We start from the raw sequence: 54,905 nt of genomic DNA, 5'->3' as shown, positions 1-54,905 counted from the left end.
CACCAACTCGGTGTACGGGAGGGCCCGACAACCACTACGACCTCCAGCGGCTCAACTTTTGGTAGCAGTCATGCGTGGGAGGTCGGAGATCGCGCTCACCGCGAGCGACGCCCGCAAGAACCTCCTTTCCCTGGCCGAGCAGGTCAACGATGACGGCGCTCCGGTAGAGATCACCTCGAAGCACGGGCGGGGCGCACCCTCAGCCGGTTGTTCCGCAACGCCTCGGCTAGAGGCGATTTCGAGTCCGTCGCTATTCCACGGCCGCTCTGGCGTGTCAGCCCGTAGACCAACCGTCAGTGATAGGAATGCACCATGATTGAAGCCGACGGAACGGCAAACGGCCCGGCTCAACGACGTGTTGAGTACCTTTGCGTCAACAGCGCTGGGGATGTGTCGATCCTTGTCACCACCGATGGCAACTACAGAAACTTCCGGATGTACGTGGGGAGCCCAGGAACTCCGATGCGCGAGGTGAAGGTGTTCGATGCGGAGCGAATGCGTGACGGCGGAACGACCTGGATCTTCACTGCGGAAGGAACTTTCTTCGCACCCTCACCGCACCGGAAGCCGTCGTGGGGGCCCGGATCGGACGCCTCCTGTGTTTGGCCAACGGCAGACTTAATGGGGGACGAATGGGGGTTACCAACCCCCGACGCGTTCCGCCCGGCTCTGCCGTTAGCCAAACAGGAGTCCTTCAAATTGGTTGAGCCCGCCACGTATGCCGATGTGGGATCCGCCAGCGACGACCGAGTCCTCATTGAACGCGCACAAGCGGCCCTCGCGCGCAGGTAAGACGGACTGCAATTTCACCCCCAAGAGGCTGGCGCAGAAATTCGCAGCTCCAGCGCCGACACCGTCCCCGCGTCCGGCCTCGTTGCGGTTGCAGGTCAGGTAGTGACTCCTACTCAGAGTCTGTTATTGCGTCGATCTCTGTTCTCTGCCGCGGCGCTGTTGGCCTCTGCAACCACCACAGTGCATGCCATGGGCGACTGCCGTCGCCGACGAGCATCACCACCACGGCCAGCAGGACCGGCATGGCTATGAACCTGCCTAAGGCCGTCGACAGGTTGTAGGCGCTGTGCGCAATTGCTGTGCCAATCGAATAGGCCGCTACCAGCGATGTGAAGGGCATGCCGCGGCTCAAGGCCTGTCGGCCGACCGCGACCGCGGCGACGAGGCCGCCGCCCGACCAGATCACCACCCATCCCAGCCACCACCAGACCGAATGGTGATCGGCGTAGTACAGGTGCAACACAAAACGGCAGAGCACGTTTATCGCCACCACGACAGCTACTGTGCGCCAGCGCGAGGACAGGAAGAGCGCCAGGGCGAAACCGGTGAACGCGAGCTCCTCTTGGAAACCAGACACGACATCAACGGCCGTTCCCACACCAGAAGGCAACGCGCTGCCGGTAATCCGCTGGCACCACGGTTCAACACTTGCGACGAGGCGATACGAGGTGCCGGCGAAGTTGCAGCCGAACAGGAGCACGGCGGCGAGGAGCGCCACGGACGACCTTGACGGAACACGGGAAACCTGTTCATTCTCCTGCTTCTCACGCACATGCAGGAGCGCGGCGAGTACCAATCCCGCGATCACCGCGACCAGTACCCGGTCAACCACATCGAATCCGCCTGAGGCAATAGCATTAGGAGCGTCAACACAGTCGGGCCGCCGAACCCAGTTGATCACTCCGGCCACCAAAGCTGGGCCGAACACCGCGAAAAGGCCGCCCGTGTATGCGAGGACCTTCACGCCATCGCCGCCTGCCTCGCGGCGCATTCGGTGTACCGCCCACCAGGTGGCCGCGAACGCGCCGAACTGGGCGGCTACCACCACCCATGCAAGCACCGGTCCGCCGCCGAGCTGCACAAGTAGCGCGGCCTGTACAACAAGGACACCCAGTGCAGTCGCCATCAACACCGTGCTGCAATCCCACCCCGACCGACGAAACGATCCACGAACGCTCGCGACCCACATCCCGCCCTACCCCGTCTCCAAGTCTTTTGCCAGCAAAGCTTAGCCAGGGGCAGCGACAAGCAGGATGCTCTGTGGAAGCACTCTTTTCACACAGGCGTCAAAGTGAGCTAAGGGGCCGCCCGGGCCCGACTCCGATCTGATCGGCCAGGGTCCCCAACGGAACTGCGGGGGCGTCGGCCATCCATACCTGTGTGCGGCCCTTGGCGAGCTGTTCGACGCTGGGGTGCACACGCCATTCTTGCTGCCGGATCATCACGGCGTGGGCGAGGATCTGGGCGTGGAAACGGGTGGGCAGGGCAAGCACCGTGACGATGACAGATCGCCGGCGGATCTCGGCCAGCGCTCGCTGGTTGGCTTTGGTCACGATCACCTGCCGCCACGGTTTGTTGTTGACTTCGGCGATGACCACAGCGTGCTCGTTGAGCCAGCCGCTTTCTCGCCAGGCGGGCAGGATGTAGGTGTCATCGTCGAGATTCGCCAGGACCAGCTGTGCGCGTTCGAATGCTCCTTCGTTGATGCTTTCGACGCTGTCGGGACCGCGCTGTAGTTGCGTGATGCGCGCCGCCGGGGCTGCTGTGTGGCGGCTGTTGGGGGCATCGTCACTGCCGATCCATCGGTGCACGGTAGTAGTTGTGACGCCGGCATATTCGGCGACCGCGTCGACGTCGATACCACCTGCAGCGTTGGTGCCGTAGCAGTCGGAAAGCATCGTGTTGAACCGCTTACGAGTCCACCGCGGCCCTGGCACCGGCTCTATCGGCGGTTGGTTGGTCATCTCCAATCACCGATCCAGAACTCGCTGATCGTCGCGAATTCCCAGGGTTCGCCCAGATACCACCGATTCATGATGTCAGTGAGGTAGGCGAGGAAGCCTCTGTCTCCACCTTCCTCGTAGGCGCGGAGCAGGGCTTCGATCTCAGCGGCAGGGACTGGGTCACTGCTGACGTCGCGGTCGCGTTCCCAGGCGTAGTTTTCCGGGCCCTGATAGCCGCTGATGTGAATTCTGGTTCTGGCGCCGCCGGCAAGTGCTTTGCGGCCGCGATCGCTGTTGCGGAAGATCGCTGTGGCGGCGCGGCGGCCGGCTTTGGTGCTCGCGGCTTGGCGTGCCGCTGTTTTGATCGCCTTGAGGTGATCTGGGGAGGGCTGTTGGCTCCCGTTGGCCCACCGGCGGACTGTGGCAGCCGAAACGTTGAGCGCTTCGGCTGCTGCTTTCGCGTTGACTTTCGATCCTCGGGGGCCGTAGCCGTAGACGGCTTGAAGCATGCCCATGACGTTGGTCAGTTCCCCGACATCGGCGTCGCGGCGCCCGGTGATCCCGCGGTAGATGACGCTGCGCAGGCTGACGACTTCTTGCCTCATCGCTTTGCGGACAGCGGTTTTCGAAACACGCAGCGCTTTGGACGCGGCGTCGATGTTGACGTCTCGGTTGGCTGGGGAGCCGTAGTCGACGAGGTGGCTGCTGTTGATCTTGCGTGGCCGGCGAGGTGCCATTACTGGCCTCCGTTGGTCAGGGTCGGGAGCAGTTCGCGCCACCGGTCAGGCGGGGTCAGGTGCTTTTTGCCGCGGTAGGTGTTGCCGTCGAGGAACTCGAGCTGGTCGGCCAGTAGGGCTGATCCTTCGTGCTTGTACTTGCCGAACGAGCGGCCCCACGTCGCGGGTCCGCCTGGCCACGCTGTCTCGGGGTTGGGGTCATTGGAGACGTACAGCACGGAGTCATGGTCAACGGCCACTGGCCAGCGCTTGGCCTTTTGGCCGATGTCGTTGATGCGGTAGGCGATGACCGCGCCGGCTTTGCCGACACCCATATACCACCGAGCCGGGAAGAAGCCCTGCTTGTCTTTCATGTACGTGGCAGATTGCATCGCCCCGAATCCCCTGTTGCGAACGTTCTTCGACTGGTTGCGGGCGGCCTGGGCGTCGGGATCGTCGATGTCGAGGACAACACTGGCATGGGAGAACCGCTCGACCCACAAACGGAGCACTCGACTGTGGTGCGGCCACACGATGGCTTCCTGGATGTCGGCGTCATACCCGAGTTGGAAAGCCATTTTGAGGCGGTCAGTGGTCACCCACTTGGGCCCGGTGAAGTAGTGCCCGCCGGGGTTGAGCAGATGAGGCATGAACCTGTTCGCGTTCTCCGGGATATTCACCAACCAAAAGCCCGGCAAGCGCGGATCGAATTTGGTCCCGCCTGGGTAGTGCACCGGGTCGCCGATCGGCATCTCCACCGAACCCAGGGCCGCGAAATACGAACCGCTGCGATCGTAGGCGTGCACATACAGGCACTGCTGTTCTTCGGCGGTCGGCACCCGGCACCACACCGTATAGTCACGTTCCACGTCGCCCAGCCCGTAGGGCAATTCGGTGGTCGAGGGCGCTAGAACGATGTTCTTCCAGTCCTGGACGGTCCAGCCCTTGTCGTCCTTCGACGGTCGCGGGCGGGCTTGCTCCAGAATGTCCAGCCCGGTCACGCGGTCGCTGACTTTGTACGGGAAACCCAGCGCGTCAGCGAAAAGTTGCAGGCGCCGAGCTACCTGCGCCGGGGTTGGCCGTCCCCTTAGGATCGGCATGCCTTTTCTCGCGTCGAGGTCCTCTCCGGGATCGTCGTCGTCGATCGGCTCATCATCGACAGTCAGCGCCGTGTCCAAACCGGCGATCAGCACGACGTGCACGGCAGTTTTGTCCGAGTCGTCGCGGAACACCCGCGTCCAAGCCCCCAGTCGGGCAACGGCATTGTCGTCTTTTTTGCCGCCGAGACGCCAGCCGTCAGCCACGGCATCGGTGACGAACGGGATGTTCTCGGTCATTTCGTGCAGCAGATTGACCCGGTTTGTCGGCCGCGCTTCGGCCAGCTCTGTCACATCGATGCCGAAGTGTCTGCAGGCGGCTTCGGTCACCCAGATCTGGCCTGCCTCAGCGTAATCCTGCGACAAGGGGTAGCCGATGTTGTAGGTGTAGGCCAGGTTGGCGACGTGACCGACGTGGGTCAGTTCGCCCAGGTTTGAGGTGGCGATGCAGGTGCCTTCGGGCAGCCACAGCCCGTCGGTGTGCAGGACCGCGGCGGCCGGAGCGCTGCGTTTGGCCGCCGGGGCCGCGCTCTTGCGTCGTGCGGCGGTTCCGCCTGTCTTCGTCGGCGCGGGTGTGGTCGCTTCGGCCGGCGTGGCTGCGGCGGTGGTATCGGTGGCCGTCTCGGCCGGCTCCGCGCTCTCTTTGGTGCCGGTCTGTTCATCGTGGGACGAGTCTTCGTCGCCGCCGTGGGTGGTGGTGTCGGTGCGGGCTGCCGGGGCGGCGAGCTCGTCGTGGGCGGAAGGTACATCCAAGGCGGCCGTGAGGATGTCAGCGACCTGGCTGGGCGTTTCGGCCAGCACGAGCGCGAGGACCGTGTCATCGGCCAGCTCGACGCGGCGCGTGATTTCAACCCGTCCGAGTCGGGTGTGCTTGTCGGACAGGTCAACCGGATTCTTGGTCTCGTCTTCGATGCCCAGTGCATAGATCGATGAGGGGCCGTGCACGTACAGCGGCATCACTCGGTACTCCCGGGAGATTCGCATTGCCACCCGCCGTCCGCGGAATCGGATGTGGGTAGCGATGGCCGCGGCGTGGGCCGGCTGATAGTGGTGGCGCCAGTCGTCGTGGGTCCATCTGTCCGGATCGCCCATCGCCGTGGTGTAGTCCCGGGCAACCTCTTCGACGAGAGCGCACAGCGCGGGGTCGCCGGCGAAGGCTGCGAGCGCATCGTCACGCAGCCGCTCCGTCCAGGTGTCCAGGAGCCGGGCCTGGTAGGGCCACACGACCGCGGCGTCGATATCGAGGCGGTCCACACTCAGGTTGGCGCCGCCGTAGCTGACGTCTTTGGCCAGGTTGTCCAGGTCCTCGGTGTTCACCCACGCCCGCGTCGCCTGTCCTGCCTGAATCTCGGGGTGGGGGGAGGGAAGCCACTGTGGTTGGTCGATCTGTTCGGCGGCCGGCAGCAACACCCGCCACATGCCGAACGGGCGCTTGTCGGCGGCCGCGGCGTCGGCGGCCTGTTGCCCTCGTAGCCGCTGCGGACGGCCGTACCCGAGGCTGATCATGCCGGCTGAGGCCAGGTGTGGATATTTCTGCTCCAGCAGCGCAAGGTCGACAGCTTGATCGAGCTGCTGCTGTTGGACGATCGTCGGTGCGCCGGCCCATGCAGGCTGGATCCGCAACTCGGCGGTGACCCCGGAGAGAAGTTCGCCGCATTCAGTCAATACCGCCGCAGGCTTCTTATCCCCCGACTTGTCACTCTTGGTGGGACGGGCGATGCGCGCGGCCCGGATGTCGTCGAGCAGCACCGCTCCGGAGCCGTGCGGGCTGCTGGCAGGCAGCACTCCCAGCGCAGCGTGCCAGGCGGTCAAGCGACGGCCGAGTTCAACTTGATCGTCGATGATGGTGCCGCCGCCCAGCCAAGGGCTGGCTTCCACCACCACTTCCACGATGACGTGTTGCGGGCGGGCTTCGGGGTGGGCGACGCTGCCGGTGAGAACGAAGCGTCCCTCGGGGGCGCCTTTGAGTTCCCAGCCGCGACTAATCAGCGGGGCCAGGGTCGGGCCAACCTGCGCCGCAACGTCCTCGGCCGATGATCCGTCGCTGGCGCCGACGAGCAGCCGGCCGCCATCGCCGACAAACCATAGCCGCGCCGGTGCCATGTCGCCGGCGGCGTTGGGCGGGAAGGGTCGCAGCAGGCCCTTGCCCGCGACGTAGGTGATCAGTGTTTCCAGCTTGTCCAGGGATGTGACCGGGCCGGTGAGCCGAGTTCCGTTGGGCGTGAACGTTCCTGCCCCATTGAGAATCACGACATGACGATCGAGTGACACGGAGGCCTTCGCGGTCATGACAGCCCGCCCGAACGCGTTCCTTCTGCGCTGCGGTCTCGGTATGCGCGGACTTTCTGTCCCACGCCTTGACCTGAGATTCCAAGTACTGCGCCGATCTCGGCGTACGTGGCTCCAGCTGCGGCCGCAGCGGAGGCCGCAGGACCCTCGTCGAGGCCGACTGCTCGCAACAATGCCGCCCGGGTCAGCTGAATCTCCACAGTTTCAGCCGCTGTGCCGCGCTCAACCGCCTTGAGCAGCCTGGCGCGTTGGGTCGGTGTGTATTTGCGCTGGGCGACTCGTTTCAGCCACACATCGATCGCGGCGTCCAGTGAGGAGTTGGCCATCTTTGTGGCGAACGATTCGGCGCCCAGTTCTGCGGCGGATTGGATCCGGGATGCAGCGGGGTCGATGGCCGTCATGCCGTCACCTCGAATGCCTTTCGCACACCAGGACTCTATCTCCTGGCGCCCACCGAAACAAGTATTACTTTCCGAATTGTGAAAGTAATACTTTCTGTCACTAGCAAGTGTTGCTTTCACCGGCGGGCTCCGCGGTGGCGTTCATCTGCATGATGATGTCCTCGGGTACGAATCGTCCGCCGGCCGCTGCACGGGCCCGGTTTCGGCGCAGGCATTCAGCCAACGGAGTGTTGAGGGTAACGATCTCGTGGCGCACGCCGTGCCGGTCGGCCAGCGTGGCCCATCGGTCGCGATGTGGCGCTTCGAGGTGGGTCGCATCGACCGCCACCGATAGAGCCGCGCCCAGCGCGCGGTCTACACGCAAGAATTCGATGTCGGACACCACGGCTTCTTGCTCGTCCGACAGGCCGCGGTACGCGCCGAACAGTTCGAACCGAATGCCATCACGATTCACCACTACCCGATGCTGCGGGTCTTGGGCGCACCACGCCGCTGCCCACGTCGACTTGCCGGCCCCAGGCAGGCCCTGCAAGGTATTCAGTACCTGGTCGCGCACGACCTGCCCTCTCTCAATCTGTCCGCGGTCCGCCTGTGCCTTGTCGGCGCGCTCGAAGTTAACGACGCCCGCCGACATTCGACCGTCGCCAATCGGCCTAGCCGACTGCATATCGGGGCCAAATCCTGTTGAGTCCACTGAGGGCTCCGGGGATCGCAGCCCCTTGGTCATGTGATGGTCAGGCACTCGTCGCATTCCCAGCCGTGCTCTTGTTTGGTGCAGGTGCGCCGCTGTTCGCACATCCAACAGGTTTGGTTCTGCTTGCGTTCAGGCTCTTGCTTGGCCCGAACACGCGGCGGCGGGATCGCTTCCGGTGCTGTCTCGATGTTGGGTTTATGCATCGCGTAACCGCGCATGGTTTCGCGGTCGCGGGCGGCCTGCTGTTCGGCGGTCAGGCCCGGGCCCTCTCCCGCCAGCAGGTAGTCGCCGAATGCCACCACGCATTCTTGACAGGGCCTACCCTGCTGGTGAACAGGGTTCGAGCAGCCGGGAAGAACGCAAGTCGGCTGAGCGTCGGTGCTGGTCATCGTCTTCTCCATTGGTGTTTAGCTGGCCATCGCCCGGGCTGCGGCGCGTTCACGCATCGCCCAGAGGTCGCGCTGGCGGCAGGTCATGATCGTTCCGTCACAGGGTTCACCGTGTTCGGCGCATTCGCCAGCAACGATGCGGCGGCGCCACCGCAGTGCCCATTTGAGGCAGTTGGAACAGCTTGCGTGGGTGCATCCGGGCAGCCGCGGGTTCTTCCTGGCGTTGTACGACCACCCCATGCTGTCCGCGCTCTCCAGAAGGTCGCCGTAGAGGCGTAGGCCGAGCGTTTTGATGCCGAAGCCGTGAAGTGGCACCTCTGGGTCGCGGTCGCGGACAGCTTCGAGGATGTCGCGGATCTCAGAAGTGTGCTGGCGACGGCATACCGAGCCGACGCCGACCAGCGGGTAGTTACCCAGGTCCACGCCGGCCTCGCCGTACATGTCCCAGCACTGTAGGTAGCTGTCTGGGCTTTGGCCGCCTTGCAGTACCGGCATGAACGGGCTCTCCGGATGCCATTGGTCGTCACTGTCGTGCCAAAGCTGCTCCAGTCGAACGAAGTTCGCAACGGTCTGGCGCTGATGTTCGAGCACCGTGAGGCCGGTTCGGGCCAGCATCGACTCTTCACACATCAGGTCCATCGGCGCGGCCCAGTCGAGCTGGCCGATCTCACGGTCATAGCGCTTCACCGCGGCCACGTACTCCTCGGCAGTGGTGCGCCAGCCGCCGTACAGCGAAAGCTCACTGAACCCGCCGCTGTCGAGAGCCCACGCCATCTGGGCTTTCGGCAGCGTCTTGCGTCGCGCCAGCCTGCGGTGCGAAACGAACAAGGGCACACCCGCATGGCCAAGCCAACTTTCAAGGTGCGTGCCGAGATAAAACACAGGTGCCGTTGGCATCGAGATCATCCCCTTGAGGGATCCGTGAGCCCGCCGGTCTGGCTTGCTCTTCGCCGACGACCTTACCTCCCATGACCGACAAAACGCCAATCCGGCAGCGTGCCACGGCAATAACCGCGCCTGGCGGGGCGCAGCACGTGAAAGGTCCCCCGGGCGTTCCTGCCCGGGGGACCTTTCAACTGGACCGCTGCCGCGGTAGCGCGCTGTGGCTTTACGCCGCCTCGATGTGCGGCATCACAGCGATGCGCGCCAGCACAGCATCGGTGGAGGTCTTGATGGCCTTGACTTCCCGGTGGTGCATACCCGTGCTGCGACCTGATTCGTCGTCGTCATACATCCGCTGCAGGAGGTCGCCGAGTTGCTTGGGTGTCAGTTCGGCGATCTTGGGGGTCTTGATCAGTTCGGCGCGAACAATGGTGGCGATCTCCTTCCACCACAGTTCTCGTTCGGCCGGCGCGCTGGGGCCGATCACCGACACGTCGAGCTGCCTGGGGGCCACTGACAGCGCCTGGCCGCCCAGCTGGTCATCAGTCTCAGTAATCCGCGGCTCAGCAAGCGACAGCCACCCCAACGACGAAACGATCATCGACAAGTCGACACCGACTGGCCAGCGCCACGCGACGTCAGGATGCTGGCCGAAGATGAGCATCAAGTCGCGCAACGAATAGAACGAGATCGTGAACGCGCACGCGGCAACCCCTACGGCGCCGATCATCACCAGTATCAACACGAACAGATCGATCTTCCGGTATTTGCGCCGGCGGGTGGAGATCAGCAGAACTGTCAGGTGGGTCGCTCCGAGCATGATCATCGGCGAGACGATGGCTGCGATGGCCGCGCCGACCTTGACGTTGAGCGGAGCGGTCATCCATGCGTGCAGCACGTTCCCACTGACCGAGGCTGTCAGCGCGAACAGCAGCCAGGCCAGGCAGAACAGGCGGGCGATTGCCCGAGCTTTCTCTTCGGGTGTCCGTTCTGGGCGGTTGGCCGGGCGCTTGAAAAGCTTTGTCCACCAACGAGCATCAGCCGGTGTATGCGCGCTCGATGGCGGCGCGGCCGGCGGATACTGGATGGGAGTCGGCGTTGCGACCGTGGCTGAGGGGTTGGACGCCTGTGGCGGCGCAGTCGTGGCCGTGGGCTGCACCGGGATGTTGCCGTTGCGGGTGGGGGCGTCTTCGAGGAGGAGGGTCATGTCGAGCTGCTTCCCTTCACGTGGAGGTTGGAGCGACATCGGCGCCGAGTGGCCCGAATAAGTTTGGCGCACAGGAGGATGCGTGCGGTTCGGGCGGCGATGGCCCGGAGCGTAGCAGTTGGTGTCGGTCCAGTCGATGGTTCAGTCGCGGCAGTGATACCTACCGGCGTCGACCCGTGGCCGCCCGTTGCGTCCTGCGGCCAGCGCCCGCGCCGACGGTGGAGTCGTAAGTAGGCATACCGCAATCTTCATCAACAACACTAGCGTTTGTCAAGAGTAACTATTGCCTTACGCCAGTTTGGTCTATAGCTTCGGTGATGTTGGCCTTTCAACGAGAAGGAGTTCACCCATGCCCGACAGCCCGGTTGCGGCAACACACTGCCTTCGGCCACTACCATTGCGCTTGTCAATAGTTACCGCCCTCGCACCACCAATGAGGCAACCAGAACGTGGAACGGCACCGATGACCTGGACAACCCATCTGACCTACTCCGCGCCAGGCCTCACGCCGGCAGACACCACGGCCCTGCGCGACGCACTGAGCGCAGCGGATCTCGCCTACGACCAGACCTCCGGCCGCCTACAAGTCACTCTCGAGGTTGACGCCGACACCCTGCAAGGTGCCGCAACCAAGGCCCTCGACACCGCCGCCACTGCGACCGGACTACTCAAGCCGAACCGCCTTTACCTGCTGCCCACCACAGACGCCGCCACCGAGACCTCCCACCCTGCGCCCATGGATCTCGACCTCATCGGTATCACTGAGATCGCCGACGAACTCAACGTGTCGCGACAACGCGCCGGCCAGCTCGCCGACGACCATCCCGACTTCCCTCAGCCTGTCTACAACCCGAGCTCGGGCAGGCGACGGCTCTACACCCGCAGCTCAGTCAGAGCGTTCAAGCAACGCTGGATTGCCACGCGAAACCCCCGCGGCGGGCCCCGCCGCCAGCCCTCCTAAACGAGCGCATCCCAGAAAGAGACCACCATGGCCAGACTGATGAGCGTGGCGCTGACCACCGAAGCCGTGCGCCGCCGGCAGAAAACCGTCACACGTCGCGTCGGCTGGCAGATGTTGCGCCCGGGCGACCAGCTCACCTTGTGCCCGAAGGTCCGCGGCCGCCGGCGCGGGGAGCCGCTCGACCGGATCGTCACCGTCGACGTCGTCTCGGTGCGACGCGAACCACTGAGCGCAATCACCACAAGCGATGTCACCGCAGAAGGCTTCCCGGAGATGACGCCGGCCGATTTCATCGACTTCTTCTGCTCCACCCATCACAGCGTCAGCAGCGACTCCGAAATCACGCGCATCCAGTGGACCTATCCACGGCTATGCCGACAATGCGGCTGCACCGAGTACTCCGCATGCGTCGACCCCCTGTTCGGTCCGTGCGCCTGGCGGCGCACCTACGCCGACAACACCGGCATCTGCACCTCATGCCCCGACACCGCACCGTAAGGCGTGGCCACAACACTCAAGCTGAGTTCTGACTGTCACGGATGGGCGCTTACCGCCAACTACAGCCTGACCAACGCCGACGACGGCTCCGTGATGTTGCGATCCGAAACCGATCCCGCCACACGCTATTTCATACGCCGACGCGGTCCTGAACGCCTTGAGCTCACCCAGGCCGACGAGGAGGAACACGCCGCCGAGCGCCCACTGTTGTTCGTCGCCGACATCGTGGTTCTCGAGCGCTACCTTCTGGGCCTGGTCGCCGACGACATCCGTGAAGACCTCGGGCTGCCATTTCTCGCCCTGCCTTGGGCCGCCGACGCACTCGCCCCGGGCTTCGAACTCGGCGCCATGACGCGCGGGTACCGCACACTCAGCCGCACCGACCACGGCCCGGTCGCCGCAGCGCCCGACCCCACCCTGAGCCTTGTCGCACTGGTCCCGCTGTCGCACCTGCTGCTGTGGCCAGTCCACGATCTCAAGGCCTCATTTCTCAGCGAGAGTGGCGCACCCCTGTTGCACCCCGGCGGCTATGCGCCACCGCCGCTGGGGCGCTGACGTGGTGTGCGCCGCGCGGATGTTCCGCGAACACAGCCGTCCATAAAGAACGTCCGCTCGCATACCGCGCCTCCTTGAAATACCGTGTGCCACAGCGCTTTGCACCGTGTCTGACCTGCGCGCCAACGGTGCGCCACCACCGACTGTCCCGCGCGCCGACTGTGACACTTGCGCGCCGGCCGTGTTCCTGACCGACGGGCTACGGGGTTAATTGCAGAGTGACAGACCCATTTCCAAGACGGGACCGATATCCAGTTTGGTTCCCGGGATCTCAGGGTTGTCTTTCCAGATCGCTTCGATGGCTTCGAATTGTCTTGTGCTCTTGGCGGTTCCATTGATGGCGTACATCGTGCGGTTGGTGACGAATGTGACTGATTGCTGGTTTCCTCCCACCCCGTACGGGGCGCACATGAGCGTGCCGTCGGACACGGTGAACGGCCACGGCCCGTCGGTCCAGGTGTCCTCCGAGATGTAGCCGGCGGGCCGGTTCGGGCCAGGGGCCTCGGCTGGTGGGGCGGCCGGCTGCGGCGCTGTGGTCGCGGGAGCTGGTGCCGTTGTTGTCGGCACGGATGTGGTGGTGGGGTCTGGTGAGGCTGTTTGATGGGGCTCTTCGTCTGTGGAGAGGACTGCGTTGGCGATGTTGCCGATGATGAGGAACGCGGCGAACGCCGCTACGGCGATCAGTATCCACTTCTTGTAGTTGCGGCGCGGTGTTGCGTTGGCCATCGGATCGGTTCCTCCCCACAGTTGGTGAGGAGATTTAACCGTGTTCCTGACGCCTGGCGGCCGAGTTTCCTCAGAGTTCGTGCGGTTCGACGAGGTTCGTTCCGTCGTGAGCTCGCGTGTGCACGCCGCCGTCGAGGGCGTCGATGGCACGGATCGCGAAAGCGGGAGTCATCGCTGCGGCGACTTGTTCCCTAGTCATCCAAAGGACTTCGCGCGATTCCGCTGTGGGGCGTATCCGTCCGCAGTGCGGCTTGCATCTGAACACCAAGGCGACGATGCCGGCCGCCAAGTTCTTGTAGACGCCCGTGAGCTGTTGAACCTCAACGTGCAGTCCAGTCTCTTCGAGCACCTCGCGGCGTACGCCATCTTCGAACGACTCGTCCAGTTCCAGGACCCCGCCTGGAGGTTCCCACCGGCCGTTGTCGTGACGGCGGATCACCAGGACACGGCCCTGATCATCGACGACTATCCCAGCGACGCTGACCGAATGTTTTGGGGGGTTCTCCATGGTCAGCCCTCCGCTCGGTATTGGGGTTGTGCGGGTTTCATTTGCGGTGATGGTCAAGGGGTATCTCCTTGGTGTGCTGCTGCCCGATGTGGCTGCTTTTCCTTTGAAAGTGGCAGGCGATCCGGATCCGTTCGTCGCGGCCGCCGTGAGCGGCCCTGAGCCCCCGGCCTTCGGGAGAGTTCCTCCCCCAGGAGCTTGGTGAGGGTGGCATTGGGCAGCAGATACGCTCGTTCGGTCGTGCTGAATGCGTCGACGATCGCGTATTGCGAATCAGGCTTACCCGCGCGCAGCTCCTCAGGAGGCCCCGCCACGGCGGCTCCTTCGGCCACCAACTTGTCCAGTGCGTCCTCCATGGCCCTCGATGGGCACTGCCACCGCGTTACCCGAACGCGATCCCAAGCCCGATCCGCCGGCGCCCCACGTTTATTCGACCCGGTGACGAGATTTTCTGCGGCCGCATCGATGTCACCCACCGTGTAGCACGACCGCACGCCTGAAACGGACATTCGAGCGGCTGCTGCTAGCTGCTCCAAGGTGTACGTATGTCCTGGCGGAGGGATTTCCCGCGCATAGGCGACGAGCCGGTAGATGAGATTCTGCAACCAATTGATCTGTCGAGAAGCCCGGTCTAACGCAAGGAGGACAGGGTCCCCATCCCAAGCCTCGCCCTGTTCATCGTCATCGTCGAACAAGAGAAGCCATTCCAGATAATCCGCCCGCTCTTGATCCGCCTCGGCGATCAGCGCTTCACCCAATTCCTGCTTGCCGAGCTCGTGGTCATCTACCGGAACAGCCAGATCAGCCACCCGTGCGCAGAGTTCCCGCCTATCCATATTTGCGATCATCGCAAATATGCGGTGAACGCACAAGGGTTGCGCGGCGCTGTTGCCACGATCCGGACGCTCGGCAAGTTCGGTCCCGGCCGCCGTTCCACTTTCGCTTCGTGTGGGCTTCCGGTGTTGTGTGAGCTGAATTAGGCGGTGTCCCGCTCGCGGCATTCAGCGATGTGGCCGTATATACATCACGCTCGGCGGGGGGCGATCTCCCTGCAACCTGCGTTGAGCAACGGTCGGATCGAGGTACTGACCGTACTTCGACGATGCGGTGTCGACGAGTTCATCGAGCGACCGCACCGCCAGTGCTATTGCGGGATCCCCTGGCCGTTCATGGGTGTGTAGCCGCGCAGTGCCGGCTTCTGGAATGTATTGCGCCAGTGCGCCAAATGTCTGGCCGGTGCCCGGAATTGACAGTTGGAGGTGGTTGGTCGGATCGGCGCCCTCGGCCAATGACCACTCCAGAGACGTCTGCCCTTCCGGGGTTTGGACAATCGTGCCGTTGATGTCGTCGGGCATGATGAAGGCTGCGTCGGACGCGAATCGGAAGGGCTTGTCGCTGCTTCCGCTCACTCGAATAAGGTATCCGCCAACGGTATCGACCTCCCCTGAACTGACCAGGTCAATCATGGCGATGACAAATCGTCTCTCGACGTCGAGATCGGCTGGCGCAGAACTGTCTTGGAAGACTTCGCTGAACGCTTTAAAAGCTTGAGGGTCGCCGATCCACCCGGTCCGGATTGCGGTTCGATCTTCCCGCTCTCCCCGACGGATCACGATTATCCGCGGATTGGGCTTGCGCACAACGACCAGGAAGCTCTTCGAAAGACCTGCCGTTCGGTTCATTTCCTCAGAAAGGGCGAGTAACGCGTCTTCGATCTCATCAGCTGATCGGCCACGAAGCTCGGCAACCCGATTGACTGCGGGTGCGGGAGTGTCGCCTGCGAAGCCTACGACGACGTCGTCGTCAACGATCACGACCTTCTGGCCGGGGTTACTCAGCGTCTGCCTGTTAAGGGTGTTGTTATTCCGGTCGGTGAATTTTGTGTCCGATACGAGTGTCAGTTTCCCGGCATCAGGATCGGTCAGTTTCGCGATCACGAACGTCATTGCTGGTCCTTCCACGCCACGTCGGGCCCGTCCTCTGCAGGTGAGACCGCGCCTTCCTTCGTTCAGACGTGAGACCCTAATCTGCTGCTAGTAGTTGCGTGCCAGGTCTCGGAAACTCGACATGTGGAGGGTGGCCGCGACTGTGCACGTTTTGGTTTGTCCGTGCCGATTTTTCGCCAGGTGAAGGTCAGCTTCGCCCGCTCTGGGGTGGTCTCGATCGTAGGCGTCGGGCCGGTTGATCAGGATCGCAAGATCGCAGTCCTGTTCCAAATTGCCGCTCTCGCGGAGATCTGACAGCTGGGGTGTCTTGTCGACGCGTTGCTCGGGGCCGCGGTTGAGCTGGCTCAGCGCGATAACCGGCACGTCAAGTTCTTTGGCAAGCAGCTTGAGGCTGCGAGAAAACTCGCCCACTTCGGCTTGGCGGGATTCGACCCGCTTGCCCGACGTCATCAGCTGCAAATAGTCCACCACCACCATGCGCAGGTCTGTTTTCTGTTTGAGCCGGCGGGCTTTGGCGCGGATCTCCGTCATGGTCAGGTTCGGCGAGTCGTCGATGTACAACGGAGCCGAACTGATTTCGCCCATGCGCCGCGCCATCTTCGTCCAGTCCTGGTCGCTGAGCCGGCCCGAGCGCATATCGGCGAGTTTGACCCGCGCTTCGGCAGAGAGCAGCCTCATTACGATTTCAGACTTGCTCATCTCCAGGGAGAAAATGATGCTGGCCATCCCGTGTTTGATTGAGCAGGATCGCATAATGTCCAGTGCGAGAGTCGATTTCCCGTGCCCTGGCCTTCCGGCGATGATGACCATCTGCCCGCCGTGTAAGCCGGTGGTGACTTCATCGAGTTCAGCGAATCCGGTCGGAACACCATGAGACAGCCCTGCCCCGGATTGGATCGCGTCGAGCTCGTCCATGGTGGGTTGCAGCAGATCGTCAAGGACTGCTGAGTCCTCCGATGCGCGCCGCTCGGTGACGTTGTAGACCTCGGCCTGCGCTCGGTCGACCACTTCAGCGATGTCTGCGCCGTCGGCGCCGGCGTAGCCATATTGCACGATCCGGGTCCCGGCCTCCACCAGGCGCCGCAACACGGCCTTGTCAGCGACGATGCCTGCGTAGAAGCCAGCATTGGCCGCGGTGGGCACGGTGGAAATCAGGGTATGCAGGTAGGGCGCGCCACCAACTCGACTCAGCAGGCCGCGGCGATCAAGTTCGGCGGCCACGGTGACAGCATCAGCCGGCTCTCCCCTGCCGTACAGGTCCAGGATCGCGTCGTAGACGCTGCGGTGGTTGGGACGGTAGAAGTCGTCTGGGCGCAGTTTGGCCACCACGTCGGCGATCGCGTCCTTGCTCAGCAGCATGCCCCCAAGCACGGACTGTTCGGCGCTGAGATCCTGTGGCGGCTGCCGGTAGTCCGGTGGCGGAGCATCTTTGGCAGATGCACGCCTACGGCGGGCTCCGGCCGGCGCTTCGTCGAGGTCGGTCATGCCGGCATCCCCTCGTCGATGTCGCCCGTCTCGGCGGCGCGTCGTCGCTGAGCGCGTGGTTCAGCTCTGGTCAACGTGGCCAGATCGGCATACCTGCGCCCTCGCGGGGCGCCCAGCTCGTTCACGAGGCCTGTCATGCCGCGTCCTGGTCGGCGTTGGCGGTCCAGCAGGAGTCACACACTGGCACCGGGATCGGAAGGTCCGTGCGCAGCGGGCCCGGGGCGCACTGGCAGCTCACGCAGTGCCCGGTGACCGCGCTGATCGCCAGCTCCACGCCGAGATCCGGTGCGATCGGCGACGACGGGTGCTCCGTGGTGACAGTGGGCTGCTGCTCGTCGAGGACGGTGTCGGCCCAGCGTGCCAACGCAGTGCCCAGCGAGCAGTTCGGGAAGCGCCGCACTGCGGCCCGGGCTGCAGAGATCAGCGCCGTCTTGGGATTGGTGATCGTGCCGAATCGGGCTGCCTCCGCCCGCAAGGCGCGGGCGCGTTGATCGGCGGTGGTGGCTTCGGTGACTTCGGCCAACGACTGCTCGACGGCCTGGTCAGTGCGGGCCCGCTCGGCGGCCGCAGCAGCGGTGTCCCAGGCCTGCTGCAGCGGGCGCAGCCGGGGTCCGGAGCCCGGCTGGTTTTTCGCCAGCCGCCACATGGCCAGGTGCAACGGCGATTTCACGCCGCCAGGCAGCGGCGCGGCCAGAATCGCGACGATCTGCTCGGGAAGCCATCCGCGTGCCAGCTGACGACGGATCAGCCCGCCCAGGCGCCAGCGGGTGCGGGTGCTCAGGTCCTGGTACGCCTCGGGCAGTGCTGCGAACACCTCGCGGACTTCGTCGGGATGGATTTCTACCCCGGTCGGTCGAGAGCCGCTCACGGCCTGCTCGACGGCGCTATGGGGGGTAGGGGGGTAATTGGCCTTTGGCCTATAAGAGGAATGGCGATCTGAAAAGGTGACGGATTCGGGCACGATGACCCTCCCGGTCGCATCGCGCTGGAGTACTTCAACGTCGTGGACGAATCGGCTGTGAATGGCCACCAGAGCCCGATTGCCGCGTCCCTGGGCCGGGGTGTAGGCGATGAGCTCATCGTCGGCCAGCGAGGCCAATGCGCGGCCGATCGTCTTGTCGCAGTATCGGCGCCCGCCGGCCTCCACGATCAGATCCGCCAGCTGGTACAGCCGGACGGCGTCGTCGGTGATCCTGCTGTGTCGGCCCGGCAGCAGGATCAGCACCGCGGCGAGTACCGCTTTACGGGCCCCACGCAGCCGCATACCGGACGCGCAGGCCTGCACCCTCGCCAACACCTTGCGGGCATCGGATTTCAGCACCCGGGGCCGATCCGGCGAAATTCGGCGCCGAGCATCACGGCCTGGTTGAGCCGCTTCGGCCGCCGCGTTGTTGCGTGAAAGGTGCGGGGCGGCGGTGTGATTGTTGGCGACGTCGAGCGCGGGGACTTCACAGTCGCGACACGCCGATGAAACTTCTACATCTGCGCAGTTCGCGAGCTGTTTTTGCGGAACCCAGCTCGAAGATCTTGAACTGTGTCCAGGACAGCATCTATCCTGGGGACTACCTAGCACGGTGTCTCCTCGTTAATACGGGGATCGAGATTCGAAGTTGGCGCTTCGGTCTCAGAGGCAGAGGCCCGGAGTTGGCGCTCCGGGGGGCCGCTTAGAAACCAATTTCCAATCCCCTTCGGGGGCATTGGATTTCATGTCCGGAGTTGGCGCTCCAGAAATCGGTTTTACAACCCGTCAGACCGCTGTGAGCCGTCTGCCTGTTCGATCCCTCTATCCAGTTGTCAAACCCGCCTCAGCGGGCAGCTAGAGCGCGTTCACCACCTCCTGTGCTGGAAGTTGAATTCCCGGCCAGGCCATTGGCCGATGAAATGTGGTTCGGAGAACGACGACTGGACAGAGCGGCGGCATAACGCGTGAATAGTGCGAAACGGCCAGCTCCGCCGCACGTCCCGTGCGGCGAGATGATGTGGAGTCCGGCGCTGATACAGCGCTTTCCAGCGACCTGGGCGCCATACCCAGATGACCGGTACGAGGTCCGGACTCAGTAACAGGCCGTGCTCCCGGGCGGCTCGGCGACACTCCCGGCGTCGACGCCAAATCTGACGAGGAGTGTGCGGCGCCGGCGGGGCGCGCCCCCGCGGTCAATGCGTCGTCGCGGTGCGTAGCGCGTAGGCAGGTGTGCCCGACGCGTTTGCCGCTGCGGGAGTGCAGGCGCGCATTCTGATCAGCGCATTCGGTGACAGCGGCCTGCGCGGCTGCCCAATACTCGATCGCGGCCGCGCTCATCGCGGGCCCTCACCGAGGGCCTCGAAAAGCGACACGCGTTTGCCGACCTGCGGCGATATATAAATTTGTGACGGAGCGCTACCTGGAAAATGTCCCATATGTGCGCTACCGTGAGACTCGCTTGGCATAAGCAAAAAGTCCCTTCGGGGATGCCGGTAGTGGGCGAACCGGGGATCGAGCGGGAACTCGATTCCAAACCGTCCAGACATGGCCCCGCCCCCCTCGGTGGGGCCTTCGTCTATTCGGGGTGGATCAACCACAACCAGCCACGTATTCAGATGTCCTGTGTCGGAGCTGCGCGCCCCGGATGCATCAGATGGCCAGTGGCAGAGCCTCCTTCGCCACTTTCGGCTGATTCAACTTGCGGACCAACCGAGGTTTGCCCGCTGCCATCGACACGACGTCGCCCACAATCTGTCGGAGCGAGGTGTCGTGAAGATCGGCCAGTTCACTGACCCACGCCCACACCGGAGGTGGAAGCCGGGTCAATATTTCTTCGGTATTCCCATCATCGGGAAGCATGTGTAACGGCAGCTGCGGATCGTCGGCGCCGCGGACCAGACCGTCCAGTGTCTGCTGGTTGAGAGCAAGGACGAACTCGTCCATGTCAGCAGCAATTGAGACCAGGTCTGCGATGACCTGAGAAGCCCCGACCTTGTTGTGCGCGTTGGACACCTCGCGGACCCAGGCGGATACCTGAGTGGGCAGAAGCGCCCAGGTAGGGAACCTTTGACCCTTAGATGGCCTACCGCCACTAGAACGACGACGCGGCCGGCGGTCGGCATACCCAATTGTCTCCGTCATAAACGCCAACCTTTCCCCATAACTGTTATGAGAGGCGGGCGACACGCCGGGCCGAACACGATCAGAATTTCCGAGACCCCGGACATATCAATCACCACCACCGGACAAGGCGGCACCCACGACGAACACCAGCGCGGCCCGCGCCGAGTTGGACATGTCAGCGACCCCTATCCGGCACTGCGGCAGCCGGCAGCTGCCAGTAAGGGTCCTCAGGGTGAAGCTTGCGTTCGGTGGCTTGCGCGTACGGGCGGGCCACTAGCTCGTACGCGTCCCACGTCCAGCCGGGGACGGAGCCGATCAGGTCGCGTGCAGCGATCGCGACATACTCGTCACCGTGGCAGCATGATTCGGGAAACCAGGTGTTGCGTCCGGCCGCGGCCAGCGCGTCCCGCGCAGCTTCTACACCACCGCAGTAGGTAGCGCGCGAGTAGTCATCACCGCGGTACAGCCGCTCGCGTGGATCGCCGTAGTCCACGCCTTTCTCCTCCAGGACTCCATTGCGGGCGTCAACGATGTCGTCCTGAAACGCACCATCCTTCGAGCAGATTGAGCGCGGTGCGCAGCGGGGTTCCTGGCGCGCCGTAGGCGTCATCGGGGTGGTGAACGGCCCGAATTGTGCAGTCCCCGCCGGCCTCATCAGTGAGGGCGCCCTCCACGTCAGACACCAAAGTGGTGATTCCTAGACCATCGACAGTGAAAGAGCCGCCGCTGATTTCGACGTACAGCAGTACGCCCCGGTCATCATCATCGAGCCCGGCCGAATACTCCTCGTGTAGGTATCCCGGGCCTGCCACGGCGGGATCCCGTTCAGCTGACGGGATGATCAGGCCGAGCTGCTCGCGCGTGAGGCGTATCGAGTCGCCGATTGCCTTGACTTGAAGCTCGGTAACGAAGTCGGGCGTAAACACATCCTCATCGGCGGCGATAGCGTGCAGCCATCCGCCGTTGAAAGTTACGCACTCGCCCCGATCGTGAGTAGAAGCAACTGAGCCACCACGGTCGGTGTAGAGGGCGAGTGCTCGGCGGGCGTAGTCGGCCTGTTTCGCCGTGCTGTTGATTGTCATGTTTGTTCGGATCTCCAATCCTGTTCTCAGGGACTGCGTTACCGCGCATCTAGATGAAGAGATCGCTCCCCCTCTATCCGCTGAGTGCTACTCAGGCCTGGCCCTGGCGGCGAACACATCTGTATGTATGTCCTCGGCAGGCACAGTCAGGCCGTTGTTGCCTGACAGATTGTCGAGTTGCAGTGCTCCGTCCGCGCAGACGCAACGCACCCGGTACACGATGTGAAACCCCTTCTCAGCCTCCTCACGCAGCTCGACGAGATCACCGGCACGAAACGTGCGACCCCGAAAATCGTTCGGCTTCAAAGACCCCATCGATATGCTCCTAACCGACCTGGCGTTGCTGGCTAGATGACCGCGTGTGTTCCACCGCGAGCAGCGCCGCAGCCAATCCCAGGGCTTCTGCAGTCGACGGACCCTCGTCGTCCCAGTCATCAAGGTGAACGCTCACCTGATTCCAGCGGTCGAGGATGACCGACGATTCAGCAACATCCCACACCGACTCCTGGAACCGCGAAACATACGTCGGCTCAGGAAGTTTCACCACCACATACCCGGCGGCGCTGAGAGCGCGCAGGTGCGCTGCGATAGCCGCATCCGCCATCTGCAGATAGACCGCCTGAATGCAGTCGTGCAGCTCATCGAACGGCTCGGTCAACGGCATATCGGTATCGGCCTGGCGAATCGCCGCGGCGACCTCGTGGCGTTCCCGAGTGCTCAGGGCCCCGTCCGCTGGGCAGCCGCGGTCCTCAGTGAATGGGCCGTAACGTTCGATCGGCCGCAAGCCGAAGGTGGAGGCTTCATCGTCGTCTCCGGTTCGAATCCACCCGCCCAGCCAGTCGTAGTGCCACCGCGCATCGAACCTGTCACGCCATGCACGATCGCGATGCTCCGCACTCAGTGCTGAGACCCCCGATCCAATGGCCGTAGTCGCGGCTACGCTGTTCTCAATCCGTTCAGACATCTTTACCCCCTTGCAAAACAACGAGTTTCGGCTTCGGCAGCGTCGGTGATTGCACGACTTCGGCAGGGGTCATGTCTGGAGCCGCCCAGTGGTAGAGACGGGCCCAGTCGATATCGATGTAGCGGCGCAACACACCCCCGGCATTCGGCGCAGGCTCGGGCCGACCGTTCTGGTTCCACTGCTTGATTTGCTGTTGGATGCGCCAGTCGTCGTCGTGGTTGCGGTGGCGTGAGCAGTAGCCGTACGGTGTTCCCTCGCCAGTGAAGGGGTCGCGCTCGATTCCCCGGATGATGGCCCCCTTGCCGCAGAGGCCCTCGCGGCCGACCATCGGAGTGGTGCAGTACCCGGTCGGCTCGGGCGGTGCGTAGCGCGGGATGTCGTTGCGGATGACCTCGCGGACCCAGTGGCCGTCGCGGCCGGTCATGGCACAGACTTCCGAAAGCCAACGGCCTCGCTTGATCCGTCCTTCCGCTGACCCGTCGGTGATCATGTCGTGCATGATGGCGACGGTGCAGAGCGCGAACAGCTTCGCGTCGGCGTCCAGATCGGGATCATGGCAGATGGCGATCATCCGCTGATGCGAGCCCATGAGTGCCTTGAGGTCAGTGCTGGCCATCATGCACGCTCCGGGGTGCGGACCGTCCGGTCCAACTTCTGTCCCTGACTTGCGACCGCAACCTCAGTAGGTCCGGTGTGCTCGCTCATCGTGCCTCCCGGCGTTGTTCGGCTTCCTCCAGCTCAAGCAGCAGATCGTTGGCGACGTTGTCGAACGCAGCGACCGGCGTGCTGCCCATCGCCTTCTCCCAGCGAAAGATCCGGCCACGGCGTGTGGGGACCAAGCGGGCCGGCCGTGAGCTCGACGGCCGAATCTGGGAGCAGTATCCCGAGCCGGCGGTGGCCTAGCGATGAGCGATCGCATCTGGGAGGTGGAGATCAAGGTCCGGCGCCGAGCACGTTCGCGGCGACCGTGCCGGACAACGGTTTCCGGGCCACCACGATCGGCTCGAACGACGGCTTGAGAGCGGTACCCCAGCCCTGCCACTGCTTCGCAGCGTCGGTGGCCGGAGCGGTAATCGCCATGTCCACAGTGCCTTTGCGGGCATCGCGGAAGTTGTCGACCCCCTGATTGCCCCAGCCCGCGGCTTGTGCCTGAGGCATACGCGCGGCGACTGTGTCGATAACCTCACGCTCGGCACCGGCCGCCTTATCGATCGCCTTGGACACGTCGAGCGACTTCGGGAACCCGGACCCGTACAGCCACGCGATGGAGTCTCGGATCTCGAACCCGGCGTCCTCCACGGCCGCGGCCAGCCGGTGCCATGTGCGGGAGCCGCCGAACGCCACCATGTGGCCACCGGGCTTCAGAACCCGCAGACACTCGGACGCCCATGCGGTGCACCACTGTTGAAAGTTGAGCATTGCGGCCGGTGAGAGGTCGTAGCTTCCGGCGGCCATCGCATCGTGCGTCCCGCGCGAGTTCGCATGGCCACCGCGCGGTCGGCCGTCACCACGCTGCGAACCGAACTTACCGGGCTGGTCCCACTGCCGACCCATGAACGAAATGCCATAGGGCGGGTCGGTCACGACGGCGTCAACGCTGTTGTCCGGGAACAACCGTGGCTCGCGGTAGCCGAGATTCCAGTCGTACCCGTAGTCGTCGGAGCGAAGCACATCGAGGCAATCGCCGTGGTACAGGGTCACCTGGTCGTCGACGTAGTAGGGGGCGATCATGCCGCGGCCTCGGCCAACGACTCAGCGGCGCGCTCGCCCAGCCACCGTGCGATGCCCACCGGTACGGCGTTGCCGATCTGACGCTTCACCGGGGCGTGCCGATCCGGCAGCGGCCACTTGGTGCCGACGAACTCGTAACTGTCCGGGAAACCTTGGGCGCGTGCACACTCACGGTCTGTGAGAAGCCGGTGCCATTGCCGGCCGCTGCCATCAACCAGAGCAACAGCGTGATGGTTTCCGCCGGCGGTGACGGTGGCCAACGCGCGCCGATCAATACGGTGGGGTCGGGCATTGCGTCGGTAGGTCACCAGGTGCAGGACGTCACGGTCTTGGATCGCATCGATCTGTGGTGAAACGTAGAGACGCCGGGTAAGGAGCGACCCGGGATCAGGATCCACGATGGCATCGGCGTACCGTGGCGCGATCTTTGGCCTTGTCAGGTCGATATGCAGACCGTCAAGGGTCGCAACGATGAACAACCGAATTCGATGTTGTGAGTGACCAAAGTCCGCGGCATCCAACACCATCGTTTGCACGACATACCCGAGAGCGCGTAACCCATCCAGCCACCACGGGTACAGCGACCAGTCGGCAAACTCGGGCACGTTCTCCACGAACAGGATCGGGTACCGATGCACCTCGGCGGCTTCAATGACGGCGAACGCGGTAGCGCGGTCGATCGCGCCGGCGTCGGCGCGCAGGCGTTCTACGTGCGCTGGCGGGCGTTTGCGGCCGCCGCAGCGGGCATGCCACACGCACGACGGGCTGATCCAGGCCACTTGAGTGGAAGGGAATGTGCGCCAGTCGGTTTCGGACAGATCCGCGCACCGGTGCTCGGTGTCGGGATGGTTGAGCTGGTGGGTGGCGACGGCAACGGGGCTGTGGTTGGCGGCGATGACAATGTCCAGGCCGGCCTGGCGCAGACCTTCAGACGACCCGCCGGCGCCGCTGAACAGATCAGTGACAGTCGGGACGATACTCGGCCGGAGCTGGCCGGCCTCGACGGGTACGTGCGACGAGGGAATCATGCTCGTGCCCGCCTGGCTGTCTGCAACGTCTCACACGGATGAGTAACCCGTTCACCATTCTCGGTGCGGCATGTCATGCAGACATAGCTGTCCAATCCGCATGTGGCGCAGCATGTCCGGCCGTCATCACCGTCGAACAGATCGTGCTGATCGACAAAACACGCGTTGCGGGCCTCCAAAACCAGTGGTACCCGTCGATGCAGCGCGCACACCGCATCCAGCGCCCGGGCGCGCCGCTCGCTCTCGTCGACGACCCGCTTGACGTTCGGAGGGATCGTCAAATCTTCGGCCTCGCGGTTCAACCCGACCATCTCAGCGATGTCAGCGAGGTGGTCGCCAAGCACGACGGCAACAGTGGCCAGATGATCCGCGGTCTCTACGAGATCAGATGGATTCTGAGCGGCCAGTCTGCGTAGCCGCACCTCCCGCGGGTACGCACCGCGGTCAGCCAGGTAGTCGACAGGCGCCGTCACGACAGATCCTCTTCACGCGCCCCGCTGGTCGTTTCGTCCTGTGACGCAACTCGACTGGGTGGTAGAGCCCCCGTTTCCGATGGCGTCGACGCGACTCGCGGCCGCCGGTCAGCGCCCGCGTCGCCGGAGCTGGTGTCGTCGGCCGCACGCAACGCCCGCCGCAGCCTGCTCCAGTACGCGCTCTTTGTCAGCGGCGGATCATGCTTGGCGGCCAAGTCGGCCAAGGTGAGATCGGGGTGCTGCACGCGCAGTTCCAGCACGGCGCGCAACTCAGGAACCGTGGTCGCCGTCAACGCCAGCTGTGCCGCAGCGCATTGCCGACTGCGCCCGTTCTCAGAGCGCACGGTGTTGGCCGCAGTCACGGCAAGCCCGAGCTTTCGGAATCGGGCGGCCACAGCTTGCGGCGAAAGTCGGTACTTCCTGGCGATTTCGGCGATGGTCCGGCCAGATTCGTACTCGTGGTACATCCGGAGTGTGCGCCGACGGCGCTCCACGCGGGCCGACTTGCTCGCCGACCGTGTTCGCGATGGCGCCGGCGCAACCGCCCTTTTGCCCGCCGAGCTACCTGCAGCGGCCGCACGCACCGCCGGCACCGGAGCCGAAGCTGGTACCCCAATCCAGTCCTGCCGCGCGGTCATCGGTAGAGAATCCCTGCATCACGGTCAGCGGGCAGCGCGGCCTCAACCGTGGCCGCGGCCACGCCGACACCAACGATCATCGCCAGCTGCGCAGCCATGACTGTGATCGCCAGCCGCACGGCGTTCGCCGGAGTGATACTCGCGGCCTGACGTGTCATTGCGGTGCGGTTCATTTGTCTCGTCTCCTGGGTGAGGTAGCTGGAAGAACGGATAGTTCGAATCGAGTAGCGCTCGGCTAGCGCTGAATGACGGTCACCGGGAAGGCGTTTGGACTCTCAGCGGTCACATCTGACCAAGTGAAGCGCTGCGTGTCGGGGTCGGTGACCACGGCCCATGCATGCGCCACGTCGCTGGCGGTGCGCTCCTCATCGTCAGCGTGATCGGCCCCGTGTCGGCGGTCATATTCGTTGACCGCGGCCGCGAACTCTGCCTTGTCCCAGTGTCCGTAGCCGTAGACGCCGTTGCCGAACTCGTCTTCGATGAATGGCAAGGTGCGCTCGCTGGTGTGGTCGTGCATTTGGAAGTCCGCGGCGGTCAACGCCGGCCACGCGGTCTCGTCAACGGTCATCATGAAGGCCCCTCACATTGCCTCAGGTAGCGGGAATCGCAACGCCGGTGATTCAGCAATTGCCCAGTACGTGCGCGACTGAGCGGCGTGCTTGATCCGACGAATCTCACCGCGGCGTCGCAGCAACGCCAGATTTCGGTACACCGGCTCGGAAGGAAGATGGCCGAGGCCGTAGTGATCTAGCCGCGGTCGAATCTCAGACGCCGTCATAGCCCGACCCACCGACAAGATCTCCAACAAGGCGGCGCGAAGGGCCTCGGAAACATTCACAGGCGCTGGCGAATTCATGACTGAGACTCCAGCGTGTCTGCAGCCAGCAAGGCGCGCCGAAGCAGTGCGGAGTACTGATGCTTCGACAGCGGAGGTGTCATCGTCTCCCCGCATTTGCGCAGCGAGTAGGTCGGGTGATCGATGCGCTGCTGAAGCGCGTCGATCCAACGTTGGTGCGCGTGATCGCCGGATTCTTGCAGGACTTTGAGCGCACGCTGAGCCTGGTCGGCCTGCTCGCGGCCGGCGGCTTCGGAGCGCTGACGATTGGAGGCCAAGGCGGCCAGCTTGAGTCGTGTCTTCGGCATCTGCTCGGGTTTGGATGGAAGTAGCAAGGTCATCGTTTCGGTCTTCTCTCGGCGTGGCCGATGAGCACGGTTGGCGTCTGCATCACGCCACCACCCGCACCGCACGTACGAGCGCAACGGTCGCCTTGGCCAGCTCTGCGTTCTGTGCGACGTCCGCAGCTGCCGCTGCCTCCGCCGCCGCTGCGGCAGCCGAGGCTTCTTGGAAGATCCCAATGCGGCGGCCGGCCCCCGGGCGGCTGCCGACCCGCACAATGAGCCCGCGCCGTACAGCTGCCGAGATCGCCGACGCAATCATCGACGGGTCAAACCAGAACGCGAAATCCCAAATATCAAAGGGTTTTTCGGCCGCAATCAACTCCCGCAACCGGGAGTCGATCTCGTGGTCGGCCGACAGCTCCAGTCGTCGCACACCCGCCCGCTGCAGCCGCTTGACCAGACCAGCATCGGTCGTGCGGAGTTCATGCGCGATCGCGGCATCCGTCTTGCCGAATGATCGCAGCCACAAGTACTCGTCGAGGAAACGTTCAGTCTCGTCGACTTCGTCGCTGCAGTCGCCGACAAGGCCTTCAATGTCGCCGGTAGATGTCATTTTTCAAACCCGCCCAACTCGAATCGGTGAGCGGCTCGCGGGCCGCGACTCACAGGCGCCGATATGGCGCCTGGCTGGCCTCGTTTCGGATTTCTGTTCACGCCACCCCGTCCCTTAAGGCCCCCAGGGGACCAACTGAAAGTAGAATAGTCCGGAATAGGGCACCCTGTCTATGGTGTCCAACGTTTAAGTCTGACGAAGGGTATGGGTGATGGTTAGCGGTTATGAGACCGGGCGTCATCACGTGAGCCGCCGTGTTCTGCGGGGATTCAACGCTGAGCGGTTCACCGCCTTGCGCAAAAACAAGACGCCCATGATGGAGCTCGCCCGACTGTCGGGTGTCACTTCGTCGACCATTTATGGCTGGGAGGCCGGCACTTTCACCCCGCAGGTGGACAAGCTGGCCGCCGTGATGAAGATCCTTGGGGCCCCGATCGAACATGTCGTTGCGGTGCCGATCGACGAGCGCTACCCGGGCGATTGGCGGGTGCTGTGTGGGTTGACCCAGCCGCAACTGGCCGCGGCGGCGGGAATCGCTACCACCACCCTCAAGAAGATCGAACGTGGCGAGACGACCTTGACCAAGGACAAAGCAGAGAAGCTGAGCCACCTGCTGGGAACTCCGGTCGAAGAATATGAGGCGTCGTGGCGCCGTGCCCGTGAGCGTCCGCCGGGCGCGCCCGTGTGATGTTCGGTTGACCATCGTGCCGCCTACACCGCGACGCGAGACCGACGATTTCGCGTGGGTAGCTGCGTCCCGGTCGCAGCGACATGTTTCAGCCGTTTCAGCCGGTTCCGATAGGCGCTGCCTTTCGTCGCCTCGGGGATGTCCACCCCGGCCCACATGCCACTGAGCCGTTCGCTCGAATTCGCGGCCAAGCGCAGTGTGTTCGCGGCGCAGTCCTTGATCGCGGGGCATTGCCCACAGATCGCACGCCCCTCTTCAAGCAGCTCGGGTGCATGCCAGAGTTCGGGATCGTAGAGGCGGCACAACATGCGCTCTGTCCACGACTCTTCGGCGCTGCCGGCCGCGGTCAGCGGTAGGCACTCGGTCATTCGAACCCCTTCCCTAGTCGGCTAGCTATGTTCGGGAGGTTACCTAGGGAACTAGGGAACCGTCAACGGCGTGTGCGGGCACACACACGCCGTCGCCCGTCGGCGCCCGGCGGCACAAGCGACCGCCGATCGCGCACCGTCCTGCCGAAGGCCTCAGTGACTGGCTGTGACATGTCGTCCGTCCTCGACGTGTGCGGCCACGATGAACAGGCACAAAGAACTGAAGAAAGGCCCGGCCATGAGGTCCTCGATCCAGTTCTGGGTGGTCCTCGCCGGTAGGGCGCCATTGGCAATTGCGTGCTTGCAGACGTCGCGGAAGCCGAGAATCTTGTCTGCTTCCACCGCGTCCGTCCACAGCGCTACGACGGGATGCACCGCGTCGACGCTCAGGCCGGCCTCGCCGAGCATCCGCGGCAGCGCTCTGCCGATAGTCGCGTTGCGGATGGCCTGATCAACGAAGTGCTGCGTATAGGCACGGCTGAACGCGACGTCGGGGTGATCGATAGTCAGGGTCGCCCAGTCAGGCTCGATACAGACGATCGTGCCGTCGTGACGCAGAGTGCGGACGGCCTCAGAAAGAACGGTCGCCGGCGAATCCACATGCTGAAGTACTCGGTCGATGTGCACGCAGTCCACAGTCTGCGTCTTAAGCGGGAGCTGGTGAATGTCAGCGTTGGCCACCGACACCGTCGGTAGATGCCTCGTATGCGTGCCGGCGTGGGCCAGCAAGCGCTGGTCCTGGTCGATGCCGATGACTTTCCCTGTGCGGCCAGCGGCTTCGGCACACGCAGGAAGGTCCACGCCCGCACCGCATCCCAAGTCCACGACCACGCTGCCCTGGTTGATCCTGAGCAGGGACTTCGCGAAAGCCTTGTAGCTCTTCCCCGTCGGCGAATCCGCGATGTTCCGCAAATAGTCGCTGGGTGGCGCTACATCCAGCCACTCCCGATAATGGGGCCCGCCAGTCGCGACCATCGTGCGCCTCTCGTCAAAGGTGTGTGAACGGTATTCACCTGCGGCACACGATGATTCATCGAATACAGCTCGGTTGTGCGGATAACTGATCTCAGTGCCGTGAGCGACCTCGGCCGCGGGATCATACGGTTCGCCCCGACGATGACCAGCGCGAGAGCTCGGCGCAGGGACCATTGCCCCCGCGGTCTGCTCCTCGCGGGTCAGGCGGACAGGTCCGGCGGTGCTCATCGGACCCGGTGAACTCGGCACAAACCGACCGGCTGACCCGTTGCCGGCTCAGTTGGCCGACGCATCGTTGACGCCTTCTGGCTCGGAACGCCCCGATCGGTCGGGAGCTTGAGAAAGATGCGTCTTGAAGAACGCAAAGATACGGGCCCAAGCGTCTTCGGCCTCGGGCGCCGAATACGCCAGGCCGGCGAGATTCTCGACAACGCTGAACTGTGTCGGAAGACCCGACCTGTTCATGAAGCTATGCCCGACGGCCGGGTACTCCTTGATGTCGCGAGCCACGTCGCCCTTGGCCAACACGGCCTCCAGAGCGCTCGCCGAGCCAGCTCGTACGATCCGATCCTTGGCCCCGTAGCTAGCGACGATGGGGCATGAATTCTCCAACACATCAATGTTCTTGGGCGCCAACCCATATTGCGGCGCAGCAGCGTCAAAGACGCCGCGCGGCGCCATCTGCAGCACGAACCCGGCGCCCATGCAAAATCCAATGACCCCGACGCGGCCATTGCACCGCGGGATCCCGAGCAGATAATTGCGCGCCGCGACGATGTCGTCATAGGCATCACCGGTGTCGGCGAAGTGCGCCCGGACCGTGGCGATCACACACCGGGGCTTGGATCCGCGGCCGTAGAGGTCTGGCGCCAACGCGAGATACCCTTCGCTGGCGAGCCGATCGCTGATCCGCCGCAGATCGGCCGTCATGCCGCGCACATCTTGGATCACCACGACGCCAGGCCAAGGGCCGCCAGCCGTCGGCTGCGCCAAATACCCCGGCAAAGCGCCCGCAGGAGCGGGATAAGTGATGTTCGGCAACGCGCCACCCCAATCTGCTCGGTACCCACCGCAGGTCGCGCGACCGCCCCGGTCAAATGGTCGAGGCCGGGTCGCGGGTTTCGCCTGTTGGCCAACCCCCGGCGGCACTAGAACTATCCGCATGTATAGCTATACCCGATCAATGGATAGCTGTCTAATCCATTTGGATAGCTTTGGCAATCCAGCCGTATAGCTTTCCAAGCTGACTGTATTGTCGGTGCCCATGGATGGCTCCGTTTTTCAACGTCAGCCGGCACCGGTCCAGTTATCCAACGCAGACCGGATCCGAGACGCCGCACTGCGTTGCTTCGCCGCTCACGGCATCAGCGGAACCACCATGCGCACCATCGCCGAAGCCGCAGGAGTCTCACACGGCCTACTGCGACACCACTTCGGCAGCAAAGACGGACTGATCGAGGCCGTCGATGATCACGTTCTTCGCGTGTTCGGCGAAGCTCTGGAATCGAACCCTCTACCAGTGCCTGCAGCCCCGGCCGACGATTTCCGTTCGCTCGGCGGCCGATTCTCCAAGCTGATCCACGACCACCCGGACATCGTCGATTACGTAGGCCGCGCCCTCAGCGAGGGCAACGATATTGGTGTCGTGATCTTCGACGGCCTACTCAAGATCAGCGCCAGACAGCGCGAAACCTTCGCAGCTGCAGGGCTCACCAGGCCCGACCTCGACCAGGATTGGGCCGCACTCAACCCGCTGATACTGCGCCTCGGCGCGATCATGCTGCGCTCTCACATCGCCCGCCATATCGACGGTGCGTTCACCAAGCCCGCCGAGCTGCAGCGCTGGGACGCCAGTGTCACCGCGATGATCCGCCACGGCCAGTTCACAGCCGATCCTGCTGAGTACAGCTAGCGCAGACCAACGCGTGCTGGGATCGGCCCTCCCGGCACCATCGTGAACGGCACCGCCAATGGGAAATCATCCTCCAACGACACCAATTTCACGCGACGAGCTATCGAGGCCAACGCCAACGTCGCCTCCAGCATGGCGAAGTGATCACCGATGCACCCGCGGGGCCCGCCGCCGAAAGGTACGTACTGCCACCGGTCCCGCGCCTTCATCTTGTCCGGGGTGAACCGATCAGGATCGAACCGCAGAGGGTCCTCCCACAGAGTCGGGTCGCGCTGGACCGACATGCGGCCGAACACCAGCATGGTCCCCGCCTCGACCCGATATCCGTCGACCTCCACATCCTCGATCGCCATTCGCGTTCCGGTCGGCCCGGGCGGGCACAGCCGCAGGGCCTCCCGAAGTACCTGAACGGTGTATCCGAGCTGATCGACATCCCCAGGCCTCAGCAAGCGATCCCCGATCTGGGCGGCCTCAGCCGCCACTCGGTCCTGTACTTCCGGGTGGCGGCCCAACTGCCACAACGCGTAGGTCAGCGTCGTCGCTGTCGTGTCATGGCCGGCGAACAGGAAGATCACCAGCTCGTCGCGAATCTCGTCATCTGTGAGCGATTGCCCGGTCTCGGGATCCCGCGCAGCGATCAACGCCTGCACCAACGGTGCGTCCAGATCAGGATCGGCACGACAGGCACGCACAATCTCAGCGGCCAACCCCCGAATCGTGGCGGCCGCCTCCCGGGATCGCCGTCGCGCCGGCGTCGGCAGCCACGCCGGCGGCCGCAGAGGCTTCAGGGCCCGCCGAACCGCGTAACTGGTCGCCACCCGCAACGGCTCGGCCACCACATCCGCCCGCTCATCCAGATCAAGACCCAACACCGATCGGCCCAAAGCGCGCATCGTCAGCTGACGTGCTTCAGCGTCCAAACTGATCTGGGCGCCGTCAGTCCACGAGGACACCACCATCTCCGTGGCCTCGGCCATGTGGGCGCCGAAAGACTCCACCCGCTTCTTCGTGAACACCGGCTGCAGAGTGCGTCGCCGCGGTAGCCATTCCTCATGCGGCAACACAAATAAGTTGCCGCCAAGCAAACGCCGAAGCTCCCGACCCACACCGCTCGTCTTGTCGATCGAGCCGTCGCGCACACTCACGATGTCACGAATACCTTGAGGTGAAGTGGCTAAAACGATCGGCGGCATCAGCCAACGCGGACCGAGGCTGAACCGGGTGACGGGGCCACCGGCGTCCCGCAGGATGTCGGTGCCGGTGTGGAAGTTCCGCAAAGCATCACGCTTTTGCTTGTACGGCAACGGATTAATCGGAGCCAGTGGTAGATCCGCGACAGTTTGCTCACGCGTCGTCTCGGTCACGCGCACACCTCCCAAGAGTCGGACATAGTCTACGACTGAGTCTTTCGGCGCCCCGACGCCGAATAAGCGAAGGGACAGCATGCAGACCGCTTACAGCGCACAAGTTCTCGACCCAACCCGCCCGGGCGACAACGCCATTCTCGATCAGCTCCGCGCTGACCCCGACATTGATTTCCTCGACGACCACGACGCCCAGCTGGAAAGCCTGCGTGCACTTCGCCCTGCGCCGACTGACGAGCTGCTCGGCGAAGGCCGACGGTGGGCCTACTACCCCTGGCGACGCGCTGTCGTGGCCGTGCTCGGCCCACGTGGATTCCAGGCGTTGCGGCTGGACCGCAACCGCAACAACATCACCGCGGCAGAGCAAACCAAACTGAGCAGACTGACGATCGGCGTGGCCGGCCTCAGCGTGGGCCACGTCATCGCCCACACGTTGGCCGCCCAAGGGCTATGCGGCAAACTGCGACTGGCCGATTTCGACCATCTCGAACTGTCCAACCTCAACCGGGTGCCGGCCACGGTCTTCGACCTTGGAGTCAACAAAGCCGTTGTCGCTGCCCGCAGAATCGCCGAACTGGACCCCTATCTGCCCGTCGAGGTGCTCGACGCCGGCCTCAACGCCGAGACGCTCGACGACTTCGTCAAAGGCCTCGACATCGCGATCGAGGAATGCGATTCACTCGAAGTGAAAGCCCGGCTACGCGTCGCTGCCCGCGACCTGCAGATCCCCGTACTCATGGCCACCAGCGACCGCGGCATCATCGACGTCGAACGCTTCGACCGAGATCCCGGGCGCCCCATCCTGCACGGGCTGCTCGGCCAACTCGACATCGACCTTCTCCCGGGTATGACCAGCCGCGAGAAGATCCCCCACGTCCTGCGGCATCTGGAAGCCGAACGCCTATCCCCCAGCACAGCCGCATCACTCATCGAAATCGACCGAACCCTGTCCACGTGGCCGCAACTAGCGTCCGACGTCATCATCGGGGCGGCCGCGATCGCCGAAGCTGTCCGCAGAATCGGCCTCGGCGAAGAACTCCGATCCGGCCGCAGCCGCATCGACGTCAACTGGGCCCTGGGCCAGATCCACGAGCCCGACATGGCGCATCGATACGAAACAACCCTCGACGAGCCAAACACTCCGCAGGCTCTCAACGGCGACCCGCTCGAACGCCTCGCCACGGCCGCGATGCGGGCCCCGTCCGGCGGCAACACTCAGCCCTGGCAGATCCAGATCACCGAAGACTCCATCACCGTCGGTATCGATCCGCAACACACGTCGACCATGGATATCGAATTCCGCGGCAGCGCCGTCGCAATCGGGGCAGCACTGCTGAACATCAAGATCGCCGCCGCCGAACACCACGTGCTCGGGCCTGTCACCATCACCGACGCCGGCAGCGCGCCGCTGCAGGCCACCATGCGCACCGCCACCGGTGGCACAGACTCAACGCTCGCGCGCCTCTACAAGCCCATGCTGGACCGCGAATCCAACCGTCACCACGGCACGCCCAAGCCGCTCGACGACGCCACAATCACCCGTCTCACCGACACGGCCGAACAGCACGGGGCCCGCCTGCGGCTGCTCACCCAGCGAGACGACATCGCCCAAGCGGCGACCATCCTCGCCGCAGCCGACCGGGTCCGGTTCCTGACCCCCCACCTGCATCGAGAGATGATCTCCGAACTGCGCTGGCCAGGTGATCCAGACCCCGACACGGGCATCGACGTACGAAGCCTCGAATTCGATCCCGGCGAGATGGCAGTCCTTGACGTCCTTCGCCGACCCGACGTCATGGCGCACCTAGCCGAGTGGGGCGCCGGATCCGCACTCGGCGACGACATGCGAGACCGCGTCCTGGCCAGCTCAGCTCTGGCCGTCGTCACCGTGGCAGGAAACGACCTGCGGGCCTACGCAACCGGCGGATCGGCAGTCGAAGCCGTGTGGATCGCAGCTCAACAACAAGGCTTCGGTGTCCAGCCGGTGTCGCCGGTCTTCCTCTACGCGCACACCACAGCCGAACTCGAGGAGCTCTCCACAACCTTCGCGGCCGAATTAGGTGAATTACAAAGCGAATTCAACGATCTGACGAAACTGCAGCCAGGTGAATCGATCGCCCTGATCCTGCGGCTAGCGGTCGCGCCGCCGGCATCGCTTCCGAGCCGCCGCAACATCACTCGGATACAGACCAGCGCAACGGCAAAACCGCACCCACTCTCAAGGGGGCCCTGGTGATCAACGAACCACACGAGGAATCCTCAGCGAAGAGGTTCCTGGTCCAGGCCGTCGTTGACCTGGAAGTACTCGCAGAAGATCAGCACGCCGCCACCACCGCGGCGTCAACGGCGATCCGCTCAACCATCATCCACGGCGCCCGACGTCTGGACCACTCGATCCGCAGCGTCGAGGAGTATCGGCGCACCGCGTTGCCGAGTGATGATCCTCCCGTCAATGTTGCGGAGGATCGGAGCTAATTGGCCGCGATCGCAGCGGATTGCGACAGACACAGCGAATACTGGGTTCGCGAGGTCCTGCGTCAACGCGAGATCTTGGCAAAGGCGCCCCCACGACCCCTTCAATCCATGGGTGAGGAGCGACCTGCGCAGGGCCTCGCCCATCCATGTCGCGCCCGCTGTGAGCCCGGCGTAATCGCCAGCTGCATACTGCAAAACAGGACGTGCCATACTGTAGTAGCAGATGTCATCATCGCTGATGGCACTTAGTGTCTACCCCTATGGAAGACGGAACGTCTTGCAGTGATGAAGATCAGGTCCGAGCTGCTGCTCTCGACGCAGCGCGGCGAATCGCCAGCAACCGCATCACGAACCGTCTCACCGCGGCCGGCATGACACCCCCAGGCGACGCCGAACACATCACCGCGGTGCTGCTCGCCGCAGATTCAACCGACCCCCAGTGGGGCGCACTATCGGCATACCGACTCAACTGGTCCCTCGATGTGCTCTCCCTCGTATCCAACGCCCTTGTTGAACGCCGCCGCCAGCGCATCCGAACACCCGACGTCGACGCGGTAGCAGCCGCCCTCGAAGCCGGCGCAACGTGGAAACAGATCGGCGAAGCCGTCGGCTCGATGCCCGCCGTCGCTCACGGCCGATACCGCCAGCGCCTCTGACGACGACGCGTGCCAGCGAAAAGACAACGGGAAAGGAAGCAATGCATCCAGGAACACCTTCCTCGGTTCCGGCACCACTGCTGGTATACGCGGTCGCGAAACGCACGGACGCCACCCTGCAGCCGCTGCCAGGAAGCACCGTCACGCTGCTTCGCCGTGCCGCGGAGTCCGAGCTCGCCGAATCCGACGATGAAGACGCAGTCCTCGTTGAACAACGAATTCTCCCCTGGGGACCGGCGAGCGACGTCGACGAGCGGCGCACAGCAATGTACGAGTACACCGTTGGCTACAGCCACGGCGAGCAGCTCGCCACCTGGGGCTTCGCTATCTCCACCGACCGTTCAGCCATAGAGAACGATCTCGCAAGCGTGCAAGACGCCATCGATGAGTCCAACGCCCACGAACAGTTCGACGTCCTGATGCGCGAACGCCCCGTTCTCCCTTGGTACATCGCGCGTCCCAGGGCCGCGAAACTGCTCTGATTCGACCCGGTACGCACCTCGCGCCGCAAGCGCGAAGGCCGCTACGCTGCAACCCATGTCAGACGTCATGGATTGGGACTCCGCCTACCACGGGCACATCTTCGCCGGGCCGCCCCCATGGAACATCGGCAAACCCCAACCCGTCATCGCCAAACTCATCACCGACGGCAAGATCCAGTCCCCCGTCCTCGACGCGGGCTGCGGCGTAGGCGATCTCACCCTCGCGCTCGCCGAAGCCGGACACGCCGTCACCGGCATCGACATCTCCGCCGTCGCCATCGCCCAGGCCACCGAGCAGGCGAAACAACGTCAAACCAATGCGCGGCTCATTCAAGGCGATGCGCGTGACGTCGCCGCGCTCGGCCTGGACGAACCTCAACTCAACACCGTCATCGACTGCACCCTTTTCCATTCGCTGCCGCTCGACGCCCGCGACGACTATCTGCGGGGCATCTACGCCGCGGCCAACCCCGGCGCCCGCTTCTACCTCCTGGTATTCACCACCGACGCCCTACCGGCCGACTCACCGTGCCCGGTGCCGAACCTCGTGACCGAGGCCGAAGTGCGCGACGCCGTGGCAAAACACTGGACCATCGACGCCATCGAGCCGTCCCATGTCGCGGTCCGGCTCCCTGACATCCCCAACCTCCCCGAACACAACTTCCGCACAGACGAAGACGGACTCACCTACCTGCCGGCCTTGCTCCTGTCCGCGCACAAGCCACAGACCTAACAACGAGGCAAGACCGTCCACAGCAGCCCAAGCGCGCGCCTCACGACTGACCTGGGCCAAAGTGTCAGTGGCCTGTGCCAGCATTCCTCTATGACGACCTCAGACGGCAACAAGCAGGCACGATGGGCTGTCGTCGACGTCGAAACCAGCGGAACCGACCCCAACACAAGCCGAGTAATCAGCGTCGCCGCGCTGGCCATCACCGACAGCTCCACAGGCGTTTAGTCTCTCTGCCCCCTCTTCGGTCACGATCATCCGGGAACCCGACGGGCATTTCTACGCCAGCTTCGTCGTCGACGCCACGGCCACACCGCTGCCCGTGGTCGACCGGGAAGCCGGCGTGGATGTCGGGATCGCTCGCCTGGCCACGGTCGCCACCACCGACGGCCATCGAATCGACGTCGCCAACCCGAAGCATCTGGGCCGCAAACTACGCAAGTTGCGCCGGCGCAAGGTCGCAATCGCTCACAATGAGGTGGCCCGGGCGCGGCGGGACTATCACCACAAGCAAGGCTTTGGCGTTGGTTCGCGAGAATCAAGTGATCCAAGCCTAAGCATCACGGCTGTCACCGAATAAACAAACAGCCGCCCAGCACGCTGCCAACGATCAACAGCGCTGCAAGTGACCGGGTTCTTGGGCGCAAGCCTCGGACTTTAGTCCGGGGTGAGCCCATCCCGTGTGTCGCCGGGTATAGCCCGGCGGTCAGAGTGGCCGGGCTTGTCCGTCGATGTACTGCTTGATGATCGACAGTGGTGCACCTCCGCAGGAGACGGCGAAGTAGGACGGCGACCAGAGGTGCCCGCGCATTCGCGCACGGACACAGGCGCCGGTGAATTCGCGGCGGACCGGCGTCGACGGCAGCTCGCGTGACCAGCGCACCGCGACGTCGCCGACCTTGGCCACGAACAACCGGCCGTTGTCGCGGATCGAGAAGCCGTTGCGAGTGAGCCGGAACGACTGTCGGTGATCCTTGCGGGATTTAAACCGTGGGCGCCCCACCCTGCGGCCCTTGCGTTTCCCGGTGGCCGAGTCGAAGAAGTTGCGCCATGCCCGTCGGGAATCGTTGACCGACTGCACCAACGCGACACTGGGCACTTCGGCCAGCCAGGCCCGTTCCTCGGTGGTCTTGGCCGCGGTGATGACCCGGCGTTGAATCTCGCTGTCGGACAGCTTCACCCCGGCCCGGTAGGCCTCATCCCGGACCCGCAACGCGTCGTTGAACACCACCCGCGTGCATCCGAACACCCGCGCCAACATCTCCTGCTGGGCCGGTGTCGGTTCAATGCGATACCGATAACGCATCTGCACACCCACGACTGTAAAGGCCACCTGTGACAACACAGTCCTACCGAAGCGCCCGCCACAGCGTGTCCTTGCTCCACGCCCACCTGGTGTTCGTGACCAAATACCGCCGTGCGGTCTTCACCGATGACATGCTCACCTTCACCCAACACACCATGCGCGGCGTGGGCGACGAGCTCGGCGCCGATCTAGTCGAGTTCAACGGTGAAGCCGACCACGTCCACCTCTTGGTCGCTTACCCGCCCGCGCTGGCGATCTCGACTCTGGAGGTCGCACCGCTTACGCGCCCGTGTAAGACCGCAACTCGTTGCGGCAGTGGGCGTTGAAACAGGAAGCACCCCAACAGCGGCGTAAGCCGCCAACGGGAATCCTCGGGACTTCAGTCCGGGGAGCACGTCAAGCGGGCAGTAGGACGTCTCGGCGGCCATTGGCCAAACGTCACTCATTGCGACCGAAATGTAGTCGCCGACCGTGTACCAGGTGTTGTCCTTTGCGACCCCGGGAATACCAGCCGGTGATGTTGTCGACAAACTCGATCGGATAGTGGTGGTGTCGCCCAGCGCTGGTGCGGTGTGCGGCCGACACGGCCAGGTGCACATCATGAGCCCGGCCGAGAAGAGCAATGCGCATCAACTCGGGAAGGTTCCAGGGCACATCTGGGCCGATCGCTAACAGGACGTGCGGCTGTCCCGGCATGTTCCGCGGCGTCTGGTGCCGTGCGCGACGCGTGAGGACATCAGAAACCGCGGCCACCACCGAGGCGTCGCGGCGAACGCGTTCAGCGATGTACCACTGCCAGCCAGCGGCCTTCACCGCAGTCCGCAGTTGGGCGATGTCCGACGACCACGACGGGATCCAGGTGTGGGCCGGTCCGGCTTGCGCCGCGGTGCGAGGAGACCAGGCCTGCAATGCCGACGCTCGTACGCTCAATGCTGTGGCCACGGCGGCGGATCGAGCGGCCTGACGCCCTGCGGGCTGACCTGATAACGGACTGTGCCGACACCGGCCGGCGCCGCCAACGGTTCCTCTCCGAGCAGCCATCGGTACTCCACGGTGACCACGTCACCGGTGACGTCGAGCACCCGCGTGTACGGGCGTGGATCTGCGGTAGCGGTCCCGACATACACACCGCGGTGAAACAGCAGCAGATGCTCCGGACTCGACACGGTGCCCTGCGCGATAAGCGCCAGCGCCCACGTGATCTCGCCATGCTGCTCACTGCGGCCGACCGACCAGGTGTGCACACCCCACAGCGGCGGAACCATCCTCACGGCCGCGTCCAAATCGGTTGCTGCGTGCGTCATTCCATGCCTCCGTTGTGGTTAGGACCGGGTGCTGGTGAGGCTCGGCGCCGGCGGCAGAGCCAACAGTTGCCATGCCAGAGCCGCGGCGTGATCTCTGTCCCCGCCGGCCAACGCGGTTCGGGCTTCGGTCACCATCCACCACGCCATCGCGTACACATACTCATGGTTGCGGGTCTCATACCAGGTACGTGAGCGCATGTAGCCGAACGCCGTCGCGAGATCCATCTCGGCCGGCACCTGCCATTCGACGGCCATCTCTTCGATGATCGGCGCGATGTGTTCAGGCGCCACAACCTCTTCCACCACTGCGGCGGCGTCATCGACAGGATCGGTTGCCAACAGCTGCTCCATCGACACCTCAACTACCGCAGCTTCGGGCATCTCGACTGCCGGCGTTCCCGGAGCCCGCAAAGCCACGATGACTTCCGGGCGGGCCAGAAAGTTGTGCTTGATCGCCGAGCAGAGCGGCGCCACGGGGTCTGTGATGCCCGCCCACGCAACACGGAAATTACCGGGGACGGAGGTCAACGATGCCAGCGACATCGTCGCATGGGGCGTGGCGATGCCGCCGCGGGGCGCCCCGAGCGCATCCGGGGTGCAGGTGATCGCATACACGCCCATCCCCATCGGAAACACAGCGACCGCCGCGGCTGTCAACGTGGAGTCCTGGTGGACCATGTGAGCGAGAACGCGTGCGCCGAACATGATTTCAGCGCTCGGCCCCGAACCGGACTCGATGCCGAGCCCAACCAGCGCCGCCGCCGCGCCGGGCGACGTATCGCCGGGACCGCCCTGGTCGCTGTCTTGTCCTCGTCCGCCGCGGGCCGTGGCCGTGCGGGTGGACTGAGAACCCGCTGCCGGCGAACCACCGAAACCGAGCGATCCTCCCATCGCGCCGAGCTGACCGCCCATGGCCTGCTGCTGGGCCACACCGGACGCGGGTGCCGCTGCTGCATGCTGGCCCGCACCGACAGGCGCGTCAGCGACGGCGGCCGCAGATGACACGTGCGTGGTCGGACCGCCAACGGAATCCAGCTGAACGGTACTGCCCGACGAAGCCAAATGCGTTGTCGGAACGCTGCTCTTCTCTTGGCCGGAAGCCTCGATCGTCTTCGGCTCTCCGTCGCGCCGCGAACCCTCCTCTTCCGAATCCTTGGATTCGGGACCGCGATCGTCTGCGTTCTCGTCGTCTTTATCTTCGCGCTGCGACACCAGCTGAGAACCATCCCGCTCACGATCGCCCTGATCGCGCCCACCGTCCTCGCCGGACTCGCCGCCGACGGTGTCAACACTGTCAGCAGCGGCCTGGCCGCCCTGGGCGGCGCTGGATACCAACTGCCCGATCGGGTCGACGAAAGCACCTGTCATCCCGGACAGACCGGTGATGAGCTGCCCGACGGCGCCGGTTGCCATCTGCGGCCCTTGGGTGGCCTGCTGCAGCAACGGCACCAATTGGGATGGCACATCAGGGGGAAGGCCCGCACCGCCAGGCATCCCCTTCGGCGGGGCGGGCATCGACGCACCAGTGTTGATGGCGCTGGTCAGCGTCCGATGCGTTTCCTGGTTGGCCTGACCGACATTCGACGCAGCAGTGGTGGTTGCCTGCTTGAGCTCGTCGAGGACCTCTTGCATTTTCGCCTGAGGGATCCCGGCGGTCATCCCGGCCGCAATCAGCGCGTCGCGGGAACGATCGTGGTCCTCGGCCAAGCTGGCAAGGATCGTCTTCGTGGCGTAGTGGTTGGACCCGTTGAGCGCCAAGCCTTCCGCCTCAGCGGTGTGATACGCCTGCCGCGCCGACAGATCGGTGCCAAGGCCGGCGTAGCGGGTGACCAACGCATCAGCGGCGACACCGCGACCACCTGATTCTGGGACAGCCGCCGCGCCCGATGTGCTGGCCTGAGCCCCTTGGCCCGCCGACTCACCGCGCGCCAAAGCCACTCTTGAGCCATCGATATAGGCGGTTTCGCTCCACTCCGGCCAGTGTGGGGCGACAAGCTCAGCCCCCTCAGATCCAGACGGTTGCGTGACATCGGCACCCATCGCAGTCCCCTTCTTCGGTTGCGCTTCAAACACTATCGACACACACAGCAGCCGTGTTCGCCACGCCGATGCGTCTGTGAACTACGAACCTTTTTCCGCCGATACGATCACAACCATGAGCAACAACGCCGCACTCCCGGTGATCAGAACCTTTGACTTCGGCGGCATCCCCATGGTCGACATGCCGCACCTTTCGAATATCAACGGCCATCAGCTCGCCGAGATCATCGTGCGATGCCTCGCGCACAATCACCCCGACCTGGTGCACCCGGACGCGCCACAACTGGCACGCAGGTAGCCCCAGCGTTTTAGACCATGACCGTGCCGGCGAGATCCACCGCGGACACGACAGCGTGCGAAACACCATCAGCGGCTTGCACTTCGGCGACGTGAATCATGTTGGCCGCTGTGTCCATCTGCATGAAACCCATGCCCATCATGAACATGCCTTCCCAGCTGGCCTGATTGGCCAACTGCTGCACAGACGCCACAATCGAGGCGCCCTCCATCCCCATCGGCTCAATGATCGAGGACGCGGCCATGGTCGCACCCGACATGGCCGTGAGCTCCGTGTTCAACGATGTGAGCGCGGCCTGAATTCCGGCCGTGGTTCCGTAGCTGAGAACACCGGTAGGTATCGACACGAACTGCCCCTTTGCTTCAGGAAGTGCTAATTAGCTGTAACCCAATTTTAGTTGGCAGATTTGGCATGTGCGGAGCAAAATGACCGCCGCCCGACACGCCGAACACCGCACTATCCAGCGGCCCGCTGAGCGGCCAACCCGCGCGCCTCAATCCGCTGGGCCATCTCCGCCAGATCTTCCACACGCCGCGGCAGTGGCGGCTTGCGCAGTGCCTCAAGCTCGCCGGTAACGGTGCGGCGAAATGTTTTGAGCAGTGACGCGTAGGTGTTGCGGCTGACCCCCATCCGCTTGGCCAACTGCATTTGGGTCAGTTCCGGGTAGTCTCGGCGGAGCTCAGCTGCACGTCGCGCAGCTGGCGAAATCGGGTAGGAAGTAAGCTCCCCAAGTCCAGCTATCCACCTAGCGGCCGCCTCTGCATGCTGTGAATGTCGCGACGCATCAGGCCTTCGGGCCCAGAATCTACCCAGCAACTTCATGTAGGCATCCTTAGTGAGGCCCATTTGGTTGGCTAGCTGTTCGTAGGTGAGGTCGGGGTGGTCTCGGCGTAGTTCGGCGGCCTGGCGAACGTTCGGGTCCAGTGCGTACTCGGATAGGTTCCCCAACTTGGCAATCCTCTGAGCTTCTGCAGCGAACGCAGGCGGTAGCGCAGCCGGCGCGTGTTGTGAGCGCGCCCGTTTGCGATCGACATCGGTCCAGCCGACTGCTGCGGGGAATCTTCCCAATAGCGACGTATAGGCGGTCAATGTGATGCCCATTTGGTTGGCTAGTTGTTCGTAGGTGAGGTCGGGGTGGTCTCGGCGTAGTTCGGCGGCGAGCCGAACTCTAGGGGTCAGTGCGTACTCGGATAAGTCCCCTAACTCGGCGATCCTCTGCGCGAGAGACGGTCTGCGCACCGACACGCGAAACCGCCTCAGCATCCGCTCATAGGCTCCGTAGGTGACGCCCATTCGGTTGGCTAGTTGTTCGCGAGTGAGGTCGGGGTGGTCTCGGCGTAGTTCGGCGGCGAGCCGAACTCTAGGGGTCAGTGCGTACTCGGATAAGTCCCCTAACTCGGCGATCCTCTGCGCGAGAGTCGGCCTGCGCCCCGACACGCGAAGCCGACGCAGCAGCGACATGTAAGCGCGCAATGTGATGCCCATTTGGTTGGCTAGTTGTTCGTAGGTGAGGTCGGGGTGGTCTCGGCGTAGTTCGGCGGCGAGCCGAACTCTAGGGGTCAGTGAGTACTCCGAAAGATCCCCCAGATCGGCGATCCACTGGGCTTCGCTGTGAGCTAAGGCTTTGGCCGTTTCCGAAGCGACCTCGGCGATAGTTGGGAGCGGGTATGGTGCGGGCCCGCTTTGGCGGTGGACACGTTCACGGAATCGACGCAAGAGCCCTGCGAAGGCGTCTTTGGTGATGCCCATCTGGTCGGCCAGTTGTCGGTAGGACAGTTCGGGGTGGTGCCTGCGCAGCTCGGCGGCCTGCCGTACATGAGGCGGCAGATCGTATTCAGATAGGTCGCCCAGGTCCATGATCCACTGGGCTTCGACGGCTGCTGCCGCCTTCGCCCTTGCCGAATTGGCTTCTGCGAGTATCCGTGGGCACGGGGTGTTTGGGTCGATGTCCGTACGCATGGACTGCATCTGTTTTGCGGTGGTCACGGTGTCAAACCCCCTGTGTCAGGTTGATTTTCGTGGCAGCCTGCACGAATCCGAGGTGAACTTCTGCGTTCACCGTGGTGCGCAGATCAGCGGGGATGTCTTGGGCGGTTGGCTTCGTGGCGAAGGCTGTGGTGTCCGCGGATAGTGAGGTGCGGATCTGGTCGAACGCCCGGCCTAAACCAGCGGACACGTACCGCAGGCTTTCGGCCACGCCTGCCACTTTCAGTAGGTATGTCTCGCTGAACTCGGGGGGCTTCGCCCCCACGCGAACACCGGCGTTCAGGCGGCTCAGCTTGACGGCCATGTCCTCCAGTTGCTGGTGGGCTGTGGCCACCAACAACTCCCCCGTGCCGTGAGCGACGTGTCCGGCCACCGTATCGGCGGCGAAACCGGCCAAAGGGCTTGCCCATCGCTGCCACCTCGACGCTTCGTCGGGTTCCATCAGGCCGGCCGCAGACAGGCACGCGGCGGCGTGGGCGGCCACAGTTCCCGGTCGCGGCGGGGCGGTCAGCACCGGAGGAAGTACCAGCTGGTCCACGGTGTCTGGCCAGGTGGCCGCTGCCCACCAGATAGGAAGCGGATACGTATTCCCTTGGAGGCGTAGCGAATTCACGCCTTGCCACGCCTTGGCAGGGTCATCGAGACTGCCGGTCGCCGAGACGATCCCGGCAAGGGCAACATCCCACATGCTCGCCTCGCGGTCCATGAGGAACCCGGCCGCAATCGGCTCGGTCGGAGGCTTGGGTCGGCGATCGCGATCACTCACAATGCCACCAAACCACGCCTCGGCTTGGCGGCTAATTTCATCCGCCAGAGTTCGAGCTCCAGAGATTCGGGCGCAGTGCCCTGCCGACTCCCCCTGGCCCGCTGGTCGATCTCGGCGACGATCCGACCGTGGATCACCGCCCATGAGCGCCGGTGCGAAGCGAGCTGGCGTAGACGCGTCAACGCCGCGTCAGTGAGCCACTTGACCGCGATAGATGCCGGCGCCCCGCTGAACGGGCCTGGGGCCGCGGGAAGCAGCAGGGCCAGCTCCGCGAGATCGCGGGGATCCATCGTCGAAACCCCGATCGCGAAAGACAGGGTGTCCCACCAAAAGTCCCCGAACATCTCGTACATGTACTGCGCGGTGATCGCCTCTTGGTCTGTCGCCAGATACGTCTCAGCTGAATGCCGACGGTACAGAGTGGGATCGGGGCCCGGGTGAACACGCGGAATGGACTCGAGCTTGCTGGTGAGGAGCTTGGCCATGAGTGGGGTTGACGCGCTGTGCGCGGCGCAGATGGCGCAGTTGGTTCTCGATCCGGCGATGTCAGGGTGACGGTGCGGCAGCGACGTCAAAGGCCTACCGGTCTGCGTCCGGTAGATCTGACGCATGGCCTTCTCGGCTGCGGCGACATCTCCGAGCGCGGCGTAGGCCACAGCAACCCGTCTGGCGTGCTCAGCCTCGTCGGGGTGATCCAGACCGTCGTTACTGGCCGCGGCCTCTATGCCGGTGCAGGCCGCGTCGAGTCTGCCCTCTATCCGTGCCGGCGCGACGACCAACGACAGTTGGCCATAGAACTCGCGCTCGGCCGGTTGATGCTCGGTGAGCGTCCAGTGGTCTATTGCCTCAGCTGTGGTGTTCATGCAGGCCCCTCCCCGCTGGGTTTGTGTCCCTGTCTCGCGTGAAAAAAACGCTAATAGACGGCTTGGACACGGCCCGGTCGCGAACACAGTGTCCGGCCATAGTGAACGGCTCTGAACTGCGATTATGTGGGATGGCGTCGGCGTGGCGCCCAGCCCAAGAGGTGCATGTTCAGGCCGCGGGGCGCGCCTTCAAGATGTGGGCCGGAAAGCGGTTTCCGAATAGGGAGTTATAGGAAACAAAGCCGCGCGGCCGCTGCCGGATGTGGCACTTCCGACCCAACGGTCTGCGTCGCCCCCAAGCCGGTCACCGCGGCGGGAAACGCGCGCCGTGCCACCGAGAATTCTCGCGCGGTCAACGTCGCCCCTTCATCTTGCAGGACGGCTTGGACATTGCTGGCTGACGGCCGGCCAGGAGGGCTCGATCGGGTTAACCAGCAAAATCTGAAAAGTTTAATTGAGCTATACTGTTTGATGGCAGAGGAGAGGAAACTCGGGTGAAGCTGAGCAAGCTCATGGCCGCAGCCGCGACAACCGTCGCGGTGCTGGCCGCCGGCCTCGGGCACGGCCGCGCCGCGGCCGACGTCAACGAGTGGACCTCATTCGCCGGCCTAACGCCCGGAACCACTATCGGCCAGCGCATACCCCAGAAGAACGGCATCTACGTGTGCACCCTGGCCTTCATTGCACGCGAAAAAGCCACGTACGCAAAGAAAGCCATCACCGCAGGCCACTGCGACCACACCGCCGAGGGCCAGGCCACGGTGTTCTACACCGAGTCCTCTGATCCCGACACCGCCCGCCCACTGGGCACCTACAGCCGCTCCAACGCCCGCGGCGCCGACACTGGCACGTCGTCGGCCGGCCTGCCCGCATTCACCGACGCCGGCATCATCGACATGAACCCAGGCATCCGCCCCTCGTCATACGACGTCGCCGGCGTGTACCGCGTAACTCGCACACTGCGACCCGATCCCCCACTGGCACCAGGCATCGAAGTCTGCAAATTCGGGGCCCGCACCGGAGAAACCTGTGGCCCGGTCATCTCGGCGGACAGTGACCGAATCACCGCGCGGCTGCGCCTCGTCGAAGGCGACTCCGGCGCCCCTGCCTACATCAAGACCGGCGGCGACACCATCACCGCGGTCGGAATGCTGTCCGGTCACCTCGTCGACGATGAGGACACCGCGGTCATCTACTACCTGTTCCCCGTCATCGACTCGCTTGGCCTGCAAATCTGCGGCGACTGCTAGGAGGCCGAAGGTGAGGCGCCAATACGAAGCTGTTGTGCACCGCGACAACCGCTGGTGGGTCATCGAGATCCCCGAGATCGCGGGCATCACACGATCGCGACGACTGTCAGAGGCCGGCGAAGCCGCCCGTAAGTGCATCGCCGCCACAACCAACGCGGCCCCGGCGGACGTCGACGTCGTGATCGTCGACGTCGCGGTGGCCGGACCGGACGGGGATGTACGTCACCTGCTCGAAGAAACCACGCTGGTACGTGAGACTCAGCGCAAACTCGAGGAGGCCGCGGCCGCAGTGGTCCGCGATTTCGTCACCGACCTCACCAACGAGGACGCTCGAATCCCGGTGCGCGACATCGGATACCTGATGGGCCTTACTCCGGGCCGAATCAGCCAGCTCTCAACCGAAGCCAAACCGCCGAATCACCCAGTGCCCCTTCCGGCCGGCTTGGTGCCCCGCCGGCGCACCTCCTAGGTGGCCGGGAACGTGTATTCGAGAAGGTAGGCGTCGGAAACGATAACGGTGTCGCAGACCTCCACCGGGACGTTGTCGGTGTCGTAGGCCGTGCGCGAGACCGTCAGCACCGGGATCCCCGCGTCGATGTCGAGTGATTGACGCTCCTCCGGAGTGGGCATCCGCGCGCCGACATCCTCAGTGAAACGGCCCAGACGGTGCCCACTTTCCTCCAGCCGCGCATAGATTCCCCCGGGCCCGGAATCCTCCCGCTCGATGGCAGTGCCTTCAGCGAAAGCGGCCGGCACGTAGGACACCGCGACCTGCAGCGCCCGATCATCAGCCAGGTACCGACGGGACCGGACGACCACCTCGGAAGTGACTGGGATTTGGAGCCGCTCGGCAATCAACGCGCTCGGCTGTTCGCGTCGAACGACAATGCTGTCGACGGCGGCAGCAAAGCCGGATGCCTCGGCGTCAGCGCTGAACGCGGCGTTGCCCTTGTCCCGGTTCCGCCGTGCGAACCGGTCCGACGACAGCCGGCGCACCGGCGCCTGGGCCCGCACGAACACGCCCAGCCCACGCATCGACACAATCAGTCCCTCGTTGCGCAACTCTTGAAGAGCATTCCGCCACGTCGCACGCGCAACCCCAAAGTGCGTCAGCATCTCCGGCTCAGAAGGCAACCGCTCCCCAGGGGCCAGCCGCCCAGAGGCGATCTCCTCGCGCAGAATGCCCGCGATCTGCCGGAACGGCGGCCGGTCCGAATGTGGGTCGATCTTGCCGAGTTGCAGCAACGCTCACCTCCACGCAGAAAAACCAGGCTAGTTCTCTAGCCGGGTAGCCTACCCCGCTCCAGCAGGCAAAGTGCCGCCTCGCCAAACACCGCGCGCCCACCCCTGCTCGACGCCGCCCCGAGCAATCCACGACCACTCAAATACAGTGCAACGAACCATGCCACGAAACCACGCCACTCAACGCCCGTGGCTGACAGGGAAAGCTCCACAAAAACTAGCTCGGAACAGGCAGTAAAGCGAAACCTCTCCCCTACCGGCGACCCACGGCCAGGGCGCAACGAAACGCACAACGACGTCGGCTACGAGACCGACGACGACCGCTGCAACGGTGCCTACACCAATCGCCACAACACGCAGCGCGCCAGCGCTCGACTAGCGTGCGCAGCATCCAGTCGGCGGCCGATCCTCGCCCAGCCGTGCCGCTAGAGTTTGCGCAACTACGCGGTAGCAGGACCCTCCACCCGCATTCGGCCTGATGTCGGTAACCGAGTGCGGCCGGCCGTAGTCGACCAGCTCGCCGGTCCTATCGAGCCGATCCCGCTGTGCCGCGTTGCCCGAGGCGACCACGTCTGCAGCGCGACGACGCGCCGTATCGGCCTCCGTCGCCGTTTCGAAACAGTGCCCGCCCAACGTGGTGAGCTGTTCGATCGGGCCGTCGGCCCGCTCAAACACCACAGCCGCAGTGGCGCTGGGCTCGACGGCAGCGGCAGCCTCACGGTCGCTCTGCAGATCCAGCCCACACCCTGGCAGCAACACCATGGCGGCGATGGCGCCACCGGCCGAAACGGTCTTCAACAGCGAATTGCTTTTCATGGCGCGAACCGTATCGGCGGTCAGTGCCGGATCTGCTCCACCGCCGATCGTGTCCAAGGCCTATTCTGCAGCCGGGGCACCGATGCTCAATCCTCGGTCTGCGCCACCGGCTTCTTGCTGCGCTTGGGCTTCGGCGGCAGCAAATGATGTTCGAGCACCCGGGCGATGAACTCCGAGAAGGTGCTTACCTTCACCGTCGACATCTTCTCTTCGAGCCACTCGCGCTGTTGGGCGCTGAAGGAGATCCGCGCCTCGGTCAGCGGGGTCGACGACTTCGCCCTCGCAGTGGATGACGGCATCAACCACGGATCATCGCTCTCAGGAACTTCAAACAGGCCCGCCAAGACCTCATCAGGCGTCGTCTGCTGTTCAGTGGCTTCCTTCGCGATCCCCGCGAACGCGTCCTGAACAATCTGGGCGTAGTCCTTGATCTTGCGACTCTTCGTGGTCGTGAGCGCCTTGTAGGTATCTGCCGTCAGATACACCGACGACGCGGGCACTCCCCTGCCCTCTGCCGCGGCACGTTTGCGACGCGGCGGCGCGACGCGAGTAGCCACCTGGCCGGCGCCCTCAGGCCGCGCCGGCGGCACCATCTCGGCTTGCGTGGACTGAGGGCTTTCCACAGTCTCCGTGGCAGGCCGTACAGGCTGCTCCGCTACCGGCGGAACGGGATCCGGGGCCGGCGGCGCTTGCGGCGGAGCCGCGGCACCGGCAGGCGAGCCCAGCAACCCCTGCAACTTGGCGCCCCGCTCAGGCGCTGCACCGCCGCCGAACGCGCCGGCCAAGTTCTTGTGCTTCGCATTTCCGTTTGTGGCCATGTCAGCGCTCCTCTCCGGCCGCCGCGTTCTCGCTGATCAGTTCGTTCATCCTCATGAGCACCTCTGCTGCAAGGTTCTCGTAGTCCTCGGCCAAACCCCTGCTGGTACCGGCGCCTGTGCCCACCACGTCGTCACCGAGCTTCTTTCCCGAACGTAGAGCGGCCAGCTTCTTGCCCTTGGCGTCGGTACTCGCCGACTCCAGCTCGTGGGCCAAAAGCCCGTGGCGACGAGAATCCTGCATCGCTGAATCAGAGTGGCGAATGATCGCATCGAAAATGGGGGCCACACCACCAAGAATCTGCTCAACTGTGTCCTTCGCGCGGCCCGCAACGCGTGTTGCCTGGCTTCCGATGCCGAACCTCACCACTCCCCCAAGGCTCAGCCAGGGGTTCTCCAGCTTCGCCGGCCCGAACAAGTCCGCGATAGTCGACAGACCGTCGATGCTCGCGTCGTCGGCCTTGATCGGGATGATCACAGTGCCGGCCACCCGCAGAGCTGCTTCGAGCGCAGTGATATCAACAGGCGGAGCGTCGATCAGGATCAGGTCATAGGAGCGGCCCAGGCTGATGATCTCCCGCTGGATGGCATCGGCCAGGCTGTCCTTGGAGTTCGCCGCGTAGTACTTGTAGATGCGCTCCAGCCCCCCACCACCAGCAATTAGATCGACGTTGGGCCGCACGTTGGTGTACAGCGGAGGCGTCGCACTCGGGGACTTCAAGAGCAAGGCCGCTGCATGCTGCTCACCATTGGCGTCGATCACATCCTTGATCGACTCGTACTCGTCCACCGGTAGGCCGTAGTCGCGAGCAAGGTTGCCCTGCGGATCCAGCTCCACCACCAGCACCCGGTATCCGGCCTGGCCGAACAGGCCGGCGAGGTTCGCCGTGACGGTCGTCTTCCCGACTCCACCCTTACCGTTCGCGAGCGCGATCACTCGGAACGGCGATGGCACCACTGAGGCCAACGCGTAAACGGGTGCCGTCATCTCAGTCATCATTCCCCTACCCTCCCAAGGGTATTGCGCCCGGTAGAGGGCGTCAGATGTCGCTCCGTACCGCGCGCTCTGCCCCGCTTGACAACGGGCGGTAAGTCACGCGCGATTAGCGCTGATACTAGCGCCCTTAACCGCGCTGTGCATCACGCGACACGTCACGCGTTTGTAACGCCTCAACAAACGCGGAATAGCGCGCGCACCAAATCGCCTCATGTACCGCCCATGGGAGCGCCCTGCCCGGTGCGCGTCCATCCGCGTAGGCAACGGCGCGGACACGGGCGTTTCACCACGCCCCACCAGCGCCCAATATGACGCCCATCATCGGGCGCGTGATAACGCGATTGATCACGCTGTATCCAGCGCTGGGTAACGCGCGCAAAAGAGTGCCCATATCTACGCGGTAGCCAGCGTGCATATACGGGCGGAAAGAAGCGCGCAATAACGCGCGATGCGAACCGCGTAATGACAGGCGGGGGAGTGCGCCCAGTGGTAAGCGCCATAAGCGGCGTAGTACAGGGCGTTGCGCTCCGCGATGCGAGGGCGGAAGTCGCCGCGTCGCAGTGCGCGCAAACGCAAGCGCTATGCACTGCGTAGGAATGGGCGCATGGCAAGGCGCATAACGAAGCGCTGGATAGCGCGTGCAATGGCGCGGACGAGTACGCGCGAACGATAGCGCGATGCAAGGCCCTGGAGGCGACGTGGTGAGGCGCGCGTAAGCAGCGCGACGATAAGCGCGATACGAGCGCTTGGCCAGCACAAATAGTGGAATCGAGGGGCGTGAACGGCGTGGTTACGGGCAGCTCAACGACGGCAGGCCAGGGGAGCGGGAGGGGGCGCATGAACTCCGCGGCGACATCCGATGCAACGTCGTCCATGTGATTCACCTCCTCGGAGTTTCGCAATCGGTCAGCCACAACTAGACCGCTGCTCGAAACCGTAACCCACTAACGCGGTAGAACCTGTGGTCGCCACCCCGACGATACGGCTCCACTCCAGGCATTCTGCTGATTGCTGCGCTGACGGTTGCACTGAGCGGAAGGCGCTGCCGAGCGAGCGAAGTCGACGCATCCCCGAATCCTTCCGCGCATCGAACTAACGCTAAGTGCAGAGCCGCGTCACTAACACCTGCCGGTCAGGATCGGTAACTCAGTCGTTTGCGCGCGCGCTTCCCAAGCGCACGCATCCCGGCTTGCTTGTGCGCCTTCGCTGCGCCCTTGGCGTTGACAGCATCCGAGCGACGCCATCTGTCCGGCAGCATCCCACCGGCCATCGTTTGCGAGCGCTGTACTGGCTCCGCTGCGCTTCCCGCACCATCGCAGCCAGGGCGGACTTACCTAACTGCGGGAAGGTCGAAACGGGATGGGCGGGGGAGGGGTGCAGCAGAATCGACCTGCCCACGTCGGTGTCGCTACCTAGCCCGGCGGCCAGTCACAGCGCGACCACCAACTAGCCAGAGTGGTGCCTAGGTAGGTCGCAACCTCTGATTCCTGCGGTGCCCGCGCCGGTGCGCCGAGACTGCCCTACTCAGCATTGGCCGCGCTGCTGACCTGCGGAAATGCAAATCCACCAACCAGGCGCCAAGCGGTGAAACGCCAAAAGAGGCCCTCACGGCCCGTCTCGCGGCCGACAGCCCGCCTGAGGCATCCTCTATCTAGAGTGGGGACGTTCGTTCCCCAGCGGCCTAAGTGGGGCGTAATGCCAGGTCAGGGGCGGATGCGGCGGGAGGAGTGAGGGCATAGGGTGGTCCTTCACCGCGCCACGGCCACCAACCGGCCGGCGCCGACTCGCCGCAGCCATTTGCGATGCCCGATCGAGGGCCGCCATCCGCGGCAGGCCCCATGTCATTCGGCCTACGGTCCGACGACCGCATGCAATCCCGCGACGGCCGCACAGAACGCCGCACCGCCCGCCAGGGCGGCCTGGGCCAGCTGCTTACTCGCGACATACGTCAGCAACCCGGCAGTGGCGCCGATGATGACCGCGCAGAACAGCACCACCGTGGCGCGCAGTGACAGCAGAGGGGCGTTCTTAGGGGAGGGCATGGTGTGCGCCTTTCGGTCGTGAGAACCCTTTCGCATATTCCGTGACTGTCGTGACGAGTTCGACAGAGGCGGCGCACGAGCAGAGCTGCGACCGGGAGATATAAGACCCCAGGCACGGGCGAGCTGCCACAACATTCTCAGGCCCGGGCGGAACGGGGCGGCACGGTTCCGCGCGTTCACACATGCGGAGTGGGTCAAGATCACCCATATTGCAGCGTATTGCGGTATACCATGCAAAACATGGCAACTAACCCCAACTCTTTTCCCAATTCGCCCGAGTTCGGCGACTTCATCAGCACCATCCGGTCGATGCGCGGCCGCGTCTCACGAAAAGCAGTGGAGGACCTGGGCGGACCGTCCGAGCGTCAACAGGCCGACATCGAGGCCGGCAAGGAGATGCCCATCACCCCCCGCACACGCGACCAATACGGGTCATTCCTCGAAAACTGGCGGCACCCCTCACTCGGTCCCTCGCGGGGGAAGGTAATCACTCGTCAGTTCTTCGACGCAGCATGTGAAGCATTCAGCGCAAGCGCCTCTTCGACCCAGGCCACCCCGTGGGTCGACGACACGCTCCTCTACGACGGCGGATTCGTCCTCGGCGACCTCGCCAAACCCGGCGCCGTCATCACTGCGGGGAGCCTGGCCTACCCCGGTGGCGGGCGCGACGATTTCGCCCACGACTTCGCCGATCGAGCGGGCGGAACCGTTGCCTTCACCCACGCGGCGAGCGGTATTGCCGCGAGGCACAACGTGATCACTGTGATGCCGTGGCCAGTCGCCGTCGCCAACAACTTCACCAACGGTGCGCCGTGGTCCAGCCTCTACACCTACCGGGTGGGACTCCCGGAGTACGACGGCTTCCCCCGCCTGCTGATCGACCCTCTCGACGGCGTCAGCGAGCTGGAACAGGCCTACATCCGGGCCGCCGCACTCGGAGCTGCCGGAGACGACCGCGCCCACCTGGCCTGGGCCATCCTGCTCGCCAACGCATCCGCAGCACGGTGGGGGACAAGCCCACTGAAAGCGTGGACCAGCCTGTTCGCTCCCGGGACCAGCTATTCCGGGCCGCGGGTCATTGAGTGGGAGAACCTCATGGAGCAGATCCACGAACACACCGGACTGACGACCACCGTGCCCGTCAGCCAGATCATCCTCAAGGCTCAGCGGTATCTACTGCCATGGGTCGAAGAATGGAACTCGGCGAGCGGCCTGCGCTTCAGCACCCTAGGCCACGGCGAAGAAATGCAGATCACATGGGCGGATGCCCCCGAATCCCTGCGGGCTGAGTGGGACCCGAACCACAAACCTGCCGGGTCGCAGCTATGGTTCTGCGAGCCCGCCATGCTGACGACCGTCCCAGCGGTCCTCAACGACCGCGGTGCCGCCAACCTGGTGCTGGATACAACCGTGCTTTCCGTTACCGGCTCACGCCAGCCCCGGTACGTCTGGTGCCCGGTAGGCGCCGGTCAGAGGCACGTAATCGTGCAGCAGGACGGCTCCAACGAATGGCGCCCCGCCCTGCTCTACTAGGCCTACGCCGTGATCTCTACGGACATCGGCAAGCCTGAGCCCGGGCTCTCCGGAGCATGGTTCCGCCGCATCACGACCGCGCCGTCGACGACGAACCGCAGCTCTCCAGGCCCGCTACCGCTACCGAACGAAGAAGCCGGTGTCCAAGCCGTTCCCTACGCTCGTCAGCAAGCAAAGT

Annotated in this window: 64 protein-coding genes and 2 pseudogenes; 19 read left to right on the top strand and 47 right to left on the bottom strand. The window is 64.2% G+C overall.

From position 1 onward, the window contains the following. Positions 1-312 precede the first annotated feature (312 nt). Positions 313-792 (top strand): hypothetical protein, encoded by a 480-nt coding sequence (locus tag AWC31_RS03605; protein ID WP_133060097.1) that lies wholly within the window; start codon positions 313-315, stop codon positions 790-792. A gap of 109 nt (positions 793-901) precedes the next feature. On the opposite strand, the gene AWC31_RS03600 is transcribed toward AWC31_RS03605, so the two are convergent. The 9 genes from AWC31_RS03600 to AWC31_RS03560 all read right to left on the bottom strand — a co-directional run bounded on the left by AWC31_RS03600 (position 902) and on the right by AWC31_RS03560 (position 10,410). Next, positions 902-1,918 carry a hypothetical protein gene (locus AWC31_RS03600; RefSeq protein WP_133060096.1) on the bottom strand — a complete coding sequence of 339 codons (1,017 nt, stop codon included), beginning with the start codon at positions 1,916-1,918 and terminating at the stop codon, positions 902-904. A 160-nt stretch (positions 1,919-2,078) separates the two neighbouring features. After that, positions 2,079-2,756, bottom strand: coding sequence for a hypothetical protein (locus AWC31_RS03595; protein WP_085142769.1), 678 nt, complete (start codon positions 2,754-2,756; stop codon positions 2,079-2,081). Further along, complete coding sequence (locus tag AWC31_RS03590; protein WP_085142767.1) at positions 2,753-3,472, bottom strand: helix-turn-helix domain-containing protein; 720 nt, start codon at positions 3,470-3,472, stop codon at positions 2,753-2,755. The genes AWC31_RS03595 and AWC31_RS03590 overlap by 4 nt, the downstream gene beginning before the upstream one ends. Next, positions 3,472-6,798, bottom strand: a complete 3,327-nt coding sequence (locus AWC31_RS03585) for a DUF8841 domain-containing protein (RefSeq protein ID WP_234816707.1) — start codon at positions 6,796-6,798, stop codon at positions 3,472-3,474. The genes AWC31_RS03590 and AWC31_RS03585 overlap by 1 nt, the downstream gene beginning before the upstream one ends. Positions 6,799-6,833: 35 nt before the next feature. Further along, positions 6,834-7,238, bottom strand: coding sequence for a Fis family transcriptional regulator (locus AWC31_RS03580; protein ID WP_085142763.1), 405 nt, complete (start codon positions 7,236-7,238; stop codon positions 6,834-6,836). Positions 7,239-7,338: 100 nt separating this feature from the next. Further along, positions 7,339-7,872, bottom strand: coding sequence for an AAA family ATPase (locus AWC31_RS03575; protein ID WP_165765905.1), 534 nt, complete (start codon positions 7,870-7,872; stop codon positions 7,339-7,341). An 89-nt stretch (positions 7,873-7,961) separates the two neighbouring features. Continuing rightward, on the bottom strand, positions 7,962-8,321 hold the full coding sequence (locus AWC31_RS03570; RefSeq protein ID WP_234816706.1) for a hypothetical protein: 360 nt from the start codon (positions 8,319-8,321) through the stop codon (positions 7,962-7,964). An 18-nt stretch (positions 8,322-8,339) separates the two neighbouring features. Next, the gene (locus AWC31_RS03565) at positions 8,340-9,227 is read right to left on the bottom strand and encodes a deazapurine DNA modification protein DpdA family protein (protein WP_234816705.1); all 888 of its coding nucleotides are present in this window, start codon (positions 9,225-9,227) and stop codon (positions 8,340-8,342) included. Positions 9,228-9,429: 202 nt separating this feature from the next. Further along, the gene (locus tag AWC31_RS03560; RefSeq protein WP_165765904.1) at positions 9,430-10,410 is read right to left on the bottom strand and encodes a DUF2637 domain-containing protein; all 981 of its coding nucleotides are present in this window, start codon (positions 10,408-10,410) and stop codon (positions 9,430-9,432) included. 463 nt (positions 10,411-10,873) lie between these two features. On the opposite strand from AWC31_RS03560, the gene AWC31_RS03555 reads away from it, so the two are divergent. From AWC31_RS03555 to AWC31_RS03545, 3 genes are read left to right on the top strand one after another with little or no spacing between them, the layout of a single operon-like run. Beyond that, a complete protein-coding gene (locus AWC31_RS03555) occupies positions 10,874-11,371 on the top strand; it encodes a hypothetical protein (RefSeq protein ID WP_085142757.1) in 498 nt (165 codons plus the stop codon). Between the two features lie 27 nt (positions 11,372-11,398). Next, a complete protein-coding gene (locus tag AWC31_RS03550; protein WP_085142755.1) occupies positions 11,399-11,869 on the top strand; it encodes an ASCH domain-containing protein in 471 nt (156 codons plus the stop codon). 3 nt (positions 11,870-11,872) lie between these two features. Further along, positions 11,873-12,424 (top strand): Imm61 family immunity protein, encoded by a 552-nt coding sequence (locus tag AWC31_RS03545; RefSeq protein WP_085142753.1) that lies wholly within the window; start codon positions 11,873-11,875, stop codon positions 12,422-12,424. A gap of 207 nt (positions 12,425-12,631) precedes the next feature. Here the strand turns inward: AWC31_RS03545 and AWC31_RS03540 are convergent, their stop codons facing one another. The 15 genes from AWC31_RS03540 to AWC31_RS03475 form a co-directional block, all read right to left on the bottom strand. After that, positions 12,632-13,150, bottom strand: a complete 519-nt coding sequence (locus AWC31_RS03540; RefSeq protein ID WP_085142751.1) for a DUF2511 domain-containing protein — start codon at positions 13,148-13,150, stop codon at positions 12,632-12,634. A gap of 70 nt (positions 13,151-13,220) precedes the next feature. Then, a complete protein-coding gene (locus tag AWC31_RS03535; RefSeq protein WP_085142749.1) occupies positions 13,221-13,658 on the bottom strand; it encodes an NUDIX hydrolase in 438 nt (145 codons plus the stop codon). Between the two features lie 53 nt (positions 13,659-13,711). Further along, the gene (locus tag AWC31_RS03530) at positions 13,712-14,464 is read right to left on the bottom strand and encodes a hypothetical protein (RefSeq protein WP_234816704.1); all 753 of its coding nucleotides are present in this window, start codon (positions 14,462-14,464) and stop codon (positions 13,712-13,714) included. Between the two features lie 192 nt (positions 14,465-14,656). Beyond that, positions 14,657-15,601, bottom strand: a complete 945-nt coding sequence (locus AWC31_RS03525; protein ID WP_085142745.1) for a hypothetical protein — start codon at positions 15,599-15,601, stop codon at positions 14,657-14,659. 87 nt (positions 15,602-15,688) lie between these two features. After that, positions 15,689-17,086 carry a replicative DNA helicase gene (gene dnaB, locus AWC31_RS03520; protein ID WP_085142743.1) on the bottom strand — a complete coding sequence of 466 codons (1,398 nt, stop codon included), beginning with the start codon at positions 17,084-17,086 and terminating at the stop codon, positions 15,689-15,691. Next, a complete protein-coding gene (locus tag AWC31_RS37310; RefSeq protein ID WP_165765903.1) occupies positions 17,083-17,223 on the bottom strand; it encodes a hypothetical protein in 141 nt (46 codons plus the stop codon). Before AWC31_RS37310 ends, dnaB begins: the two co-directional genes overlap by 4 nt. Further along, entirely contained in the window at positions 17,220-18,407 is a 1,188-nt protein-coding gene (locus AWC31_RS03515) for a hypothetical protein (protein WP_110774889.1), read from the bottom strand. Before AWC31_RS03515 ends, AWC31_RS37310 begins: the two co-directional genes overlap by 4 nt. Positions 18,408-19,697: 1,290 nt before the next feature. After that, on the bottom strand, positions 19,698-20,060 hold the full coding sequence (locus AWC31_RS37075; protein ID WP_165765902.1) for a hypothetical protein: 363 nt from the start codon (positions 20,058-20,060) through the stop codon (positions 19,698-19,700). A 286-nt stretch (positions 20,061-20,346) separates the two neighbouring features. Beyond that, entirely contained in the window at positions 20,347-20,664 is a 318-nt protein-coding gene (locus tag AWC31_RS03505) for a hypothetical protein (RefSeq protein WP_085142739.1), read from the bottom strand. 31 nt (positions 20,665-20,695) lie between these two features. Continuing rightward, complete coding sequence (locus tag AWC31_RS03500; RefSeq protein ID WP_085142737.1) at positions 20,696-21,253, bottom strand: hypothetical protein; 558 nt, start codon at positions 21,251-21,253, stop codon at positions 20,696-20,698. An 87-nt stretch (positions 21,254-21,340) separates the two neighbouring features. Beyond that, positions 21,341-21,568, bottom strand: a complete 228-nt coding sequence (locus AWC31_RS03495) for a hypothetical protein (RefSeq protein WP_085142735.1) — start codon at positions 21,566-21,568, stop codon at positions 21,341-21,343. 10 nt (positions 21,569-21,578) lie between these two features. Further along, positions 21,579-22,217, bottom strand: a complete 639-nt coding sequence (locus tag AWC31_RS37630) for a helix-turn-helix domain-containing protein (protein ID WP_207626284.1) — start codon at positions 22,215-22,217, stop codon at positions 21,579-21,581. Further along, entirely contained in the window at positions 22,210-22,836 is a 627-nt protein-coding gene (locus AWC31_RS03485) for a hypothetical protein (protein ID WP_085142733.1), read from the bottom strand. The genes AWC31_RS37630 and AWC31_RS03485 overlap by 8 nt, the downstream gene beginning before the upstream one ends. 314 nt (positions 22,837-23,150) lie before the next feature. Then, positions 23,151-23,948: a DNA methyltransferase gene (locus AWC31_RS03480; RefSeq protein WP_207626283.1), complete on the bottom strand. Its 798-nt coding sequence runs from the start codon at positions 23,946-23,948 to the stop codon at positions 23,151-23,153. Beyond that, positions 23,945-24,976: a DNA cytosine methyltransferase gene (locus tag AWC31_RS03475; RefSeq protein WP_085142731.1), complete on the bottom strand. Its 1,032-nt coding sequence runs from the start codon at positions 24,974-24,976 to the stop codon at positions 23,945-23,947. The genes AWC31_RS03480 and AWC31_RS03475 overlap by 4 nt, the downstream gene beginning before the upstream one ends. 38 nt (positions 24,977-25,014) lie before the next feature. On the opposite strand from AWC31_RS03475, the gene AWC31_RS03470 reads away from it, so the two are divergent. Next, entirely contained in the window at positions 25,015-25,392 is a 378-nt protein-coding gene (locus tag AWC31_RS03470; RefSeq protein WP_085142729.1) for a hypothetical protein, read from the top strand. A gap of 53 nt (positions 25,393-25,445) precedes the next feature. Here the strand turns inward: AWC31_RS03470 and AWC31_RS03465 are convergent, their stop codons facing one another. The 5 genes from AWC31_RS03465 to AWC31_RS03450 form a co-directional block, all read right to left on the bottom strand. Then, positions 25,446-26,087, bottom strand: a complete 642-nt coding sequence (locus AWC31_RS03465; RefSeq protein ID WP_085142727.1) for a helix-turn-helix domain-containing protein — start codon at positions 26,085-26,087, stop codon at positions 25,446-25,448. Beyond that, positions 26,084-26,260, bottom strand: coding sequence for a hypothetical protein (locus AWC31_RS37305; RefSeq protein WP_165765901.1), 177 nt, complete (start codon positions 26,258-26,260; stop codon positions 26,084-26,086). Before AWC31_RS37305 ends, AWC31_RS03465 begins: the two co-directional genes overlap by 4 nt. A 62-nt stretch (positions 26,261-26,322) precedes the next feature. Beyond that, the gene (locus AWC31_RS03460; RefSeq protein WP_085142725.1) at positions 26,323-26,658 is read right to left on the bottom strand and encodes a hypothetical protein; all 336 of its coding nucleotides are present in this window, start codon (positions 26,656-26,658) and stop codon (positions 26,323-26,325) included. 281 nt (positions 26,659-26,939) lie between these two features. Further along, complete coding sequence (locus tag AWC31_RS03455) at positions 26,940-27,263, bottom strand: helix-turn-helix domain-containing protein (RefSeq protein ID WP_234816703.1); 324 nt, start codon at positions 27,261-27,263, stop codon at positions 26,940-26,942. A gap of 49 nt (positions 27,264-27,312) precedes the next feature. Continuing rightward, positions 27,313-27,819: a hypothetical protein gene (locus AWC31_RS03450; protein ID WP_085142723.1), complete on the bottom strand. Its 507-nt coding sequence runs from the start codon at positions 27,817-27,819 to the stop codon at positions 27,313-27,315. 244 nt (positions 27,820-28,063) lie between these two features. Between AWC31_RS03450 and AWC31_RS03445 the strand changes: the two genes are divergently transcribed. Continuing rightward, complete coding sequence (locus AWC31_RS03445; protein WP_234816702.1) at positions 28,064-28,507, top strand: helix-turn-helix domain-containing protein; 444 nt, start codon at positions 28,064-28,066, stop codon at positions 28,505-28,507. Between the two features lie 23 nt (positions 28,508-28,530). Here the strand turns inward: AWC31_RS03445 and AWC31_RS03440 are convergent, their stop codons facing one another. From AWC31_RS03440 to AWC31_RS03430, 3 genes are all read right to left on the bottom strand, one after another. Continuing rightward, a complete protein-coding gene (locus AWC31_RS03440) occupies positions 28,531-28,875 on the bottom strand; it encodes a WhiB family transcriptional regulator (RefSeq protein WP_085142719.1) in 345 nt (114 codons plus the stop codon). A 153-nt stretch (positions 28,876-29,028) separates the two neighbouring features. After that, positions 29,029-29,850 (bottom strand): methyltransferase domain-containing protein, encoded by an 822-nt coding sequence (locus tag AWC31_RS03435; RefSeq protein ID WP_165765900.1) that lies wholly within the window; start codon positions 29,848-29,850, stop codon positions 29,029-29,031. 276 nt (positions 29,851-30,126) lie between these two features. After that, positions 30,127-30,843, bottom strand: a complete 717-nt coding sequence (locus AWC31_RS03430; RefSeq protein ID WP_234816712.1) for a dienelactone hydrolase family protein — start codon at positions 30,841-30,843, stop codon at positions 30,127-30,129. 271 nt (positions 30,844-31,114) lie between these two features. Here AWC31_RS03430 and AWC31_RS03425 point away from each other — a divergent pair, with 271 nt between their 5' ends. Next, entirely contained in the window at positions 31,115-31,762 is a 648-nt protein-coding gene (locus tag AWC31_RS03425) for a TetR/AcrR family transcriptional regulator (protein ID WP_085142713.1), read from the top strand. Here the strand turns inward: AWC31_RS03425 and AWC31_RS03420 are convergent. Continuing rightward, positions 31,759-33,126, bottom strand: a complete 1,368-nt coding sequence (locus tag AWC31_RS03420; RefSeq protein WP_234816701.1) for a cytochrome P450 — start codon at positions 33,124-33,126, stop codon at positions 31,759-31,761. The two genes, AWC31_RS03425 and AWC31_RS03420, sit on opposite strands and share 4 nt — an antisense overlap. Before the next feature lie 79 nt (positions 33,127-33,205). On the opposite strand from AWC31_RS03420, the gene AWC31_RS03415 reads away from it, so the two are divergent. From AWC31_RS03415 to AWC31_RS03390, 7 genes are all read left to right on the top strand, one after another. Further along, positions 33,206-35,362 (top strand): Rv1355c family protein, encoded by a 2,157-nt coding sequence (locus AWC31_RS03415; RefSeq protein ID WP_085142709.1) that lies wholly within the window; start codon positions 33,206-33,208, stop codon positions 35,360-35,362. Beyond that, positions 35,359-35,601: a hypothetical protein gene (locus AWC31_RS03410; RefSeq protein WP_085142707.1), complete on the top strand. Its 243-nt coding sequence runs from the start codon at positions 35,359-35,361 to the stop codon at positions 35,599-35,601. The genes AWC31_RS03415 and AWC31_RS03410 overlap by 4 nt, the downstream gene beginning before the upstream one ends. A gap of 371 nt (positions 35,602-35,972) precedes the next feature. Next, complete coding sequence (locus AWC31_RS03405; RefSeq protein WP_133060094.1) at positions 35,973-36,257, top strand: hypothetical protein; 285 nt, start codon at positions 35,973-35,975, stop codon at positions 36,255-36,257. 41 nt (positions 36,258-36,298) lie between these two features. Then, positions 36,299-36,739, top strand: a complete 441-nt coding sequence (locus AWC31_RS03400; protein ID WP_085142703.1) for a hypothetical protein — start codon at positions 36,299-36,301, stop codon at positions 36,737-36,739. A 55-nt stretch (positions 36,740-36,794) separates the two neighbouring features. Next, the gene (locus tag AWC31_RS03395; RefSeq protein WP_234816700.1) at positions 36,795-37,472 is read left to right on the top strand and encodes a class I SAM-dependent methyltransferase; all 678 of its coding nucleotides are present in this window, start codon (positions 36,795-36,797) and stop codon (positions 37,470-37,472) included. Positions 37,473-37,562: 90 nt separating this feature from the next. Continuing rightward, the gene (locus AWC31_RS38120) at positions 37,563-37,697 is read left to right on the top strand and encodes a hypothetical protein (protein WP_264051413.1); all 135 of its coding nucleotides are present in this window, start codon (positions 37,563-37,565) and stop codon (positions 37,695-37,697) included. 94 nt (positions 37,698-37,791) lie between these two features. Continuing rightward, a complete protein-coding gene (locus AWC31_RS03390) occupies positions 37,792-38,049 on the top strand; it encodes a transposase (protein WP_234816699.1) in 258 nt (85 codons plus the stop codon). A gap of 126 nt (positions 38,050-38,175) precedes the next feature. On the opposite strand, the gene AWC31_RS38200 is transcribed toward AWC31_RS03390, so the two are convergent. Both AWC31_RS38200 and AWC31_RS38110 read right to left on the bottom strand, forming a co-directional pair. Further along, positions 38,176-38,649: a transposase gene (locus AWC31_RS38200; protein WP_337360652.1), complete on the bottom strand. Its 474-nt coding sequence runs from the start codon at positions 38,647-38,649 to the stop codon at positions 38,176-38,178. A gap of 12 nt (positions 38,650-38,661) precedes the next feature. Then, positions 38,662-38,775 (bottom strand): annotated as a pseudogene (locus tag AWC31_RS38110) (helix-turn-helix domain-containing protein); the annotation flags it as partial. Positions 38,776-38,804: 29 nt separating this feature from the next. On the opposite strand from AWC31_RS38110, the pseudogene tnpA reads away from it, so the two are divergent. After that, positions 38,805-39,041: pseudogene (gene tnpA / locus AWC31_RS03380) on the top strand (IS200/IS605 family transposase); the annotation flags it as partial. A 172-nt stretch (positions 39,042-39,213) separates the two neighbouring features. Here the strand turns inward: tnpA and AWC31_RS03375 are convergent. Genes AWC31_RS03375 through AWC31_RS03365 form a run of 3 tightly spaced genes read right to left on the bottom strand, consistent with a single transcriptional unit; the run spans position 39,214 to position 42,017 of the window. Continuing rightward, positions 39,214-39,717, bottom strand: coding sequence for a hypothetical protein (locus tag AWC31_RS03375; RefSeq protein WP_133060093.1), 504 nt, complete (start codon positions 39,715-39,717; stop codon positions 39,214-39,216). Next, positions 39,702-40,079, bottom strand: coding sequence for an LppP/LprE family lipoprotein (locus AWC31_RS03370; RefSeq protein WP_085142695.1), 378 nt, complete (start codon positions 40,077-40,079; stop codon positions 39,702-39,704). Before AWC31_RS03370 ends, AWC31_RS03375 begins: the two co-directional genes overlap by 16 nt. Positions 40,080-40,097: 18 nt before the next feature. Further along, positions 40,098-42,017 carry a hypothetical protein gene (locus AWC31_RS03365; protein WP_133060092.1) on the bottom strand — a complete coding sequence of 640 codons (1,920 nt, stop codon included), beginning with the start codon at positions 42,015-42,017 and terminating at the stop codon, positions 40,098-40,100. A 217-nt stretch (positions 42,018-42,234) separates the two neighbouring features. Here AWC31_RS03365 and AWC31_RS03360 point away from each other — a divergent pair, with 217 nt between their 5' ends. Next, positions 42,235-42,417 carry a hypothetical protein gene (locus AWC31_RS03360; protein WP_133060091.1) on the top strand — a complete coding sequence of 61 codons (183 nt, stop codon included), beginning with the start codon at positions 42,235-42,237 and terminating at the stop codon, positions 42,415-42,417. A 10-nt stretch (positions 42,418-42,427) separates the two neighbouring features. Here the strand turns inward: AWC31_RS03360 and AWC31_RS03355 are convergent, their stop codons facing one another. From AWC31_RS03355 to AWC31_RS03340, 4 genes are all read right to left on the bottom strand, one after another. After that, a complete protein-coding gene (locus AWC31_RS03355) occupies positions 42,428-42,763 on the bottom strand; it encodes a hypothetical protein (protein WP_085142689.1) in 336 nt (111 codons plus the stop codon). A 110-nt stretch (positions 42,764-42,873) separates the two neighbouring features. Continuing rightward, complete coding sequence (locus AWC31_RS03350; protein WP_272937905.1) at positions 42,874-44,376, bottom strand: helix-turn-helix domain-containing protein; 1,503 nt, start codon at positions 44,374-44,376, stop codon at positions 42,874-42,876. A gap of 31 nt (positions 44,377-44,407) precedes the next feature. After that, on the bottom strand, positions 44,408-45,109 hold the full coding sequence (locus tag AWC31_RS03345; protein WP_085142685.1) for a hypothetical protein: 702 nt from the start codon (positions 45,107-45,109) through the stop codon (positions 44,408-44,410). A 56-nt stretch (positions 45,110-45,165) separates the two neighbouring features. After that, positions 45,166-46,032, bottom strand: a complete 867-nt coding sequence (locus AWC31_RS03340) for a hypothetical protein (RefSeq protein WP_085142683.1) — start codon at positions 46,030-46,032, stop codon at positions 45,166-45,168. 494 nt (positions 46,033-46,526) lie between these two features. Between AWC31_RS03340 and AWC31_RS37300 the strand changes: the two genes are divergently transcribed. Together AWC31_RS37300 and AWC31_RS03330 are read left to right on the top strand one after the other, a co-directional pair. Then, a complete protein-coding gene (locus tag AWC31_RS37300) occupies positions 46,527-47,282 on the top strand; it encodes a chymotrypsin family serine protease (protein ID WP_085142681.1) in 756 nt (251 codons plus the stop codon). A gap of 10 nt (positions 47,283-47,292) precedes the next feature. Next, positions 47,293-47,751: a hypothetical protein gene (locus tag AWC31_RS03330; protein WP_133060089.1), complete on the top strand. Its 459-nt coding sequence runs from the start codon at positions 47,293-47,295 to the stop codon at positions 47,749-47,751. Here the strand turns inward: AWC31_RS03330 and AWC31_RS03325 are convergent. The 5 genes from AWC31_RS03325 to AWC31_RS03305 all read right to left on the bottom strand — a co-directional run bounded on the left by AWC31_RS03325 (position 47,748) and on the right by AWC31_RS03305 (position 53,194). Next, complete coding sequence (locus AWC31_RS03325; protein WP_085142677.1) at positions 47,748-48,527, bottom strand: GntR family transcriptional regulator; 780 nt, start codon at positions 48,525-48,527, stop codon at positions 47,748-47,750. The genes AWC31_RS03330 and AWC31_RS03325 overlap by 4 nt on opposite strands. A gap of 372 nt (positions 48,528-48,899) precedes the next feature. Next, positions 48,900-49,340, bottom strand: a complete 441-nt coding sequence (locus AWC31_RS03320) for a hypothetical protein (RefSeq protein ID WP_133060088.1) — start codon at positions 49,338-49,340, stop codon at positions 48,900-48,902. An 86-nt stretch (positions 49,341-49,426) separates the two neighbouring features. Next, entirely contained in the window at positions 49,427-50,158 is a 732-nt protein-coding gene (locus AWC31_RS03315; RefSeq protein ID WP_085142672.1) for a hypothetical protein, read from the bottom strand. A gap of 1 nt (position 50,159) precedes the next feature. Then, positions 50,160-51,143 (bottom strand): ParA family protein, encoded by a 984-nt coding sequence (locus AWC31_RS03310; RefSeq protein WP_165765899.1) that lies wholly within the window; start codon positions 51,141-51,143, stop codon positions 50,160-50,162. A gap of 1,859 nt (positions 51,144-53,002) precedes the next feature. Then, complete coding sequence (locus tag AWC31_RS03305; protein WP_133060087.1) at positions 53,003-53,194, bottom strand: hypothetical protein; 192 nt, start codon at positions 53,192-53,194, stop codon at positions 53,003-53,005. Positions 53,195-53,434: 240 nt separating this feature from the next. Here AWC31_RS03305 and AWC31_RS03300 point away from each other — a divergent pair, with 240 nt between their 5' ends. Next, a complete protein-coding gene (locus tag AWC31_RS03300) occupies positions 53,435-54,727 on the top strand; it encodes a hypothetical protein (protein ID WP_234816697.1) in 1,293 nt (430 codons plus the stop codon). Positions 54,728-54,905 lie beyond the last annotated feature (178 nt).

Origin of the sequence: Mycolicibacterium wolinskyi (genome assembly GCF_002101965.1) — a bacterium.
Taxonomy (GTDB): Bacteria; Actinomycetota; Actinomycetes; order Mycobacteriales; family Mycobacteriaceae; genus Mycobacterium; species Mycobacterium wolinskyi.
Note: the sequence above shows the minus strand (reverse complement) of the source record. Positions and strands in the feature narration are given on the sequence as shown.

What these genes read in the sequence shown, in the direction of transcription:
- AWC31_RS03455 (WP_234816703.1), bottom strand. Translation starts at nt 27,263, where the DNA reads ATGACCTTGCTACTTCCATCCAAACCCGAGCAGATGCCGAAGACACGA.
- dnaB (WP_085142743.1), bottom strand. Translation starts at nt 17,086, where the DNA reads ATGACCGACCTCGACGAAGCGCCGGCCGGAGCCCGCCGTAGGCGTGCA.
- AWC31_RS03415 (WP_085142709.1), top strand. Translation starts at nt 33,206, where the DNA reads ATGCAGACCGCTTACAGCGCACAAGTTCTCGACCCAACCCGCCCGGGC.
- AWC31_RS03560 (WP_165765904.1), bottom strand. Translation starts at nt 10,410, where the DNA reads ATGACCCTCCTCCTCGAAGACGCCCCCACCCGCAACGGCAACATCCCG.
- AWC31_RS03395 (WP_234816700.1), top strand. Translation starts at nt 36,795, where the DNA reads ATGTCAGACGTCATGGATTGGGACTCCGCCTACCACGGGCACATCTTC.
- AWC31_RS03475 (WP_085142731.1), bottom strand. Translation starts at nt 24,976, where the DNA reads ATGATTCCCTCGTCGCACGTACCCGTCGAGGCCGGCCAGCTCCGGCCG.
- AWC31_RS38120 (WP_264051413.1), top strand. Translation starts at nt 37,563, where the DNA reads ATGACGACCTCAGACGGCAACAAGCAGGCACGATGGGCTGTCGTCGAC.
- AWC31_RS03495 (WP_085142735.1), bottom strand. Translation starts at nt 21,568, where the DNA reads ATGGGGTCTTTGAAGCCGAACGATTTTCGGGGTCGCACGTTTCGTGCC.
- AWC31_RS03595 (WP_085142769.1), bottom strand. Translation starts at nt 2,756, where the DNA reads ATGACCAACCAACCGCCGATAGAGCCGGTGCCAGGGCCGCGGTGGACT.
- AWC31_RS03315 (WP_085142672.1), bottom strand. Translation starts at nt 50,158, where the DNA reads ATGGCCACAAACGGAAATGCGAAGCACAAGAACTTGGCCGGCGCGTTC.
- AWC31_RS03435 (WP_165765900.1), bottom strand. Translation starts at nt 29,850, where the DNA reads ATGGTCGCGACTGGCGGGCCCCATTATCGGGAGTGGCTGGATGTAGCG.
- AWC31_RS03590 (WP_085142767.1), bottom strand. Translation starts at nt 3,472, where the DNA reads ATGGCACCTCGCCGGCCACGCAAGATCAACAGCAGCCACCTCGTCGAC.
- AWC31_RS03550 (WP_085142755.1), top strand. Translation starts at nt 11,399, where the DNA reads ATGGCCAGACTGATGAGCGTGGCGCTGACCACCGAAGCCGTGCGCCGC.
- AWC31_RS03580 (WP_085142763.1), bottom strand. Translation starts at nt 7,238, where the DNA reads ATGACGGCCATCGACCCCGCTGCATCCCGGATCCAATCCGCCGCAGAA.
- AWC31_RS03360 (WP_133060091.1), top strand. Translation starts at nt 42,235, where the DNA reads ATGAGCAACAACGCCGCACTCCCGGTGATCAGAACCTTTGACTTCGGC.
- AWC31_RS03480 (WP_207626283.1), bottom strand. Translation starts at nt 23,948, where the DNA reads ATGATCGCCCCCTACTACGTCGACGACCAGGTGACCCTGTACCACGGC.
- AWC31_RS03340 (WP_085142683.1), bottom strand. Translation starts at nt 46,032, where the DNA reads ATGAACACCACAGCTGAGGCAATAGACCACTGGACGCTCACCGAGCAT.
- AWC31_RS03465 (WP_085142727.1), bottom strand. Translation starts at nt 26,087, where the DNA reads ATGACCGCGCGGCAGGACTGGATTGGGGTACCAGCTTCGGCTCCGGTG.
- AWC31_RS03570 (WP_234816706.1), bottom strand. Translation starts at nt 8,321, where the DNA reads ATGACCAGCACCGACGCTCAGCCGACTTGCGTTCTTCCCGGCTGCTCG.
- AWC31_RS03300 (WP_234816697.1), top strand. Translation starts at nt 53,435, where the DNA reads ATGGCAACTAACCCCAACTCTTTTCCCAATTCGCCCGAGTTCGGCGAC.
- AWC31_RS37305 (WP_165765901.1), bottom strand. Translation starts at nt 26,260, where the DNA reads ATGAACCGCACCGCAATGACACGTCAGGCCGCGAGTATCACTCCGGCG.
- AWC31_RS03305 (WP_133060087.1), bottom strand. Translation starts at nt 53,194, where the DNA reads ATGCCCTCCCCTAAGAACGCCCCTCTGCTGTCACTGCGCGCCACGGTG.
- AWC31_RS03350 (WP_272937905.1), bottom strand. Translation starts at nt 44,376, where the DNA reads ATGCGTACGGACATCGACCCAAACACCCCGTGCCCACGGATACTCGCA.
- AWC31_RS03500 (WP_085142737.1), bottom strand. Translation starts at nt 21,253, where the DNA reads ATGACAATCAACAGCACGGCGAAACAGGCCGACTACGCCCGCCGAGCA.
- AWC31_RS03440 (WP_085142719.1), bottom strand. Translation starts at nt 28,875, where the DNA reads ATGACCGAGTGCCTACCGCTGACCGCGGCCGGCAGCGCCGAAGAGTCG.
- AWC31_RS03565 (WP_234816705.1), bottom strand. Translation starts at nt 9,227, where the DNA reads ATGATCTCGATGCCAACGGCACCTGTGTTTTATCTCGGCACGCACCTT.
- AWC31_RS03485 (WP_085142733.1), bottom strand. Translation starts at nt 22,836, where the DNA reads ATGATGGCCAGCACTGACCTCAAGGCACTCATGGGCTCGCATCAGCGG.
- AWC31_RS03575 (WP_165765905.1), bottom strand. Translation starts at nt 7,872, where the DNA reads ATGTCGGCGGGCGTCGTTAACTTCGAGCGCGCCGACAAGGCACAGGCG.
- AWC31_RS03450 (WP_085142723.1), bottom strand. Translation starts at nt 27,819, where the DNA reads ATGACATCTACCGGCGACATTGAAGGCCTTGTCGGCGACTGCAGCGAC.
- AWC31_RS03605 (WP_133060097.1), top strand. Translation starts at nt 313, where the DNA reads ATGATTGAAGCCGACGGAACGGCAAACGGCCCGGCTCAACGACGTGTT.
- AWC31_RS03555 (WP_085142757.1), top strand. Translation starts at nt 10,874, where the DNA reads ATGACCTGGACAACCCATCTGACCTACTCCGCGCCAGGCCTCACGCCG.
- AWC31_RS03405 (WP_133060094.1), top strand. Translation starts at nt 35,973, where the DNA reads ATGACACCCCCAGGCGACGCCGAACACATCACCGCGGTGCTGCTCGCC.
- AWC31_RS03535 (WP_085142749.1), bottom strand. Translation starts at nt 13,658, where the DNA reads ATGGAGAACCCCCCAAAACATTCGGTCAGCGTCGCTGGGATAGTCGTC.
- AWC31_RS03540 (WP_085142751.1), bottom strand. Translation starts at nt 13,150, where the DNA reads ATGGCCAACGCAACACCGCGCCGCAACTACAAGAAGTGGATACTGATC.
- AWC31_RS03525 (WP_085142745.1), bottom strand. Translation starts at nt 15,601, where the DNA reads ATGACGTTCGTGATCGCGAAACTGACCGATCCTGATGCCGGGAAACTG.
- AWC31_RS37630 (WP_207626284.1), bottom strand. Translation starts at nt 22,217, where the DNA reads ATGTCTGAACGGATTGAGAACAGCGTAGCCGCGACTACGGCCATTGGA.
- AWC31_RS03470 (WP_085142729.1), top strand. Translation starts at nt 25,015, where the DNA reads ATGAGTAACCCGTTCACCATTCTCGGTGCGGCATGTCATGCAGACATA.
- AWC31_RS03370 (WP_085142695.1), bottom strand. Translation starts at nt 40,079, where the DNA reads ATGACGCACGCAGCAACCGATTTGGACGCGGCCGTGAGGATGGTTCCG.
- AWC31_RS37310 (WP_165765903.1), bottom strand. Translation starts at nt 17,223, where the DNA reads ATGACAGGCCTCGTGAACGAGCTGGGCGCCCCGCGAGGGCGCAGGTAT.
- AWC31_RS03600 (WP_133060096.1), bottom strand. Translation starts at nt 1,918, where the DNA reads ATGGCGACTGCACTGGGTGTCCTTGTTGTACAGGCCGCGCTACTTGTG.
- AWC31_RS03320 (WP_133060088.1), bottom strand. Translation starts at nt 49,340, where the DNA reads ATGAAAAGCAATTCGCTGTTGAAGACCGTTTCGGCCGGTGGCGCCATC.
- AWC31_RS03425 (WP_085142713.1), top strand. Translation starts at nt 31,115, where the DNA reads ATGGATGGCTCCGTTTTTCAACGTCAGCCGGCACCGGTCCAGTTATCC.
- AWC31_RS03460 (WP_085142725.1), bottom strand. Translation starts at nt 26,658, where the DNA reads ATGATGACCGTTGACGAGACCGCGTGGCCGGCGTTGACCGCCGCGGAC.
- AWC31_RS03345 (WP_085142685.1), bottom strand. Translation starts at nt 45,109, where the DNA reads ATGGACCGCGAGGCGAGCATGTGGGATGTTGCCCTTGCCGGGATCGTC.
- AWC31_RS03310 (WP_165765899.1), bottom strand. Translation starts at nt 51,143, where the DNA reads ATGACGGCACCCGTTTACGCGTTGGCCTCAGTGGTGCCATCGCCGTTC.
- AWC31_RS03400 (WP_085142703.1), top strand. Translation starts at nt 36,299, where the DNA reads ATGCATCCAGGAACACCTTCCTCGGTTCCGGCACCACTGCTGGTATAC.